Here is a 57,671-nt window from a genome sequence, read left to right on the forward strand (position 1 = left end):
CTCAGGACTGAAGACTCAGAACTCAGGACTAGAAAATCGCTAGATTTTCCTTCCTGTATTAATCACGTTCACGCCGTTGAAGCGGGTGTGGGCCGAGCCGTGCGAAACAGCACTCACTTGGCTGGGCTGGCCTTTGCCGTCAAAGAAGGACCCGAACAGGCGGTAATCGCTTTCGTCACAGACGGCGGCGCAGGAGTTCCAGAATTCCTGGGTGTTGCTCTGGTAGGCCACGTCTTCTAATGGACCCACAATTTTGCCGTCTTTGATCTCGTAGAACAGTTGGCCCCCGAACTGGAAGTTGTAGCGCTGCTGGTCAATGGAGTAAGAGCCGCGTCCCGCGATGTAAATACCGCGTTTCACGTCTTTGATCATCTCATCCACGCTCAGTTTCTGCTTGCCCGGCGCCAGAGACACGTTAGGCATGCGCTGGAACTGCACTGAGCTCCAGTTGTCGGCGTACGAGCAGCCGTGCGATTCTTTTTCCCCAATGATGTGGGCCTGGTCACGGGTGGCCTGGTAGTTCACCAATGTTCCGTCTTTGATGAGGTCCCAGCGCTTGGTTTTCACGCCTTCATCGTCATAACCCACCGCGCCCAGAGACCCGGGTTGGGTTTTGTCGGCGAAGATGGTGACGTGCTTGCTGCCGTACGGGAAATTCTTGGTTTTCCACTTGTCCAGGGTGGCGAAGGAGGTTCCGGCGTAGTTGGCTTCGTAGCCTAGCACGCGGTCCAGCTCCAGCGGGTGACCTACACTTTCGTGGATGGTCAGGCCCAGGTGGTTAGGGTCCAGCACCAGGTCATATTTACCGGCCATTACCGACTTGGCAGTGAGTTTTTCGCGGGCCTGCTTGGCGGCCAGACCGGCATCGGCCACTATATCATAGTATTTGTCATAGCCAATAAGGCCGGTGCCTTCGGGGCCTTTCATGGTGGGCGCTTTCACGGTGAGGTACTCAAAGCCCATGCCCATGGGCGCACTCAGGGCCTCACGGGTTTTGAATTTGCCAGAGGCTTTGTCAACGGCGGTTACCGTGAAGTTAGGCCAGATGCGGTGAATGTCCTGGTCAATGTAAGAACCGTCTGTAGACGCGAAATACTTCTGCTCATTGATCTGGAACAGCGCCGAGTTTACGAAGTTGGCGCCACCGGCCAGCGCAGCCGCGTTGGCCGCTAAAAGCAAATCAGCTTTCTCAGAAACCGGTACCGCGAAGGCGTTTTTCTGGATAGGTGTTTTCCAGCTTACCTCGCCGTAACCTTGTTGCGGGGCCAGTTGCACCGGCTCCTTCTGCAGTTTAGAATTCGCCTTGGCGATGGCCACGGCCTGCTCGGCGGCTTTGGCGATGCCTTTGTCGCTCACGTCTGAAGTGGAGGCAAAGCCCCAGGTGCCGTTGGCAATCACGCGCACGCCTACGCCATAAGACTCGGTGGTACTAATGCCTTGCACCTGCTTCTCGCGGGTGAACATGTTCTGGGCCAGGTACCGGCCAATGCGCACATCGGCGTAAGAGGCACCTTTACTTTTGGCGGTGTTGAGGGCCACATCTGCCAGGCGCTTGTGCAGAGCCACGTTTACGGGCTCCAGGGCGCGGGCCGGATCAATTTCATGACCGAACGTAGGAACACCGGAGAGCATAAGCCCCCCTACGCCCATAGCCGTCAGTCCAATAAAATCACGTCTTTTCAAGGGTTTGTTTGGTTAGTTAAGCGAGAGATTCACAGGGCAGGACAATTGCCCCTTTAAGTTTACCGCATGTTGGGCAGGAATGCAAGCCCCGGCCGCAGGAAATACTGCAATGAAGAGAGAAAAGGACGTTTAGCGGCTCTTTTTCCAAAAACAGGCGCTAAACGCAGGAGCGCCTCAGGGGCTGCCGTTGGCGGATAAGACCGCGCATGAGATTCTGTTTAGGGGCTTCTTTTAGAAAAACGGCCGCTAAACAGAAGGGCTATACATGCAAAACGCCCCGCTGTGAGACGGGGCGTGGCTAAGCGGGAAGCTGCGGCTAGATGGGTTTCACCTTGCCCATGCCGCTTTTATTCACTTTAGGCGAGCCCTTGTACCCTACGTTCACAATGCCGGCGGCATCTACATTGAGTTCCTTGGCGGCGTTTACCTGGGCGGTGCTGGCCCCGGCGGCATCAATGGTCACGTAATCGGCTTTGGGGTTCAGGGCTTTGAGCTTGGTGGCGCCGGCCAGATCAAAACGAACTCTGTCGGCGCGGCCGGTGAGCGTGATGTCTGAGCCTCCGGCAACGTCGGCGTCTAATTCCTTGAACTGGAGGTTCATCTCGGCCTCAATGCCTCCGGCGAAATCCAGTTTAAGCAAAGTGCCGCTGATGGCGTTGGTAGTGTTGAGCCGGATGCCGCCGCTCAGCTCCAGCGATTTCAGGCTGCGCACGGTCACATAGGCCTTAAGGCGCTTGGCGTTCCGGATGCCGGATTTGGTCTTGATCTGGAGTGTCCCGTTCTGGACGGTGGTTTCTATGAGGGGCAGAATATTTTCTTCGGCTTCCAATTTCAGGCTTTCGGAGGCGCCCTGGGTAAGCACCACCTCAAATCCGCCGGTAACACGAAGGCCGGTGAAGGATTCTACTTTGCGGTTCTGGGTTTTAAGAATGCCGTTGCCGTCTACAGACTGAGCCTGTGCGTGTAGGCTGAGGATGGTCAAGAGGAAGAAGTAGGGGAAAAGCTTTTTCATGGGGTAGTGAGGTAAGGCGGTGATGGATCTTTTCTATAACAGATGCAGAAAACCTTAAAAGGTTGCTTGGCCCACTGGCCCTTGTATTATATTTCTTCAAGGGCTTCTCCCAGTCCCGTTGTTCCTCTCTGCCGCAGAACTGGCGTTTAGGGGCTCTTTTTCCAAAAAGAGCCCCTAAACGCTACGCCCGCTCTACGCCATTGGGGCCAAAGCTCAGGGCTTCTTGGGTGCCGGTGTTGCTGAAGAAGCGCCAGAAATAAGCGGTGGTCTCCAGTACGCCCTGGCTGGGCCTGATGTGCAGGACTTGCTGGTTGGCAAACGTGATGATGATGTCGCCGTCTGGCGTGGCCGCTACCTGCTGCACCTGTAAATGCTCCCGCTGGTGCCGCACCAGTTCCTGTAGTTTACGGTCTCTCAGGTTGCTGCCGGGCACCAGCGGGTCAAAGGTAGGGTCGGCGAGGGCTTGGGTGTCACGGGGGATTCCGGCGTCCTCAAACCGGATAGCTACCGTTCCCGCTTCCTCCAGTTGCCAGTGGCAGGCCACCTCCAGGGTCCAGGCGCCCACGTCCAGGATGAGGCCGCTGGCGTTGGTGATGTGCGCTTTCCCGAAGTGGAAGAACTGCACATGCCCCAGGCGGGTGGTTTTGGTGAGGGGCAGGCCCGGCAGGTGCTGCAATTCAGAATATATTTTCTCGCTCATGTTCTCTGGCTCTAAAACTGCCACGAAGGTACGGATTAAGCCGCACAGGCCGCGCGGGCGTTTAGGGGCTATTTTTCAGAAAAGAGCCCCTAAACGCAAAAGAAGGGAAAACCGCCGCTGTGCCCGGCATTCTAGAGGATTGTCAAAGTTTTACTTAACTTGATACGTTCCCAAACTCCTCTCTATGTCAAGGCTTAAGACCTTCGTGTTCCTCTGTTTCCTGCTGTTTACCTGTGGGGCGTTTGCCCAGGAGAAAAGCGGTGGCAGACAGCGGCTGCTCATGGACTTCAACTGGCAGTTTGCCTTCGGGCATCCTTCAGACACCCAGAAAGATTTCAACCACGGCAACAGCTATTTCTCCTATCTGGCCAAGGCCGGCTACGGCGACGGGCCCGCCGATCCTAAATTTGACGACCGCGCCTGGCGCCAGCTCAACCTCCCGCATGACTGGGCCGTGGAGCAGGAGTTCAGTCCGCAGGCCAGCTTTAGCCACGGGTTCAAAGCCATCGGGAGAAACTTCCCAGACAGAAGCGTGGGCTGGTACCGGAAAACTTTTGCCGTGCCGGCCTCAGATCTGGGTCGCCGTATTGCGCTGGAGTTTGACGGCGCCTTCCGGGATTCCAAGGTGTGGGTAAACGGCCATTACGTGGGTACCGAGCCCAGCGGCTACAACAGCTTCCGGATTGATATCTCTGAGTACCTCCACTACGGCAGCGACAACGTGGTGGCCGTGCGGGTAGACGCCACTATGGAAGAAGGCTGGTACTATGAAGGCGCCGGTATTTACCGCCATGTGTGGCTTTCCAAAACCAACCCGCTGCACGTAGCGCCCCACGGCACTTTTGTGACTTCGCAGGTGAACAACACCAACGCGCAGGTAACGGCCCGGGCCAGCATTGTCAATGAAGACAAAACCCTCAGGACTTTTTCTGTGGTGCAGACCATTGTAGACGCTACGGGCAAAACGGTGGCTACCCAGCGGCAGGAAAACCTGACGCTGGCCCCGTTCCAAACGCAGGATGTGCGCATGGTTCTGCCGGTGACCAATGCTACGTTATGGGATCTGGACGCGCCCTACCTCTACCAACTGGTCACCACCGTGCTCGCCCAAAATCAGGAAACCGACCGCTACGTCACCCCCTTCGGGATTAGGACCATCCGGTTCTCTGCCAAAGAAGGCTTTTTCCTGAACGGTAAGCACGTGAAACTCAAAGGCACCAACAACCATCAGGAACACGCCGGTGTGGGCACCGCTTTACCAGATGAACTACAGTACTGGCGCATCAAGACCCTCAAAGCCATGGGCTCCAACGCCTACCGCAGTTCCCACCACCCGCCTACCCCGGAGCTGTTGGAAGCCTGCGACAAATTGGGCATGCTGGTCATCAATGAAAACCGGCTCATGGGTACATCTGAGCAGCGCATGGAAGACCTGAAACGCCTGATCCTGCGCGACCGCAACCACCCCAGCGTGATCAGCTGGTCTATTGGCAATGAGGAGTGGGCCATTGAGAACAGCATCATTGGCGCACGCATGGCCACCACCATGCAGGCCTACGCCCAAAGCCTTGACTCTACCCGGGCCGTATCGGCGGGGATCAGCGGCGGTTTCCGGAGCGGGATTTCTGATGTGCTGGAGGTGATGGGCTACAACTACCTGGGCAACGGCGACATTGAAGCGCACCACAGAGATTTCCCCAACCAACCCAGCATGGGTACTGAGGAAGGCTCCACCTTCGCCACCCGAGGCGTGTACGTCACTGATCTGGAGAAACATTACCAGGCGGCCTATGACCGCAAACCGCGCCCTTCGTTCTACTCCATTGAAGAAGGCTGGACCTTCTATGCCAACCGCCCCTGGCTGGCGGGCATGTTCATCTGGACCGGGTTTGATTACCGCGGCGAGCCCACGCCCCACGTGTGGCCATCGGTGACTTCTTACTTCGGGATGATGGATAACTGCGGTTTCCCGAAGGACAATGTGTATTATCTGCGCTCGTGGTGGTCTGGCCAGCCTACGCTGCACCTGCTGCCCCACTGGAACTGGCCGGGAAAGGAAGGTCAGGAAATTGACGTGCGGGCCTACAGCAACTGCGAGGAAGTAGAGCTGTTCCTGAACAAGAAGAGTCTGGGCAGGCAGACCATGAAACCCAATTCGCATCTGGCCTGGAAGGTGAAATACGCTCCCGGTACGCTGGAAGCCATTGGCTACAAAAACGGGCAGAAAGTACTCACAGACGTAGTGAAAACCACGGGCCCGGCGGCTTCTGTGCAACTAAATCCCTACCAAACCACCCTCAAAGCCAACGGCGAGGATCTGGCCATCATCACGGTTTCTGTCACAGATAAAAACAAGATGGCGGTGCCCATTGCCCATGATGAGATCACGTTTCAACTCAAAGGGCCGGGCAAGATCATAGGCGTAGGCAACGGTGATCCTACTTCCTTGGAGAAAGACAGATTCATAGAAGACATCAAAGCAGTGGGCATCACAGATCTGCAGGAGAAACCGCTGCAAAGTATGCCCAGCGGCCCGGCGGCCTTGCCCGATGCGGAGGGCGGCAACTGGATTCCGGCTTTCCTGAAACGTGATTACAAGAACCTGGCGCCCGCGTATGTGCACCGTGGTACTTTTGAGCTGCCCGCCCACTTGGCCGGTGCAGAGATTACCTTCTACTACAAGAGCATTGGGCGGGAGCAGTCTATTTACATCAACGGGCAAGAGGTTGCCCAAAACTTAAAGGAAGACCCTAAAGGGAATGTGTTCAAGCTCAACCACGCCCTCCTGAAGCCCGGCAAGAACACCCTGGAGATTGTGGCTACCCCAATTCCCAAGAAATACGACTGGGACAACGTGAATACAGACCCCGGCACCCTCCAGATCCTCACCCCCGCCCCGGCCTGGAAACGGAAGCTGTTCAACGGTCTGGCCCAGATCATCATTCAAACCACCAAAGAAGCCGGTGAAATCACCTTAACCGCCACAGGCAAAGGCCTGAAACCGGCCGTATTGAAACTAAAAGCGGCTGCCGCCGAGCAAAGGCCAGCCATGCCCTAAGGGAGTGCCTGCAAAAAAAGATCAGGTACAGAAGAAAAAATCCGCTGCTTTCTGTTTAGGGGCTCTTTTTTGAAAAATGGCCCCTAAACAGAAAGCAGCGGATTCTAGGTGATACAGTGCCGTTACTTGGACTGAACGTTGGACTTGATGTGGAAATTAGAGCCTTTCTTTTCCAGCATCACGTCCATGTCTTCGCCAGAGGCTTTGCCCATCAGCTTTTTGTATTTCTCGAATAGGGCCTCAGACTGTTTGTTGCCGTTCAGGTAGAGGCCGGTTTTATCCAGTTTGAGTTCATAGTTGGCCTCCGCAGACGGAATGAGCTTGTCTTCTACCAAAGCGGTTTTGAGCGCCTCCATCATTTGGTTGTGCTTTTTCATGCGCTCGTTGTGTTCCTGCATGCGCACCTCGTGTTGAGCCATGCGCTTTTCGTGCTCTTTCTGGCGCAATTCATGTTGGGCTATGCGCCGATTGTGCAGCTCCATAAGCCTTTCCTGGTGGGCAGGGTTTTGGGCGGCATAGGCGGCGTAGCGCGCGCTGTATTCCTCCATTTTAGCCTGGTACGCTCGCATGCGGGCTTCGTAGTCTTGCATGGCTTTCCTGTATTTCTTGTTGCTGTCTTCATTGTCTGTGCCGGGTCTCACCGGGGCAACGGGGGCCACAGGCGGTACCGGAATCCGCATTAGGCGTGGGGAGTTTGCTTCTTGGGGCATGGGCGGCATTGGGGCCATAGGAGCTAAAGGCGCAGGAGGTACGGGCGGCGCCGGAACTTCTCCATCTTCCTCAGTCTCTATGCTCTCCAGGGTGGTCTCCACGTGGCTCATGGCGCTGATTATCTCTTCTTCAGTTTTCAGCGTTTTGCCTTTTTTTGCGGCGGCTAACTGTTGCTGAATCCGGTCCTGGTATTTCCCCAGTTCGCTCTTAGGAACCCGCTGTCCGTTCACGTACACCTCTACCACTTTGCCCTTCTTGTTCTGCACAATCACCAGGCCGTCTTCCAATTGCTGTAGCGTGAGGTCCTCTTCCTGTAAGCTTTGGGCCGCTTCTGGGGCGGTGGAGGGAACGGGTGCCTGGGCAAGTTGGGGTTTTTCCTGTGCGGAAGTATCCTGTTCCTGACCTGCCTGCAAGGGGTAATTGGCCCAGGCGCTGGCAGAAAACACTAATACTCCGGCTATTACAGCACAACTAGCTAAAAATCCTTCAGAAAAGGAAGGGCGGGTGGTGGATTTTTGCACCAGGCGCGTAATGCGGCCCAGCAAAGACCGGCGACGGCCCGAGAAGGCCATGGCGAGGCGAGGCGTGGAGGGATTCTTTTTCATCATGAGTTCTTCTAAATTGGTTAAAGCATAAGCATAGGTGAGCGAATCGCCGCAGAGGGCGAGGGCCAGGTCATCGCAGGCGTGTTCCCGCTCAGTGCGGGCGCAGTCAGAGATCCACCACACGGCCGGGTGAAAAAAGAAAAGCGTCTCTACCATGCTTTGCAGCAGGTTCAGGAGGTAGTCGCGGCGGTGTACGTGCGCCAGTTCATGGGCCAGAATGGCTTCCACCTGCTGAACTGACAAACCGGCCAGCGCGCCCAGCGGAAGCAGAATGAGGGGTTTGAAGTGCCCAATCACCATAGGAACCCGCACCAAAGCAGACTCGGCTAATTGCACCGCCTGTGTAATGCCCAAGGCCTGGCACAGGTCCTGCGTTTTCTGCTGCCATGCCTCGGCCACGGCCCGGGTGCGGTAAGACTTCAGCCGTTGCACATACACCCAGCCGCCCAGTACCCGCAGCCCCATAAGCAACATGCCCAAAAGCCAGAGCAATACCACTACGGGCAGATGTTGGCTAAAATAGGCTTGTCCTTTTTCCAGTAGCTGTTGCCAGACGGGAAGCGTCGGGGCGGCGGTGGCCAGTACCGTGCTTGTTGTTGCGGAACCGGCAGATACAATAGGCGTGGCATGACCGGCACCTGGCTCATACAGCTGGCAGAACGTGATAAAAGAGACTGCCAGCAGGACCATGAGCGCTCCCCAGGAAACCCGGTAACGGACAGCCGCCGAGTGCCGGTGCATGAGTCTGAGCAGAACGGCCAGCAGCAGGGCCATAAGCGCGCCTTGCCAGAGGGAGTGCAGGAGGGTCCAGCCCAAGGCGTGAATCACAGCCTCCGGGAGTACGTCATGAAGCAGCGTTTGAGGAGTCATCTTCCAGTTTCTTTAAAAGGTGGCGGATTTGGTCTAATTCATCTGGGGTGGTGCGGTGGTTGCCCAGCGCCTGCATAACCAGTTTCATGGCCGATCCCCGGAAGGTGGTGTCCAGAAAACGGTCCAGGAGGCGTTGCTGGGTTTCTTCTTCGGTGACGGCGGCCTGGTATATATGTGATCTGGCTTCCTCATCGCGGGAGACCAGGTTCTTCTCGTGCATGATCTGCAGCAGCTTGAGGGTGGTGGTGTAGCCGGTTTCTTTGAGCTTGCTCTGCTCCTCGTTCACAAACCGCACGGTGCTGGGGCCGTGCTGCCACAGGATCTGCAGAATCTCCAGCTCGGTGTCTGTAGGCTTAAGGGGGGCGTTGTTCTCCATCTTGCGTCTCTGTTCTTCGTCTTACGATACGTTTCGTAGACAATTGTACGAATGCTTTCGTAAAAAGAAAACATATCCCACGAAATTTTTCGTAGATAATTTCAGAAGCGCTTCGTTTGGGTTAAGTAAGGCCAATTCCATTGTGGCGAAGGTGGAAGTGAAATATTCCTTCTATGAAATCTGAAGAGGTAACACGAAAGAAAACAGAGGCTTTGCGCGTTCCTCCCACAAGGGCGGCTCTTTGATGGGCGGCTGTTTCAACTTCTCTTCCGTACTTTACCACATGAAGAAAATTTTATTGCTGGGGCTGGGCTTAAGCGTACTGAGCTGTTTGCCGGCCATGGCACAACGTTATAAAACTGCCGCGGGTCTCAGGATTGGCAGTGACGAGTTTGGGCTTACCATCCAGCAGAAAGTGCTGGAGAAGACTACGCTGGAGGGCTTGCTCACGGCTAGTCCGCGGGAGATAACCGCCACCGTGCTGGCTGAGCAGCATTTTCCCATGCTGGGCCGGCGGTTCAACTACTATGTGGGCGGCGGGGTGCACGGCGGAAGGCTCAAAGACTACGGTGCCATCTACGGTTTTGACGCCATTGCCGGTATTGAGTACAAAGTGAACGGACTGCCGTTCCTGCTCTCGGCGGACCTGAAACCGGCGTTCCATCTGCGGCACGAGGAGTGGTTCAACATGGGCGGCGCGTTCTCCATCCGGTACGTGCTGGTGCGGGAAAAACCGCCTACGCCCGGGGAAATCATCAAGGGCATCTTTACACCCAAAGGTAAGAAGAAAAAGAAGAAAGACTGATTCCGTGCCTTGGGTTTTGCGTTTAGGGGCTCTTTTTCAGAAAACAGCCTCTAAACGTAAACCGGGTGCAAGGCTTTGATTGTTATCTCTTTCTGAGGAGCGGCGGCCTGGGTGGCGGGTACGTTTCTGCCAGACTGGTTGATGTACAGCATCTGCTGCCTGTAATCAAGGCTTCGCAAGGCATCTTTCAGCGCCAGCCCGGCTCCAAGACAAATAACGAATAGCAGAATAATCACTCTCATGGCGTTCTTTTTCTTTGTTCACCTAATAGACATTTCCTGACGATTGCATGGATAAGCACCAGCTGTTTTTGGCTACCCTACTCCTTTTCAAAGAAAAGGGTTTCTGCTGACCATTTCTGCCGGGCTCTACTCCAATCCTATGCCAAACGCTAAATGATTAATAATAAGTAATTAATCTGGTTTAGATGCTTGGGAGAGTGTCCGGCTACGGACGGCAAGTGTCCATACCTGAACAACGAGCGGTTCTCGGTTTAAAATATAAGCTGGTGAATGAGTTTTTATTGGGGGCAAAAGCGCTAGGTTTGGCGGCGAGAAGAACCCCAACAAGCCGGAAAAAAGAGAAGCTGTCATCTTGGCGCACGTACATCCGTAGTTGTACCTTATGTTACCAGATCTAACCCCAGAACTTACCTTCCAGACCTCGCGGAGCAGCGGCCCGGGCGGACAGAACGTGAACAAAGTAGCCAGCCGGGTAGAGGTGTGGTTCTCCATTGAGAACTCGGCCCTGCTTACCCAGGAGCAGAAAGACCTGCTGCTGGAGAAACTGGCTTCACGCCTGAACAAAGAAGGATACCTGCACCTGGCCAGCCAGGAAGACCGGAGCCAGTTAGCCAACAAGGAGCTGGTGGTGCAGAAACTGTATGAGGTACTGGAGCAGGCCCTGCACCGGCCCAAACCCCGCAAGAAAACCCGCCCTTCCAAAGCCGCCGTGCAGAAACGGTTACAGGCCAAGCAAAAGCAAGGGCAGAAGAAAGCCAACCGGAGAGCCGGCGCCGCCGATGATTAAATGCGTTTAGGGGCTCTTTTTCAGAAAACAGCCCCTAAACGCACGGGTTAGCTATGCTGCTTAATCCATTGGTAAATTTCCTCCACGTCTGGTTTGCGGCAAAGTTCTGAGCCGGGTGTCATGGTGGTGGCCGTGCCGGTGGCCACGCCGTACCGGATCACCTCGGGCCACGACCAGCCTTCGGTGAGTTTGAGAACCATACCGCCTACCATGCTGTCGCCGGCGCCTACGGCACTTTCCTGTTTAACGGTGGGCGGGGTCACGTACTCAAAGCCGTCTTTGGTGGCCAGCATGGCGCCGCGGGGCCCCAGGGAAACCACCAGCACCTGGCTTTTGCCTTCGGCAATGACCCGGCGGGCCAGTTCCTCCTGCTCCTGCGCCGTTATTTTCTCTTTCCCGGCCAGGGCGGCCAGTTCATTCAGGTTGGGTTTGAGCAGGTAAATCCCTTCGCCGGCGGCTTGCATGAGGGCTTCGCCCGAGGTGTCTACCACCAGCTTAAAACCTTTCCTTACCGCAATCTGGGCCATCTGGGCATAGAAATCGTCTGGTATGCCAGGGGCGTTGCTGCCGCTGGCCACCACAAACTCCGGGGTTTCCTCCAGTTCCTCCAGGGCCTGCAGCAACTGTTTCCACTCCGGCTCCTGTATCTGCGGACCGGGCATGCCAAAACGGTATTGTTCGCCGGTAGCGGTTTCAAACACCATCAGGTTCTCGCGGGTCCAGTTTACGCAGTTGAACTCGCGGTAGCGCACGCCTTCGGCCTGTAACAAATCGCCGATGCGCTGGCCCGCCGCGCCGCCAGAAAGGTACCAGGCGCAGGACTCGCCGCCCAGTTTTTTAATGGCTCGGGAGACATTGATGCCGCCGCCGCCCGGCTCATAGGTAGGCTCCTCGCAGCGGAGTTTCTTTTCGGGGGCCAGCCGCTGCACGCGGGTGCTTTTGTCCAGAGCGGGGTTTACGGTGATGGTAATGATTTTCATAGGTATATCAGGTTCAACCAACAGATACGGGAAAAGCTGGTTTAAGGCTTATTTGGAAAAAAGAGCCGCTAAACGGTTTTGCTACCGATGGCAAGGGGCACGGCTGCTCCGTCTATCCATACCTGTTGCAACTGCAAGGCTTGGTCTAATACTACCAGATTGGCCGCCGCACCGGGCACCAGCTGCCCCACCTGGTGCTCCAGCCCCAGCACCTGTGCCGGGTAGAGGGTGGCCATGCGCAGCGCCTCGTCCAGCTCCAACCCTACCAGGTTCACGGTGTTCTGTACCGCCTGGAGCATGGTGAGCGCAGAACCGGCCAACCGACCGTCTTCGGTTTCACAGCGGCCGTTGCGGTAATAGGCCTTGAAGTTCCCGAAATCAGTGAATGCTATGTCTGAGCCCACGCAGGCGGCGCAGTCTGAGACCAGGAGCAACTTCTGGCCCAGCATCTTTTTAGCCAGGCGCACTGCGTAGGGGTGGCAGTGCTCTCCGTCCACGATAATGCCCGTCCAGGCTTGGCCGTAGTCCAGGGCGGCGGCGGCCAGACCGGGCTGTTTGGTGTCTATTCCGCTCATGGCGTTGTAGAGGTGCGTCACAGCCGTGACCCCGTTCCGGAAGAAGTGCAGGGCCTGGTCATAGGTAGCCATGCTGTGCCCGGCAGATAAGACAATGCCACTGTCAACGAGCCGCTGTAGGATGCTTTCCTCGGCGCATTCCGGCGCCAGCGTGAGGTATTTGAGCACGTCTTTCCCGGCCTCTAAGAGCACGTCCAGTTCTTCATGGGTGGCGGTTCTTATGCAGGCAGTGTCATGGGCGCCGGGCTTCTGCGGACTGAAAAACGGTCCCTCCAGGTGCATGCCCAGAAACGTGCTGGGGTGCTGTCCCATGGCTTTCCGCACCGCGGAAAAAGTTTCCAGAATGCGTTCTTGGTAGGCCGAGATAACGGTGGGCAGAAAGCTGGTGGTGCCAAATTGCAGGTGCGCGTCTCTGATGGTGTTCAGGCTGTCCAGTGTGGGGTACTGGGTGAAATACACGCCCCCGCCGCCGTTTACCTGCAAGTCTACAAAACCGGGGCAGATAATCCCGCCCTGCGCATCTATAACAGTGGTGCCTTCCGGAATTTCTGAGTGCTGGACCAGGTCTGTGATTTTATCGTTCTCAAACAAGACTGCGTAGCCTTGGGCGGTGGTGTAGCCTGAGTAAATGGTGCCGTTGGTAAGTGCGAAGCGCATGTGAGATAATTCTGTGATGGCGCCAATTTGCGGAAAAGCGGCCAGAAACGGCAAAGGAATTTTCTGTTTAGAGCCTCTTTTCCTGAAAACAGGCCAAAAGCAGAAACACGACCCAAAGAGCCGTGCGCTGCTCACAAATAAACCAACTTCTTCCGGGCGGCCAAAGGTGCCGTCCCTGTTGTCTGTAAGACCTGTTTTATTGGCCCTGCTTCACGTCATTGTTGTCAATGGATTTCTTTTGGCGCGCGGCTTTTTTGGCATCGGCTTGGCCAAACTTGTAGTCAAACGTGACCCGCGCCGACCTGTTGTAATTGCGGTTCTCCAGGGTTTGGGTGAAGGCGGGAGTTCTGGTCTCATATCCAAACCGCATCGTTTTGGTGAAAATATTGTCGGCGGCCAGGCTTACGCTGCCCTTTTTGTCAAACAGTTCTTTTTTAACGGCCAGGCTGAAGTAGTTCCACCCGTAGCTTTTGCCCTGCAACGTCACGTTGGAAGAACTGGTGCTCCCGAAGAACTGCGCACTGATGCCTTTGCCAAACTCATAGCCCGTGTTGAGGCTGATGAAATACTGCCAGCCGCTGTTCTGGGCAAACGGGCTCTGGAAGCGGCTGTGCTGCACGTGCATGCTGCCGTTAATGCTCCAGGCTGCCACCGGCTTGGTGGAACCGGACAGACTGAGGCCGTAGCCCTGCGCCTTCCCGGCGTTGCCATAGGTGGTGAAAGCAATGTCTTCTTCCAGGCGTATGAGGGGCTGAATGGCGTTATTGGTCTGGTTCAGAAACACCGAGGCATTGACCGAGCTGGTCTTGAAAAAGGTGCTGTAGCCCAGTTCATAGGTATGCGTGAGTTCAGGGCTAAGGGCTGGGTTGCCGTAAGTGACGTTCTTGGGGTCGCGGGTGTCACGGTAAGGGTTCAGGTAGAAAATGTACGGCCGCTGAATGCGCTGCGTGTAACTCACCTTAACCGTATGGTCTTTCTTAAACGTTCTGGACACGTAGAGCGAAGGAACCAGCCGCCCGTACTGGTTTTTCAGGCGGGTGGTGTTGCTGGTGAAATCACCGGAGATGAAGGTGTGCTCATAGCGGGCCCCTGCCCGGTAGGTGTAGTTTTTGAGCAGCGGACCGCCATATGTGACATACCCGGCCATTACGTTCTGGTCATAGTGGAGCAGGTTCTGCCCGGGCGCGGTACGGTTTTCCAGCGGAAAAGTGATGTCATAGAGCGCATTGCTTTCCGCGCGGCGGAGAATGGTTTTCAGGCCCGCCTCCAGGGAAGTTTTGCCGGCGAACGCTTGGGTGTAGTCTAGCTGGAGGGTAATTTCCTGATTGAAGTTGTCATTGGTGTTACGCTGCACATAATACAGCTGCTCCTGCGTGTTCTGGCGGTCCTGGTCAATGCGGTTGTCAATGTCTGACTGGCTCCACTGGGCCAGAAACGTAAGCTCCTGCTGCGGCTTGAAGATGTGCGTGTAGTCAAAATTCAGGTCGGTGCCCAGGGGTCTGAACTGGAAGTGGTTCTGGCTGTAGATGGTTTGGTACAGGCCCGGTGCCGGTGACGTGGTCACCTGGTCCATGCGGCCCTGGTACTTGCCCAGGTTCAGTTTGAAGCCCGCTGAGAACAGGTTAAGCGAGTCCAGTTCATAGTCCAGCCCCAGTTGCGCGTTGGCCCCACCACCGAAGATTTTTCCCCTGGCCGTTTGGTTGGTCAGCGCCTCGCCCTCCTGGCGGCGCATCAGAGACTTCCGCCGCACGTAATATTTGAACCCGTTGAGCCCGGCATTTACGCCCAGTTTCCCTTTTCGCACGTTCAGGTTCCCGAAGCCGTTGCTGCCCACCGTACCCAGAGTAATTCCTACGCTGCCGCTGGTGCCCTGCAAACTGTTCTTTTTGGTGATGATGTTGATGACCCCGCCCGTACCCTCGGCGTCATATTTGGCCGGCGGATTGGTCATGACCTCCACGCTCTTGATGTTGTCTGCCGGAATCTGTTTCAGGGCATCTGCCAGGCTGGAGGCCATGATGTTAGAGGTTTTGCCGTTGATAAGTACCCGTACATTGGCAGAGCCGCGCAACTGCACATTCCCTTCTGGGTCTACTGCCAAGGAGGGCACTTTCTTGAGTACATCTGCCGCGTTGCCGCCCGCATTGGTAATGTCTTGCTCGGCGTTGTACACCAGCCGGTCGCCTTTGTCTTCAATGAGCGGTTTCTGCCCCACCACCGTCACTTCCTGCAATTTGTTTGCCGCGGAGTGAAGCTGTATGGTGCCGGCGTCTGCGTCTGGGGTTTGGGCCGTGATACTAATGTCCTGTACCGTTTTAGCGGCATAGCCAATGAAGCTGAACGTGAGCGTGTACACCCCTGGCCCCACCTTTGAAAAAGAGAATTGCCCTTTGTCATTGGTGAGCGTGCCATCAAGCGCCTGGGAGCTGTTCTTCAGGTGCAACGCCACGGTGGCATAGGCTACCGGTTTTCCTGAAAGCGAGTCTAGCACCAGGCCCGTTATTTTTCCTGCGCCCTGCGCCGAGGCGGAAATTGTCTGCGCCCGCCCGGCAGGAGCCACCGAAAGGAAAAGGCATAGCAGTCCCAGTAAAAAGAGGTATCTTTTTTTCATGAGGGGAAAAGAATATGATTTTTAGACGAAAGGGTGACGGTGACGGATTGCCTTTGGGAGGCGATGGCGTTTAGGGCTTGTTTTTAGAAAAACAGGCGCTAAACAGGGGCTGCTGAGAATCCCCTTCCCAGGGGGAAATTTGGGTAAAGGAAACGTAAGGGGAGCGGCAGGCGGTCTGGGGTAGGTTTCCGTTTAGGGGCTATTTTTGGGAAAAGAGCCCCTAAACGGGCTTACTTTTTCCGGCGGAAGTACACGTCATTGCTGATGGATTCCAGCCTCACCACCGGGCCGCCCTCCTTTAGTTTCCCGTTGAGGTCATAGCCCACTAGGGGAGCCTCGGGGCGCTGCTCGTGGAGGGCAATCTCCAGGTCTGAGTACACTTCGCCGGTGATGGTTTTGAGCTGCACGGCGGCGCCTTGCTGGGTGGGCCAGTCTATGTCTACAAACCCGCTGATAGACTTAGCTTGGATGGGGCCGGTAAGACCGCGGGCCTCTACGTCTCCGGTAATGGTTTCCAGGGTCACGTTGGCGTGGCGGGGCAGGAAAATCTCATAGTCAATCCTGGTACAGGCAAAGCTGGTGGCCCTGCCCGTTTTGGTGTTGTAATTCCCGAAGTTGCTGCGGTAGCCGTCTGGGCAGTTGATGCTGTCACTCTCCACGTCTTTGAACAGTTCCTGCCTCAGGTCTGCCAAGACGTTCAGCTGGTCTTTGGCGTCCTCAAAACGTAAGACAAATGCCTCGTTCAGCTTGCCGCCGTTTATTTCATAGCAGACTTTCACCAAGGCCTCGTTTTTATCCCAGGCGGTGAGTTTGACGTCATTGGCAAACGGGAGGTTCAGGTTCACTTTCTTGGAGGCAGGCAGGGCGAAGGTCTTCTCCACCACTTTTTTTTGGGCATGCGCGGCCAGGGAGCCCCACAGCAGCAGGGCGGCCATCAATAAATTTCTCATAAGAATAGTATTTTTGGGTGATTAGAAGGCGGGGATGGAAGGGTGTTTCCTAGTAGGAACGGAAGGCAAGGGTACGGGCGGTAGAAACGGTTCCCGTAGGCCCTGTTGCCTCCATTCCTGTGGGGATTATCTTGAATTACTTTTTCTTTCGGATGAAGATGTCGCTGGAGATGCTTTGCACGCTCATTTCTACGCCGCCGCCGTTGGTTTTGCCGTCAATGTTGCCGCCGCCGCCAATCAGGTTCATGTTGTTCTCCTTGCCTTCTTGCTTTAAGTCCATGTTAAAATCTGTATAGACTTCGCCCTGCAGGGATTTGAGCTTGAAGTTGGCTTTGGTGTTGGCGGGCAAGGTGATGTCTATCTCACCCGCCACCGATGAAAGCGCACTGGGCTTGCTCTGGGCCAGCGAAGAGAAAACCACTTTGAGCATACCGGCCGTGGTATTGGCCACCACCGGGCCAGAGACGTTGGTGAAGGTGGCCTCAGCGTTGTTCAGCCGGGCTTCAATCTCCCCGTCCAGGTCAGAAATGCGCAGGTCGCCGCCCGTCCAGTTGGTTTCTTTGTACAGAATAGAGGCGTTTCTGGGTACCCTGATGGTGTACTTGGCATCACTCCTGGAGGCTTTGGCAATGGTCAGGATATCGCCTTTTTTCTCAACGGAGAGTCCCAGGCTGGTATTGTCTTCCATTTGGTTGTAGAGGGGCTTGAGGCCTTCGGCGCGTTGGGGCGGGGCGTTGTACTCCCGGGTTTCAATAATGACCTCGTCACTATTGTGGCCAATTATTTCCACATCGCTGTTGAACATGGAGAGCTGCACCTGTTTCTCTTTGCCGTTGCCCAGCTTGATTTTATAGTTCCTGACGTTGTTTGCGGCGGTGGTGGATGCTTTCTGTTGGCCGCCCCCGTGGGAAGTTTGTGCAAAGGAAGTCCCGGTTAGCAGGAGGCAAGCCCATGCCAGTGTAATTGCTTTTTTCATGGTGTGAGAAGATATGAGGTTGAGGCAGGTTTAAATAAGGGTGCCCAGTCCCTCTTGTGCTTTCAGTTTTATGATAGGTAATAAATTGTCACGGGTAGATAAGTCCTGCAGGTGCGGCACGGCGTTTTTCTCTTTCAGGCTAATCACAATCTCAATGAGCGTGAGCTGCATCATAGGATCTGTCTGGGTGCCCAGCGCCTGAATGAAGGCCTTGCGCACCTCTGGCCGGTCTTTGAACCGGTAAAGCGCCTCACACGCGGCCAGCCGCACGTTCACGTTGTTGTCCTGGTTCATGGTTTTCACCAGCTGCCTAATCACTTTTTTGCTTTCCTGGGGCGTGAGGCCCTCTGTCTCCAGTTCCTGACGTACCATTTGCAGCCGGTCGCTGGCAGAGGCGTGGGCCACAGTGGCGCTCGCCAGCACCGTGATGGTTTTCCGCCGTGGCGAAGAGGAAATCTCTTTCTCTGACTCCGGTGCTGCTGTCTGAGCGGGCAGTGGGTCTGTTTCCGTTGCGGCCAGGGCCGAAGTTTCTGGGGCCGGAGTGATTTCCGTTACCAATGGTGCTGCCTGGGTTTGGGGTTGCTCCTGTACCGCCGCCACTTTATTGGGGGCAGAATCTTGCCTGAAGTAATTGCCCGCCCAGAACGCCACCAATAGCAAACTGATGCTGGCCGCCATCTGCCAGGCGTACTGCTGGAAGAAAGTCTTCTCCTTCGGCGCAGCCGGTGAGGCGGTCATCTGCGGCTGCCCAATCTTCTCAAACAGCCAGTCATCTGCCAAAAATTTGTCCAGCTCTACTTCCTGCTCCTGCGCATAGTATTCAAACTGAATAGCATGGGCTTTGAGATGGTCTGGCAACAGTTTGGTCTGCTGGAAGAAGTCTTTAAGCTGGTTTTCCTCCTCTAAAGAAGTCTCGCCGTTGTAGTATTTCTCCAGAAGAGTTTCTATCTGTTTAAAGGGCATAGTTTTCCATCTTTAAAAGTCCGTCTCGCACGCTTTTCCTGGCTCTGGACAGGGTTACCCGTATGGCGTTCACGTTCATGCCGGTAACCTGTTCCACCTCTTCATAAGAATAGCCTTCCACATCACGCAGGTGCAGGATTAACTGCTGCTGCTCCGGTAGTTCCTTTACCAGTTCCTGCACTTTGTGCACCTGGTCTGCGAGTTCATAGCGCTGGTAGGGCGTCTGCTCGCCGGAATTCAGTTCCATGTCAGTCACGTCTACCATCTGCTTGTTCTTCTTGGCCTTCAGTTTGTCCAGGCACAGGTTCTTGGTGATGCTCATGGCAAACGCCTCAATGCTGGCGTAAGCGTGGAGCTTGTGCTTGTTGGTCCAGAGTTTCAGGAACACGTCCTGCAAAATATCCTCAGCCTCCTCCTTGTTCTGGAGCATGAACAGCGCCAGCCGGTAAAGCTTCTGCTTGCTGGGGAGTACCTTGGTTTTAAACTCTTGTAAGTCCATTCATTTACAGAGACGACCGTACCCGGAAGTCATTACAGCATTTCTCAGATTTTTTTGCAGATACTTTGAGAATGCCCGCTAAAGAGGCAGGAACAACGTTTTTTTGAGTCAAAGAATAATAAAGAGGACAAGTAAGGAGACTTTTTTCGGGGGCCCGCCCGCCCACCGAAGGGAAGATTGGCAGATGCGTTTAGGGGCTGTTTTCCCAAAAACAGCTCCTAAACGGAACGGGGGTTTGCAGTTACGCAACGCACCCAATGGCACAGACGCCCGCTAATTTCGCAGCGGCAAAGAAGTTTTTAACTAAGCATTTAGGGGCTCTTTTTCCAGAAACAGCCCCTAAACGCTACCGCAGCGCTTTCCGGAAGAAGAACCCAGACAGGGCGCTTATCCCGCCCACGGTGCCGCCAATCAGGACGGTGGCGGCCATGAGGAGCCAGGGAGAATGAATGGTGAGCAGCGCCGCCACGCGGGAACTTAGGAGTCCGTCGGTGACCAGGTGCCAGAACAATGCGGCGCCCAGCCAGCTCAACGCAATAGCCCCGAACCCAGCCAGAAAGGCCTGACCGCCCCGGTGCGCGCGCAGGAACGCCACTCCAAAACATACCACGGCAATGCTCCACCACGGCAGAAAAAACTGGGCTAAAAGGCTGAGAAGGAGAATGAGGAGGAAGAGCATGGCTAGTCTTTGGTTAAGGTCCAGTGAACGGAAGTGGCGGCAGGCTGGTCCTGCACCGATTTCAGAAACAACATGCGGTGCAGTTTCCCGGCCTGCCAGTCATGCAACAAGTTGTCATAGAACTTGCTGCCGGGGTTGCCGCTCTGTCCGCCGGGGTACACTCCCCAGGCCTGCACCTGCGGCCCCATCTGCACCACCATGCGCCACGAGGGGCCATGGCTGCCGCTGAGGGCATTGATGGAATTGGCACTGCCCCCGGCAAACAGTTTCTGCCCGAAGCCCGGCAACTGCGCCATGTGGTTGATACTGGAATTCTTGGCGTGGCCCCACTGCCATTGTTCGGGCTGGCCGGTGCTCAGGCTGTCGGCTACCTGCCGGAAGGTAGTGTTCGCCAGCAGGGCCAGCGTCTCTTTCTGCGGAGTGGTCATGTCATCATACCAGCGGGCATTGGGTTCCTGCAAGATCATCTGCACCAGGCGGTCGCGGGCAGGGGCTTTGAGCGTAGCCGGCGGGAAATCATCGGCCCAGATGGCGCGGGCCAGTTGTTGCCACCATTCTTCAAAGACCGAGGGCGCTACACTTTGGGCGTTAAACTGGTAGTTCCACGTGGACAGGAGTTGGTAAGCCTTCTTCTGGTTTGTTGAAAGCGTGTTCTGGTCAATGAGCCGCAGCAGCGTGGGCAGCACGTTTTTGGGTACATAGCTGTAGTTGTCTGTCTGCAACACCCTGAAACTGTCTGGCGTGGCCTGGGTCATAGCAGATAGCCGCTCATTGATGCGGGCACTGCGCTCATAGCCGGCAAAGCTGGAGCCCAAGTAATACGGGTAATCTTGAGGGCTCACCGGAGTCTGGTTCGCGGAGCTCACGAAGCCCCGGGCAGGGTTGAATACCTGGGGCACCTGGTCCATGGGTACCCAGCCGTGCCAGTCATGGGCGGGGTTGGTGCCGTCCAGCAGGAACTTGCCCTGGCCCGGCCATTTGAGCGGGTAAAGCCCGTTAGACACAATGCTAATATTCCGAGCATCGGCGTAGACGAAATTGAAGGCTGGCGCGGCCCAGGTGGTCAAGGCTTGCCTGAACTGCTGGTAGTTGGAGGCCCGGTTCACCAGGTACAGGGCTTTGAGTTCGTTCTGGTTGTCATGGGCGGTCCAGCGGAGGGCGTGGCCGGTGGGGGTGCTGGTCTTTTTGAACGCTTTTTCATGCGGCAGGTAGGCCACCGGGCCGTGATGCGTGTACAGCACCGTGTCCAGCACGGTTTTTCCGCCTTTCACCTTGATTGCCTCCACCTCGCGGCGCACGGGTTTCCACTGGTTGTGGTGCCAGTACTCCTGCCGCTTCTGGTCTCTGAATCTGATTTCGTACCAGTCCAGCACATCGGCGCCTACGTTGGTCATGCCCCAGGCAATCTGCTCGTTGAAGCCAATGCCCACGCCCGGCGCGCCCGGAATGATTACTCCGTAGGCATTGATGCCCGGAGCGTGCAGCTGTACCACGTGCCAGATAGACGGTAAACTGAGCCCCAGGTGCGGATCTGAAGCCAGCAGCGGGTACCCGTTGGCCGTGCGGGAACCCGAGACTGCCCAGTTATTGCTGCCCAGGTTCTCGGGCTTCTGCCGCTCCAGGGTATGGAAAGCCAGCCCGGCTACGAACTCCTGGGGAGTGGGAGGCACCGGCAACGGCGTAAAATCAAGGGGCGTGCCCACCGGAACAATAGGTTCCTCTCTGAACGGGTAATCGGGGAAAAGATCATTGACTACTTGGGCGCCGTATTTGCGCAGGTTGTTGGTCATGCGCAGGTCATCTGAGCTCCCGGTCATGTCATAGGCCAGCATCTTGAGCAGCAGCGCTATCTTAAGTGGAGTCCAGGGTTCAGGGGCGTAGTGCAGCAGTTTGTACTCAAACGGATACTCCCCCGCTGGAAGCTGCCGGATGTACGCATTCACGCCTGCGGTATAGGCTTCCAGCACGGCCTGGCTCTCCGGATCGGCCATCATTTTAGCCAGAGACTTCCGCGCCGAGGTCATCATGCCCATGCGGCGTTGGTAGCGGTCCATTTCCAGGGCACGGTCGCCAATAATCTCAGACAGCCTTCCGGCGGCGGCGTGCGTCATGAACTCCATTTGCCAGAGACGGTCTTTGGCCGTGAGGTACCCTTGGGCGAAATACAGGTCATGGTTGTTCTGCGCGAAGACGTGGGGCACCCGCAGAGAATCAAACCTCACCTGAACCGGAGCCCGCAATCCTGCCAGCGAAAGCTCCTGCGAACTGAAATCATCGTCTGACCCGCTCCGCCAGAACCCTTCATAAGGGCTTAGGAAAGGTCCCAGGGCCGGAACAATGCCGTAGGTGCGGTTAAGGGCGTAGACCAGTAGAACAGTGAGCAGCGTGGCAAGCAGGGCTTTTACCCATTTCATGGCGGCGGGGTCAGGAGGGTGGAAACTGCTTGAAAGATAGTTGGTTCTCTATGGAAAGGCAAGTGGCGCAAATTTGCGTTTAGGGGCTCTTTTTCTAAAAACGGCCCCTAAACGCAAGGTTCCGGGGCCGGCATAAAAAAAGCCGAGGCATTTGCCTCGGCTTCCATGGTATTAAAAGCTAGTTTACTGGTTGTTCTGGCTGTTGGGGCGGCGGGGAGCTCCCATTCTCTGTCCGCGGCCTTGGCCTTGCCCCTGTCCTCTCTCCAATTGCTGTGCTATGATGGCGGCAAATTTCTCCTGTTGGGCCGGGGTTAACAGCGCGTTGATCTCCATGGCACGTTTCTGAGCTTCGGCTTGCATGGCGGCACGGTCTACGCGGCCGTTCTGGGTGCGCATTTTCTCCATGTCCTGGGCCGAGGCCAACACAATGGCTTTCACTTTGGTGGCCTGGTCTGGCGTGAGGTCCAGCTGTTTCTGGTACCGCTCCAGCTGCGCCAGCGCGCGTTCTTCTGGGGTGAGCCTGGCGCGGCTCTGCGGCGTTTGGGTCTGCTGCGCGAAGGCCGAAGAACCGGCCAATAAGGCTACAAACAGGAAGGCGAGCGACGCTAATTTTTGAAAGGTTCTCATACTACGGGCTTCTTTTAGTGGTTTTATGAATTAGAGGTGGTTTTACGGAGAAGGTTTAAACTGATCCAAAAAAAGCTTAACAGACTGAAAGTCTAGCGGCAATGGAACAGTTTTAGGAAAAATAGACTTAAATTTAAGGACGTTTTCCGGCCACAGGGCTAAAAACGTGCCATACTAACCAAACGACCCTTTTTATTTTTTAACGCTTTTTGAATGAAACGAAAATTGTTGAGTACCCTGTTGCTGGGTGCCAGCCTCACCGCTGCCGCGCAAAGCAACAAGATTGAGTTCACGGAGTACGACCTGCCCAATGGTCTGCACGTGATTCTGCACCAAGACAAGACTACCCCCACCGTGGCCGTTACCATGATGTACCATGTGGGTTCCAAGAACGAGAACGCAGACCGCACCGGCTTCGCGCATTTTTTTGAGCATTTAATGTTTGAAGGCTCAGAAAACGTGGAGCGCGGCAAGTACATCAACATGATTCAGAGCGCGGGCGGGGCCGTAAACGCCAATACTTCCTTTGACCGCACCTATTATTACCAGATTCTGCCGTCTAACCAACTGGCCTTGGGCCTCTGGATGGAAGCCGACCGTATGCGGGCGGCCAAGATTGACCAGCAGGGCGTAGAAACCCAGCGCCAGGTAGTGAAGGAAGAGAAAAAGCAGCGCATAGACAACCAGCCGTACGGCTCGCTGCTGGAAAATACCTTCGCCACGGCCTTCTCTGTACACCCGTACCGTTGGGTGCCCATTGGTTCTGCGCAGTATATAGACCGGGCGTCTTTGCCAGAGTTCATGCAGTTCTACAAAACGTTCTACGTGCCCAACAACGCCACCCTCACCATTGCCGGAGACCTGGACATCAACCAAACCAAGGCGTGGGTAGATCAGTATTTCAGCCGTATTCCTAAAGGAACCGGTACCATTCCGCGTCCGTCTGTAGAGGAACCGGCGCAGATAGAGGAAGGCCGTAAAGTAGTATTTGACAACATTCAGCTGCCCGCGGTGGTGCAGGCGTTCCATACGCCGGCACAGGGGACAGATGATTCCTATGCCATTAACATGCTGACCACCCTCTTGGCCGGCGGACAAAGCTCCCGCCTGAACAAGGCCCTGGTAGACAAACAGCAGAAAGCCGTAACGGTAGCTTCTATCCCTATGGCCATGGAAGACCCGGGGTTGTTCATCAATCTGGCGGTAGCCAACATGGGCGTAGATGTGCATGACCTGGAGCGGGCCATGGATGCCGAGATTGAGCGCGTGAAGAATGAGCCTATCTCAGACCAGGAGTTCCAGAAACTGCGCAACCAACTGGAGACCGAGTACATCAACGGTATCTCCACGCTGGAAGGACGCACGGAGAAACTGGCTTCCTACCATGCCCTATACGGCAACACCAACCTCATCAATACCGAGCTGGACAAAATCCTGGCCGTGACCAAAGAGGACCTGATGCGGGTAGCCAAAAAGTATTTAACCAAAGAGAACCGCGCGGTGCTGCACTACCTACCCAAGGTAGCCCAGAACAGATAAGCATTGGTTTTTTTCTTATTCACAGCATTCCATGAAAAAATATATTTCCATTTTCTTTCTGGCGCTGACGGCCTCCTTGGGCAGTATGGCGCAAACCAAACAGACGCCGCCGCCTGCGGGCCCGGCTCCGGTCATTGAACTGGGCAAGTATGAGTTCTTCACGCTCTCCAACGGGCTAAAGGTGTACGTGGTGGAAAACCACAACCTGCCAAAGGTGTCCATGAGTTTGGTGCTGGATAGAGCGCCTGTATTAGAGGGCGAGAAAGCCGGTTTAACCGGGGCTGCCGGCTACCTCATGCGTACCGGTACCGCCACGCGTACCAAAGACCAGCTAGACGAGCAGATTGACTTTATTGGCGCTTCCCTGAGCACAACTGCCACTGGTTTTTCGGCCTCAGGCTTAAAGAAACATTTCCCTAAGCTGCTGGAACTGGCCTCTGATGTGGTACTGCGTCCGCAGTTTAAGCAGGAGGAACTAGACAAGTTCAAAAAGCAGATGGTGTCTAACCTGGCTTCGGGCAAAGATGACCCGGCTACCATGGAAGGAAACCTGCAACAGACGCTCCTGTACGGCAAAAGCCACCCGTACGGCGAGGTAATCACGGAGAAGACCATTGAAAACATTGCCCTGGCAGATGTGCAGCAGTATTACGGCACCTATTTCAGACCGAACATTGGCTATCTGGCAATTGTAGGCGATATCACGGCCAAAGACGCCAAGAAACTGGTGAAACAGTACTTCGGGAACTGGAAAAAAGCCGATGTGAAGCAGGCCACCTATGCGGCTCCGGCTTCATTAAGCGGTAATCAAGTAGCCATTGTAGACCGGCCCAACTCAGTGCAGTCTAACATCTCTGTCACGTACACCGTGGACCTGAAACCAGGTAGCCCAGACGCCATTGCCGCCAGCTTGATGAACAACATCCTGGGTGGTTCCTTTGCCCGCCTGGATGCCAATCTACGCGAAAAGCACGCCTATACCTATGGTTCTAATTCCTCTTTGGTGTCAGACAAGCTGTCGGGACGTGTCAGTGCGTTTGCCAGCGTAAGAAATACCGTGACAGACAGCGCCTTCACGCAGATTATGTATGAGATGGACCGCCTGCGCAAAGAGCCGGTGACCGCTGAGGAACTGAAGAAAGTGCAGAGCATGATGACTGGTTCTTTCGCCCGTTCGCTGGAAAACCCGCTTACGGTGGCCATGTTCGCCATCAACACTGCCCGGTACAACCTGCCGCAGGACTATTATGCCAACTACCTGAAAAACGTGGCCGCGGTAACGCCGGCAGACATCCAACGGGTGGCCCAGAAGTACCTGCAGCCGGAGAAAGCCTATTTAACGGCCATCGGGAACGCCCGCGAGATCGCTGATAAACTGAAGCGTTTCAACAGCAACCAGCCTATTGCCTATTTCAATGCCTTCGGGGAGAAAGCAGAGGCTCCGCTCATGGCCCTGCCGAGCGGGGTGAACGTGCAGACGGTGTTAGCCGCTTATATGAATGCCTTGGGAGGCAAAGCCAATCTGGAGAAAGTAAAAGACCTTACCATTAAGCGTACCATGAATGTGCCCGGTGCCCAACTGGCGGTGGTGCAGCAGCAGAAAGGCGTGGAGAAGTCTTTGACTACCATCAGCTTTGGGGCGAATGAGGTGAACCGCATTACCATTAACGGCACCAAAGGGAACATCAACAGCCAGGGGCAGGTGAAAGAACTGGCCGGACCAGAACTGCAGGACCAGAAACTGGAGAACTGGATGTTCAGCTTCCTGAACTATGACCAACTGGGCGTAAAACTGGCCCTGAACCAGATAGAGAAAGTAGAAGGCCGTGAAGCCTACAAACTGGAACTGACCCTGCCTAGCGGTAAAAAGTCTTACCACTACTTTGACAAGGAAACCGGTCTGAAAGTACGCGAGGTGGCCACTGAGCAAACCGCCGTAGGTACTGCCAACCAAACCACAGACATCAAAGACTACCGCGAGGTGAACGGCATCAAGTTTCCGCACCAGATAGACCTGCACATTGGCAGCCAGATCATTTCTTCTACCGTGAACAGCGTGGAAATCAACAAGAACTTGAAAGACGACGTGTTCAAGTTGAAATAAGCACGGTTAAACGGTTAAGTGACCGGCTGCGTTTAGGGGCTGTTTTTCCAAAAACAGCCTCTAAACGCAACCGGTTTTTTTATGTCCATCCTATATTCAATCAATACGTTTTACAGCCTTTTTGGGAAAAACAGCCCCTAAACGTACTTACCTCAAAAGCGAAATTAATTCTTCTCTAAACCTGCCCATAACCGGAATAGCTGTCCAGAACCGGACACTTTTGAAGAAGGGGTTTTAGTGTAAGTTGTATATAACCAGATGGTTATGTATTGGCACGCCGCTTGGATACCAGATGGTGTCAAAACAGTGTCAACCATGGATAGAGAAATACCCCAAGCACAAGTACAAAAAGCCAAACGCAGGAGGTGGTGGCAGATAGGCGCCGTGGTCGTGGTGGTGCTGATCGGAGTGCTGGCGTTCCGGTCGGTGCTGCAGACGCGGGTAGCCAGATCAGAGCTCCGCTTCGCCACCGTGGAAGTGGGTGCCGTAGAGGCTTCGCTCACTGCCTCCGGGGTGGTGGTGCCCGAGAACGAGGAAGTCATCGCCAGTCCCATTCAGGCTAAGATTGAGCGCGTGCTGCATACCCCCGGTGATCACGTGGCGGCCGGCGAGCCGCTCCTGCTCCTGGACAAACAATCGTCCCAGACGGCCTTTGACAAGCTCCGCGATGAGCAGCAACTGAAGCAGAACAAAACCGCCGAACTCCAGAACGACCTCCAGAAAAACGTCAACCAGCTCCGCTCCCGCTATGCTGTGCAGGAAGTGCGGGTGAAAAGCCTGCAAGCTGCCCTTAATGATGAACAATACCTGCTCTCCATTGGCGGCGGCACTCAGGAAAACGTGAAGAAAGCCGAGCTGGACCTGAAAGTAGCCTCGCTGGAACTAACCCAGCTCCAACGCCAAATTCAGGACGAACAGGCCGCCGCCCGCATAGGCATGAAAGGCGTGGGCTATGAACTGGAAATGCAGCGCCGCGACATAGGCCAACTGCAACGCCAACTGGAGCAAGCCGATGTGAAAGCCGTGCGCAAAGGCGTGGTAACGTGGGTGAACGAGGAAGTAGGCGGCACCGTGAACGCCGGCGACCCGCTGGCCCGCATAGCCGATCTGAGCAGCTTCAAGATCAAAGCCACCATTGCAGATACGTACGCCGAGCAGTTGAAAGTAGGCGGCCCCGTGACCGTGCGGGTGAACAACACAGATCTGCGCGGCGAGATTGCCAGCGTGCAGCCCAAAGTGGAGAACGGCATTATCACGTTCTACGTGCGGCTGCAGGAGAAAAACCACCAAGCCCTGCGCTCCAACCTGCGGGTGGAAGTCTTCGTCCTCACCGATTTCCGGCCCAACGTGCTGCGCGTGAAAAACGGGCCTTTCTTCACCGGCTCCCCGGAACAGGCGGTGTTTGTGGTCCAGGGCGACAAAGCCGTGCGCCGCACCCTGAAAACCGGTGCCAGCAACCTGGACTACGTGGAACTGCAAGGCGACATCGCCAAGGGCGAGCAGATCATCCTCTCCAACACCAAGGAGTACGTGCACCTGAAAGAACTGCAACTCTCAGCCGATTAAGTCCCCTGCATCATGAAAAATACTCTATTATATATAGTGTTGTTCTATCTTCTGAAATTGCCGGTGACGCAGGCCCAGCCAAACGCCCAAAACGGGGGAGTGGCGCGCCGCTTCACCTTGCCCGAAACCATTGAGCTGGCGCTTTCCGCCTCCACGGCCGCCAAGCAAGCCGCCACCAACAAAACCGGCAGTTATTGGCAGTACCGCACGTTCAAGGCAGATTATCGGCCGCACCTGACCTTGTCTGGTACGCTGCCAGATTTCTCAAGAAGCATTATTCCGGTCATTCAGCCAGACGGTACCACTGACTTCAGGGCGGTTTCCATCAGCAACTCAGATTTGTCTTTGTCTTTGAGTCAGGCGGTGGGGCTTACGGGCGGACAGTTCTTCGTGTCTTCGCAGAGCCAACGCTTCGATGATTTCAACCAAGGGGTACGGCGCTACAATTCCTTCCCGGCCATCATCGGGTTCCGGCAGCCTATTTTTGGGTACAACAGCCTGGGCTGGGCGAAGAAAGTGGAGCCGCTGCGCTTCCGGGAATCAGAGCGGCAGTTCATAGAAGACCGCGAGAATATTGCTACCACCGCCACCCAGCGCTTCTTTGAGGTCTTGCTCCAGCAGGTTAACTATGAGATTGCGAGTAAAAACGTGGAAAACAACCAGGCGCTGTTCAGGGTGGCCGAGGAAAAACATCGGCTAGGCCGATTGTCCCGGAACGAACTGCTGCAACTGAAACTGAGCCTCATGAACGCGCAGATGGCCCAGGCCCAGGCTTCCACTGAGCTCAAAACCGTAGCCATGCAGTTCTCGGCGTACGTGGGCCTGATGCGGGGCGAGCAAGTGGCGGTACAGGCACCCGAAGCGGTTCCGGCTCTGCAGGTGGAAGAGCAACTCGCCCTGGAGCAGGCCCGGCTCAACCGGAAAGAGCGGTTTCAGTTTGAGCGGCGGGTGCTGCAGGCCCAGCAGCAGGTGGCCCAGGCCCGCGGCAAAGGCGGCTTCAACGCCGATCTGTACGCCACCTTCGGGCTGACCAAGAGCGCCAACAACTTCTCTGAGAGCTATGCCCAACCGGAGAACCAGCAGCAGGTAACGCTGGGGTTCAGCGTGCCCATCGTGGATTGGGGGCGGCAGAAAGCGAGCGTGAAAACAGCCGAGGCCAACCTCCAACTCACCCAATACACCGTGGAGCAGGAACAGACGGCCTTTGAGCAGAATGTTTATACCCAAGTGAATCAGATAGAGCTGCTGAAGGAGCGCCTCCGCATCACCGCCTCGGCAGATTCCATTGCCCAGGAACGCTATGACATCACCAAAGCCACGTTTCTGGTGGGCCGAATCAGCATCACCGACCTGAACATCGCCTTACAGGAAAAAGACCAGGCCCGGCGGGCGTATATTACGGCCCTTCAGGATTTCTGGGTAGCTTATTACAAACTCAGAGCGCTTACCTTATATGACTTTGAACGCGGCGTGCCACTGCTGGCGGAAGAATGAGCAATGCGTTTAGCGGCTCTTTTTCTGAAAACAGGGCTAAAACGACAAGCACGCATTTCGTCCCCCTTTGAAAGGGGAAGGGGGATGACAAAGGCGGCTGGAGAACTGAAAAGCTTCTACTACAGAGCCAGGGCAACCACAAGGGATTGCCCCTACAAGAACCTCAGGATGATTGATCAGCATGCGAAATCATCCCCCTACCCCCTTCAAAGGGGGACGAAGAAGTACCCAGCTAAAACTTGTTTTAAGCTTTTTTTGGAAAAAACAGGCGCTAAACGGAAAGAATAAATCAGCACATTCACACATCAGCATATTAACTATGATACAGTTACAAGACATTGAAAAAGTCTACCGCACCAAGACCATTGAAACGGTAGCCCTCAACCGCGTGAATTTACACGTGGAACGCGGGGAGTTTGTGTCCATCATGGGTCCCTCGGGCTGCGGGAAATCTACGCTGCTTAACATCATGGGCTTGCTGGATGATCCTTCTAGTGGCCAGGTGATCATTGACGGGCAGCCGGTGAAAACGCACTCAGACAAGCAGCTGGCCAGGCTACGCAATGAAAAGATCGGGTTTGTGTTCCAGAGCTATCATCTCATCCATGACCTGAGCGTGGTGGATAATGTAGAACTGCCGCTGCTGTACCGGAACGTGAGCGCGATTGAGCGGCGCAAACGGGCGCTGGCGGCCCTGGAGAAAGTAGGCCTGAGTGCCCGCACCAAGCACTTCCCCAGCCAGCTCAGCGGGGGGCAGCGGCAGCGGGTGGCCATTGCCCGGGCCTTGGCCGGTCAGCCGGAAATTATCCTGGCCGATGAGCCTACCGGAAACCTGGACAGTGTGATGGGCGATGAGATCATGGACATTCTGCTGCGCCTGAACCAGGAAGAAGGCACCACCATTGTGATGGTAACGCATGACGAGAACATGGCGCTCAAGACCAACCGCCTGGTCCGTTTCTTTGACGGGCAGCAGGTAGCCGATTCCAGACTAGTAGAAGCGCAGATCTAACGCCACGGCCATGTTAAAGAATTACCTGAAAATTGCTTGGGCGGTCCTGCTGCGCCGGAAATTCTTCACCTTCATCAGCCTCTTCGGGATCAGTTTCACTTTGATGGTCTTGATGGTGGTGACTTCGCTCTTTGACCACGTATTCGGGCCGCAGATGCCGGAGCGGGAGACAGACCGGTTGCTGTTTGTGAACAATCTGCGCGAAGAACAGGGGGAAGGATACAGCAGCAGCGGCCCGCCCAGCTATTACTTCCTGGACCGGTATGTGCGGCGCATGCAAACGCCTGAGAAAGTCTCCGTCCACTCGGTATTCAATCCGGTGAACAGCTACATCCATAACAAGAAGCTGGCGCTGGACATCAAGCACACCGACCAGCAGTTCTGGGAGATCTTGGACTTCCACTTTCTGGAAGGAAATCCCTTTGGGGCGCAGGAAGTGAAGAACGCCAGCCGGGTGGCCGTGATCAACCAGACGACGCGCAAGAACTATTTCGGGACGGGGCCGGCCCTGGGGCAGACCATTGAGGTGGATCAGGTGAAATACCGGGTCATAGGCGTGGTGGAAGACGTGCCGGTGCTGAGAATACAATCTTACGCTGATGTCTGGGTGCCCATCACCCTCAAAAGCCAAGAATTTAAAGACACCGGCCTGCGGGGCAGTTTTTTTGCCACCATCAAAGCTCGGCAAGCGGCAGACATTCCTAAGATAAAGGAAGAATACGCCCGCATCATCCAGGACGTGACCCGTCTGAACCCCAAAGAAAAGAAGCAGGTGCACTCCTACCCAGATACCATTCTGGAAAGTTTCGCCCGTAACTTCTTAGGCAGCGGCAAAGAAGACAAAGTGGGTTTCCTGTACACTATGTTAGCGTTGGCGGCCTTTCTGTTCATGCTTTTGCCCACCATCAACCTGGTGAACATCAACATTAGCCGCATCATGGAACGGTCTTCTGAGATTGGCGTGCGAAAGGCGTTTGGGGCTTCGTCCAATACCATCATTGGGCAATTTGTGGTGGAGAACGTTTTCCTGACGCTGCTAGGGGGCTTGTTGGGCTTTCTCCTCTCGGCGGGGGTGCTGGCGCTGATTAATGACAGCGGCATTATCATCTACGCGCAACTGGGGTTGAATCTGCGGGTGTTCGCCTGGGGACTGCTCCTGTGCCTGGTGTTCGGGTTGATTTCCGGGGTGTACCCCGCTTTTAAAATGTCACGTTTACACGCCGTTGAGGCACTGAGAGGAGGCTCCAAATGATACGCCATTTATTCAAACTGATCTGGAATCGGAAGAAAAGCAACTTCCTGCTCATCACTGAAATGTTCTTCTCATTCATGGTGCTGTTCGCGGTCATCAGCTTTGTGCTCTACAACTACCATAACTATAAGAAACCGCTGGGCATTAACTACCAGAACGTGTGGCAGCTCTCCTTTAGGTCCAACGCAGACTCCATGGGGCAGTCCAAAGCCATACAGGAGCAGATGATGCAGCGCCTCAAATCTTTCCCTGAGGTGGAGGCCGCCTCGCTGGCCCACAACAACGTGCCCTTTTCGTTCAGCAGCTGGAGCATGGGGGTTTCCTACGGAAACAAAGAATCGGTGCAAACCAATAATTACGAGGTGCAGGATGCCTACAAAGACGTCTTCCAGTTATCGGTGGATCAGGGCCGGTGGTTCGGGCCGCAGGATGCCGCTGCGCTCCATGCCTCCGTGGTCATCAACCAGGTGTTGAAAGACCGGCTGTTTGGCGAGGAAGAAGCGCTGGGCAAACAAATCAAGGTGGATGACTCTACCAGTTATACCGTGGTGGGCGTGATGCCCCATTACCGCGCCGACAGCGAGTTTGCCGAAGAGGAACCCGCGCTTTTCCGGCGCATCAACCTGGAGAAGGCCAAACCCGATCAGCTGTATGCGAGCCTGCTCATCAAGGTAAAACCAGGCACCGGTGTAGTTTTTGAGGAGAAAATGGTGAAAGACCTGTCGCGTATTGCCAAAGACTGGACCATAGAAGTAACCACGCTGGAGAAAATGCGCCAAAGCAAATCAAAATTGACCTGGGTGCCCATGGTGGCCATGGGCGTGGTCTGCGGCTTCCTGATTTTCAACGTGGCGCTGGGCTTATTTGGCGTACTGTGGTACAACATCAACCGCCGCTACTCAGAGATTGGCCTGCGCCGGGCGCTGGGTGCTACTACCAGACAAATCCGGAACCAGTTTGTGGGCGAAGTGCTGGTGATGGCCACTTTCGGGCTGCTGCTAGGCCTGTTGCTGGCGGCGCAGTTCCCGCTGCTGCACGTGTTCCAGCTTTCCGCCGAGATTTACTGGCAAGGCATAGGCGCCGCCGCGCTGCTCATCTTTCTGCTGGCCATTGTCTGTGCCGTGTACCCCAGCTGGCAAGCCGCGAAAATCCATCCGGCCGTGGCGTTGCATGAAGAGTAAGCTGGCTTCTGCGTTTAGGGGCTGTTTTCAGAAAAACAGCCCCTAAACGCAAAACTTATGAGGTTTAAATAAAACCCAGGCGCGAGTCTCTGGACTCGTGCCGACGGATGATGCGAGTCTCCAGACTCGCCGGGAGCCGAGAGCTGGTGCTACATGCAGTTTCTCTATTGGATTTATCTCTGGGCAACAGAGGGAAAGTAGCTCAGCAATGCGCCCGGTCGCTGCGGGGCAGCGAGGGTAGTCAGAGACTACCCGTTATCCCAAGGCACGAGTCTGGAGACTCGCGCCAGCTTTTTCTATTATCAAACTCAGAACTATTGACTCTGAACTCCCTTTGACCTCGTAGTGTGCGCAGCTCCTACGAGTGTCTGAACCCATGCCGTTTAGCGGCTCTTTTTCTTAAAACGGCTTAAAAACGTTACCTTCACCTATCTGCTTTTCACGCCCATGATTCTCATTATTGACGATGACGTAGCCGTGCGGGCTTCCCTGAGTTTGTTGCTCAAACAAGCCGGCTATGCCACGGCCCAGGCCGAAGGGCCCGAGGAAGCCTTGCAACTGGCTGCCCGGCAGACGCCTCAGCTGGTGCTGCTGGACATGAACTTCTCCATAGAAACCACCGGCGAAGACGGGCTGAACCTGCTGGTGCAACTGAAGCAACGCTATCCATCAGTGCCGGTGATTCTGATTACCGGCTGGGGTTCCATTAACCTGGCCGTGGAGGGCCTTAAAGGCGGCGCCGCCGATTTCATTACCAAGCCCTGGAACAACGAGCACCTGCTGCAAAGCGTGAAAACTGCGCTAAAGCTGGCCCAGCCCCTCGCCGAAATCCCTGCCGGGAAACTCAGCCGCAAGCCGCTGGACGAGCAGTACGATTTCTCCATGATTGTGGGCGAAGACCCCGGGCTGTTGCAGGTGCTGCGCAGCATCGGGCAAATCAGTGCCACAGATGCCTCGGTGCTCATTGAGGGCGACAGCGGCACGGGTAAGGAACTCATCGCCGAGGCGCTCCACAAGAACAGCCATCGGCGGAAGGCTCCGTTTGTGAAGGTGAACCTGGGCGGCATCTCAGCGAGCTTGTTTGAGAGCGAGATGTTCGGGCACCGCCGCGGCGCGTTCACCGATGCCAAGACAGACCGCGTGGGCCGGTTTGAGATGGCGAACAAAGGCACCATCTTCCTGGACGAGATTGGCGAACTGGACCTCAACAGCCAGGTGAAACTGCTGCGCGTGCTGCAAGATCGCACCTATGAGGTCCTCGGCGACAGCCGTTCCAAAAACCTGGACATACGGGTAGTTTGCGCCACCAATAGAAACCTGCAAGAGATGGTTTCTGAAGGGAAGTTTCGGGAGGACCTGTACTACCGCATCAACCTGATTACGGTGAAGCTGCCGGCGCTGCGGGAGCGGAATCAGGACATTCCGTTGCTGGTGCAGCATTTTGTGAACAACCTCAAGAAAACGTACCATAAACAGGAGTTGCAGGTAAGCCAAAAAGCCCTGAAATGGCTGCGCGAGCTGCCCTTGCCGGGCAACATACGGGAGCTGAAGAACCTGGTGGAGCGCACGGTGCTGGTGAGCGGCAAGAGCCTGCTGGACGTGGAGGATTTCCAGAGCCAACTGCAGGGTGGTTCCCGGAAACTGGATGAGAAACTGCTGCCATCCGTAGGAGCCATGACCCTGGACGAACTGGAAGCCAGCATGATAAAAAAATCGATGGCTTATTACCACAACAACGTGAGCAAAGTGGCCAAGGCGCTGGGCGTGAGCCGGGGTTCGCTGTACCGAAGGCTTGAGAAGTTCAACATTCCGTATGACGCTCAAGAATAGGTTTATCTTCACCGCGGCGCTGCTGTACGCGGCCATGGGCGTGCTGGCCTGGCAACTGCTCACCTACAACAAGTGGATGTTTGTGGCCGCCGAGGCGCTGATTCTGGTGAGTCTGGTACTCACGGTTCGGCTGTATACGGCGTTTGTACGTCCCTTGAACCTGATTGCTGCCGGCGTGGAGTCTATCAAAGACCGCGATTTTTCCATCAAGTTCCTGAAAACTGGCCAGAAAGAGGTGGACCAGCTCATAAGCGTGTACAACCAGATGATGGACGAGCTGCGGCAGGAACGGGTGGTGCAAACCGAAAAACATTTCCTGCTGGAGCGGCTCATTGAAGCCTCGCCCTCGGGCATTATCCTGCTGGATACGCATGACCGCGTGGCGGGCCTGAACCCGGCGGCGGCGGGGCTGCTGCAGACCTCGGGGAAAGACGTAATTGGCAAGCCGATGACCGAACTGCCGCAGCACTGGGGCGACTCCCTGAGCAAACTGCCCAAAGACGAGCAGCGCGTGATACGGCCGAACGGTATTCAGACGTACCGCTGCCGCAAAATCAGGTTTCTGGACCGAGGCTACCATCGTTACTTCATTCTGGTGGAGGAACTCACGCAGGAGCTGCTGGAGAAAGAGCGCAACGCCTACGAGAAACTGATTAGGATGATGTCGCATGAAATCAACAACTCCATTGGTGCGGTCAACTCCATCCTCCACTCCTTCTCCTACTTCTCGCCGCAGCTGAACGAAGATACCCGCCCAGACTTTGACGAGGCGCTGCAAGTCTGCATTACGCGCAACCAGAACCTGGCTGGTTTCATGGCCAATTTTGCCAATGTGGTCCGAATCCCGCCGCCCGTGAAACACGCCACTGACCTGCACCAGTTGCTGCACAGTATCCACCGACTCATGTTACCTTCCTTTGAGCGGAAGCAAGTGACTTGGGAATGGGAATTGGCCGAGCAGATTGAGTCCGTGGGGCTGGATGTGCAGCAGATGGAACAAGTGCTCATCAATGTGGTGAAAAATGCGCTGGAAGCGACGGAGGCAGGCGGCTGGGTGAACGTGAAAACAGTGGCTAATCCGCCGCAATTATTGATTCAGGACAACGGCAAGCCCATTTCCCCCGAGGTGCAGGAAAAGCTGTTTTCCCCATTCTTCAGTACCAAGGCCAACGGACAGGGCATCGGGCTCACCATGGTGCGCGAGATTCTGCTGCACCACGGGTTCCCTTTCTCCCTGCAAACGCATGCTGATGGCATCACTACGTTTGCAATTGAGTTTCAGTCTTAGCTGCATGTATTTTGCGTTTAGGGGCCGTTTTTCAGAAATCAGCCTTAAAACGCCTGTTCAAATGATCTCATTGCGAGAGTCTGTTCAACAAACTATTGTAAGTAGAAGTCCTCACCTACAGCAAGCCCTCACAGGTTTTCAAAACCTGTGAGGGCTAAGGGATGGTTTCTGTTTTGAGCCCGATTTAAGAAAAATAGGCTTTAAACAGAGCCTTTGAACTTGTATTGGCAGCAGGCTATATTTTCGTGAACTTATCGGCGTAGCCGCTCTGCTCGAAGAAGGCGCAGGCGTCTTTCATTTCCAGGATGTCTTTCACGGCCTGTTTCTTGTTGGCGGCTTTTTGGTAGTAAGCCTCGCAGATTTTGTAGCCCATGTAGTAGCCCAGGTCGGCGGGATGGTCGGGGCGCTCCTGATTGCTGTTGGCAATCCAGTTGTAGGCGCGGTTGAGGTACATCTCTTTCTGAAACGCTTCCCATACCTGTTTCTCACGTGGGTTGGCAAAGTCATGGAGGCGTTTGTTCGTGTTTACGCCGGAGATGAGTTCGCCAATGAAATCGGCCATGCCTTCGGCCAAGGCGTTGGAGAGCAGCGTGGTGTCATTCCGGTTGGTCTGGATGAAGTGGATTAACTCATGGGCAATGAGCGGCGGCACATCTTTCACATAGCCGTAGTTGTTGCGCTCCCAGAGGTTGAGTTCCTGCAGGGGCACTTCTGGGGAGCGCGAGTACTGGTCAATGCCAATTAACAGGCCGTTGTCTGAGGCAGTGCCCGCCGAGCTGTAGCGCCCCACCACGAAGTACACGTTGGGGAAAGTAGCGGCCGGGTACAAGTCTTTCATCTTCTGAAAGCTTTTATAGATATCGGCTTTCATGTTGTCTATTTGCAGCGTGTTCTGGCGAATAGCGGGGAAAAATGCCGTCTTGTTGTTCAGGTTGTTGAGAAACAGTTCTGTGGAGACAATCTTGCTGGCGAAGTAATCCTGCAAGCCCACCGACGCTTTGTTGAAGTACTCCTTCTCAAAAATCTCCTGCTGGCGCGCCGGGTTTTTGGCGGCCAGGTCATAGGCTTTCCAGAAACGATGGACATCGGTGGTGACCAGTTGGGCCTTGAGAGGGTCGCCCAATTGGGCGTTTTGTTTTTCCAGCCGGTTCACCAACTGCAAATACGTTTTCTCCTGCCGAAGCGGGTCCAGGTCGGTGTCTTTCTTCAGGTGCGCCACGTTCTTGTACCCGGCGTCTACGGCTTGCTCTAAGGCTTTGAGGGCGGGCATTTTCTGGCCCATCAATGCATAGCAGCAGGCTATGTTATAGTACGTGGAACGCACATGCGGGCCCTTGGGCGTGGCCACGATGGCTTTCTGGTATAGGGAAATGGCCTCTTGGTAGTTTTTCTGCGCGTAGGCGGCGCTGCCTTGTTTGTTCAGTTCTTCATGGGCTGGTGGCGTGAAGTAAGAGAATACCAATTGCGCGGTGTCTTTGCCGTTGGTGAGCATGAATCTCTCCCGGGGGTTGTTCCGGTACTGCACTGCCAGGCTGTCTCTGCCCGTTAGCACCCACATCTTGTTTGCCCTTGACTTGGGGTTGATGCGCAACAGCTTTTCTTTGCCCGCCTCGCTCACATTGAAGGTGTATTTGTAACTGGCCTCTTTCATGACCAGCGTCACACTGTCATGCGGGGCATACAGAAAGGGTACATTGCTTTGAGCAAACAGGAAGTATGGCGAAAGGAGAGCTGCCGCCAGACAGCTTTTCTGGAGAAGGGTTTTGAGGAGCATCTTACAGTTGAGCAGAGGTATAAAAGGTTAGGTATGTCTATAGATGCAAGTTACCGGTGAGTGGTTGCATGCCAAACCTCGGGTAGAATAGAATTTCAGAACATAAAGGTCTGCCTGACTCAGAAAAGCTGGCCCTGCACGTACTGCTGTACTTTCTGAGGTCTTTGCAGCGATAGGCCAGTCCGTTTTTCCAGTTGCTCCATCAGGTACACCAGCGCAGGTGGCGCGTGCATAATATCTTTCTGGTGCATGAAGAAGTAAACCGTTTGTAGCCCCTGCTCCAGCCACTGGTGCAGCCGGTCGGCCCAGGCTTCCAGGCGGGTGTAATCTGACGGCACCAGGCCATGGCCGTTGAACCGAATCATGGCGGTAGCAGAAGTGAGGCGCATGTGCAACACATCTCGGCGGCCAGCCACATCGGTGATGATGGTGGTGATTTGCCGCTCCTCCAGTGTCTCAAAGGCCTTCTGCGCTACTTTGGAGTCCTTGAACCAGTTTTCGTGCCGGAACTCCACCGCCAGCGGCACTTCTTCGGGGAAGTGTTTCAGGAACTGCTCCAGCACCGGCCAATCGTCGGGCCCGAAGAACGGCGGCAGCTGCAGGAAAGCCATCCCCAGGCTGTCGCCTAAACCCAGGATTGCGTCACAGAACAGCTTGGTAGGTTCGCCCACGTTCTGCAACAGTTGGTCATGGCTGATGATCTGGGGAAGTTTAGGGCAGAAGACAAACCCCGGCGGAACGGCTTGCCGCCACCGGCTGATAGCCGTGGCGTCTGGGATGCGGTAATGGGTGGTATTCATCTCCAGGGTGTTGAATTGCCTTGCGTACCAATACAGCAACTGCGCGTCCTGCGCCCCGGCCGGGTAATAGGTGCCTATCCAGGGTTTGTTCGTCCAGGTGGGGCAACCCAGGTAAAGGTTAGGGCGGGTAGGCCGCTGTGCACGGGCCAGAACCTGGTGCGTAATACTATGGTCTGGCGGTAGCGTGAAGTCTACTTGGCGAATGTCTGGCAAGCGTCCGAAGTCCATTGTTCTTGAACATTAAGTTTTGGCTATATACGTGCTAAACTGATACGCAATCGCCTAAAAATTTAAGGGTTCAACTAATTTTTTTCAGAAAAAGTCGTTTTTATTTTCGGCTTTTTACTTTTCCTAGGTCTTGTCTCTACTCTAAATAAGTAATTTTAATCCAATTCCTCCAATAAATTCCAGCTATAGCGTGTTTAAACGCAGAAAAAATAGATTGCAAAAACGCATAAACTGGTATACCAAGGTTTATGAAATTAATTATATACACGTTTTGATAAATATAACTTTTTCATATTATTATTTAATTATTGTAAGTGAATAAGGTCTGGAAAGAAGCTTCAGAAAGGTCTATGTCTTGGAGGGCGGAAAAAAACTCCTAATTTTGCCAGCTCTAAATTTATGTTCCACCAACAAAACCTAAAATGGGGATACAGAAAATTTGCTATGCGCTTACCGTTCTTATCATTTCTTTCTTCAGCTTCGCGCCAATTGCCACAGGGCAAGATGTAGGCGACAAGCAAAGCGGTTTAGCCTCTTGGTATGGCGTTAAATACCATGGTCGCCCTACTAGCAGCGGCGAAATTTACAATCGTCATAAATTAACAGCTGCCCATAATCAACTTCCCTTAGGCAGTAAAGTAAGAGTAACCAACGTTGCTACCGGCCAGAGCGTGGTAGTGAGAATCAATGACCGCGGTCCTTTCAGAGGTGCGCGTATCATTGACCTGTCAGAAGCTGCGGCCCGTAAGATCAAGTACCGCAGAAACGGCCTTGCCGAAGTAGTGGTAGAAGTGATTGAGTTGCCAGAAGCCTTCCTGGCCAGCAGAGCCAAAGCGGAGAAAGCCGCCGCCGAGGAGGAAAAAGAAGCCTTGGCCCTGGCCAATGAACAGGCAACTGGCACTCCCGTAGAAACTCCGCTAGTGAAGCCAGTGGTGACCGAGAATGCCGCCGTGGTGGCTCCTGCCCCGGCCGTACCCGCGGCCCTGCAGCAAAAAGCATTTGTGGTACAGGCGGGTTCCTTCGGGAGCCTAAGCAATGCGGAGGCACAGGTAGAGAAACTGCGGAGCATGTATGAGAAAATGCCTATTGCCCTGGTGGAGGAAACCATTAACGGGCGTAGGGTGCACCGCATTTTGGCCGGCCGCTTTGTGTCTAAGGCCACCGCTGAGCAAGCCCGGCAGGATTTAGCCAAAAGAGGCATCACCGGTTTGGTGCGCGAAATGGCAGAACCTGCGGCCTTGGCTAGCTCCGGCACCCATTAAGAGTCCATTTTTATTTAGGTTTATTGCCGCCAGGCCTGTTTGCACGGGCTTGGCTTTTGCTGTTTTGCGCGCTTTTTCAGAAAATTAGGCGCTAAACAGGAAGAACTGAATTTTATTTGCCGTGATTTGTTCTTAGCATGCAGCAACATGGGGCACGGTTACTTCCGTAGTGGGGCTGTACAAGGAATCTAAAGCCAGCGGCGTTATAAACAAAATTCAGAATGAAGTCTGCTATGGGTAATATGAGAATGTGGACGAAAGTAATGATGTTCAGTTTGGTTTGCCTCTGTTGGGTGACTGGCCCCCAGGCGCAGGCCCAAATCATAGGGAAAGAGAAGAAAAAGCTGTTCTTCTGGCAGAAATCCAAGACCTCCTTGGTGGTAAACCCTATAGACACCGCCATCTTGAATGACTCTCTGGCTAAGCCGTCTCTGGCAAATGCTAACCCAGACAGCGTGCTGGAAGACAAGAAAGGGAAGAAAAAGGAGCCGAAAAAGAAAAAGACCTACTTCGGGTATAGAGTGAAGAAAGGGTTCACGCGCCAAGGAAGGGGCGACAACGAGATTGTGGAGACCTTCTATTACCTGCGCGAGTACAAGGAGCCTAACCCTTACGTGCGGGATAAGCATTTCTTTGACGTGAAGAAACGCAAAATCTTCCGGTCGGCTACGTTAGACCCTTCCAAAACCCAAATGCTTATTCTGCACGGGCCGTACACCAAAAAACGTGGCGATGTCATTATTGAGCAGGGCTTCTTCTACGTAGGGGCCAAGCATCTGCGTTGGGAAACCTTCAGGCCAGACAGTACCCTCACCCAAAAAGTGCACTATGAGAAAGGCTTCCTGCGCGATGCCGTAATCACGTACTATGATGCCGCCAAGACCAAGATCAAAGAAGTGATACCCTATCAATACGGGCAGGTGCAGGGCGACTATTACAAATTTTATGAGAATGGGCAGCTAGAGTGGCAAGGCTCCTATGACAAAGGCCACAAAGTAGGCACCTGGATCAATTTCTTTGACTTCAGGGGCCGCCGGCAGTTTGAGTTCAAATACGCTGAATCGGCGTTTGACAAACCCATAGAGCCTGTGCTCGTGAAACAGTATGACCGGCACGGGGCACTGGTATTCGAAAAGAAGGACAACTGATTCTTTGCGTTAAAGGACGTTCCCGGCTTGAGGGAACGCCGAAGCCGTTTAGGGGCCGTTTTTCCAAAAACAGCCCCTAAACGGCTTCGGCGTTAAAAAAGGATAGGTCTCAGTTTTGGCCTTTTTTTGAATTTTAAGCCGCTAAACGCAAACCTTCCATGAGTAGAAAGTTGCGGATTAATGAAAAGCGTCCTCAATGTGCAGGATCTCGGGTTGACCATGGCGCCAGAGGATAGAGATCACGTCAAACCTTACGTCGTGTTGCCACTGGTGCAGCTCTATATAATAATCGGCGGCCAGCCGAAGCAAATTCTCCTTTCTTTCTGAGACCGCCTCCTCTGGGTAACCGTATTGGTGGCTGCTTCGGGTTTTTACCTCCACCAGCACCAGAAGCTTCTCTTTGGCGGCAATCAAGTCTACCTCTGCCCGTTTGTACCGGAAGTTTTTCTCCAGCACCAGATACCCCTGCGCCTGTAAATAAGCCTCGGCGGCGTGCTCGCCCATTTGCCCCAGATGAGTATTGTGCGCCATTTTTGGTAGGTGCTGGTTTAATGAGTAATTTGCATAAATTTCCTGTGGTAAGACCATTTTGGTACAACAGGTGCCTTTCTGTACGGAACTGCTAAGATGCTTGGTTTCTGCACAGGAGGAGTATTATTGATAGACAGTGCAGGCTGCAAGACCATGAAGCAAAATAAGGAAGTTGTGTATGAGAGGATGGGGCTGGTGGATTATCAGCAGGCATGGGATTACCAGGAGCAGCTCCTGAAGCAGATTGTAGGAGTAAAAACGCAGAACCGTTCCTTGGAAGAAGCGGAGCATCTGCAAACTCCTAATTACTTGCTTCTCTGCCAGCATCCGCACGTGTATACCTTGGGAAAAAGCGGGCATGAGGAGCATCTGTTGTTGAATGAGCAGCAATTGGAAGAAAGACATGCTTCCTTTTACAAGATAAACCGAGGCGGGGATATTACGTATCACGGTCCCGGGCAACTGGTGGCGTACCCAATCCTGGATCTGGAGAATTTCTTCACAGACATACACCTGTACCTGCGTCTTCTGGAAGAGGCAGTCATTCAGACCTTATCTGAATACGGACTTCAGGCTGGCAGAATAGCCGGACTGACTGGGGTCTGGCTTGATTTTGAGGAGCAGCGTAACCCCAGGAAGATCTGCGCCATGGGTGTGAAATGCAGCCGTTGGGTGACCATGCACGGTTTGGCGCTTAACGTGAATACAGACCTGAGCTACTTTGGGAACATTGTGCCCTGCGGTATCTCAGACAAAGCCGTGACTTCTCTGGAGAAGGAACTTGGGCATGCCGTTCCCATAGAGGAAGTGGAAGAGAAGCTTCTCCGGCATTTTGAAAAATTATTTGAGGCAAAGCTGTTGCTGCAACAATATGAAGAAAGACATTGATTTCCATACCGTGGCGGGGGTGTCCGTTGCTATTGCGCGTGAATTGAACACCTTGGGGCAAGAAGAATGGAATGTGTATTTTATCAATAACAATGACTTCTATTTAGACAATGTCCTGATTGCCTCCAAAGGGTACGGAGAGCAGCAGGGGCAGGAGGTGAAGACATCGGTGCTCCGGCACATGTTTGACCAGGTGGCTCCTAAGAGCGCGTTGCAGGTAGAGCCCATTGATCCGGCTTTGTTCCAGATCACAAATGAGTTTTGGGTGAGCTACTACATTGGCAAGACTATCTATGACAAACGCTTTTTGTTTGTGCCCGGGAGTATTGTGGAGGAAAACATAATTCATATTTCCATTCTGGAAAAAGAAGGGGTGCTGCATTCATAGAATATTTTGCTGCCCTCAATTAAACTACGTCAAACCCAAGATATGGCATGAAATTTTTTACATACCTACTCTCCTTTAGTTGGTCTTTCTTCATTGCGCTGTTTGCCATCCCTTCTATTGTGTATGTGGCACACCTGAAGAACATTCTGGACCAGCCCAATAAACGGACGGTGCACGTCTCGCTTACCCCAAGATTAGGCGGGTTAGGGGTATTTGCCGGTTTCATGTCTGCCTTGACCATTTTTGGGGATCTTTCTAACGGAGTGCAACAGGTGCTGGCGGGCTGTATTATCCTATTCTTTGGCGGCCTTAAGGATGATTTAGTCTCTATTTCGGCGTTCAAGAAGTTTTTCATGCAGGTCTTGGCCACGGGCGTGGTCATGTTCATTGCCGATATCAGAATCACCAGTTTCCAGGGGATTTTCAATATCCATGAGCTGCCAGATGGGTTGAGTTATGGCTTTACTTTCTTTACTATTGTGGGAATCACCAACGCCATCAACCTGATTGACGGATTAGACGGTTTGGCCGGAACTATTGTGACCATAGTGGTAGCTACTTTTGGCTTCTTCTTCTGGTACGCCCATATAGATGCTTATTCCAATTATGCGGGGGTGGCGGTTTGCCTTATTGGGGGATTATTGGGCTTCTTGCGGTATAACTTCTATAAGGCTAGGATCTTTATGGGCGATACGGGGTCTTTGCTCTGTGGCTTTGTGGTTTCCATCATGGCTATCCAGTTCATAGAGATGCGCTACGTTCCTTCTTCTCCGGCCGTGGCCTTAGGGGTGCTGTTTGTGCCTTTGTTTGACACCATCAGGGTTTCTCTGATCAGAGTCCTGAAAGGGGTGTCTCCATTCTCCCCAGATAAGAACCACATCCACCACCGCATCCTAGCCATGGGTTTCAGCCAGGTGGCTACGGTGCTCATTCTGGCATTATTGAACGTGCTGGTGATTGTATTTGTGTTCAACTTTTCACATTGGGGTAATTTAAACCTGTTGCTGTGTCTTCTGGGCTTTTCCGTAGTATTAAGTGCGGTGCTGGGGCAGTATTCCTCTAAGTCCACTACCAGTGGTTAATGCATGCGTTTTTGGGTTACTGTAATTGCTTTCTGGTTATGGAGCGGAATTGCTTTTGGGCAGTCTGAGTTCCTGAAACCCTTGCTGTCTTCAGACTGGATGATCTTCAGGGCTCAGCAGAATAAGCTGGTGCCGTATCTGGCAGATTTTCATGATGAGCGGCAGGCTCTTTACCAATGGGTGAGTCTTGATCAGTACACCAATCCTAAGATTGAATTTGCCGCCCGTAAAGAGCTGTGCATCTTCCTGGATAACCGACTGGTCTTCACAGCCGATTCCACAGCTAGGTATACCTTGGATCTTTCTTCTTATTTAAAGCCTGGGAAGAAATATCTATTATCTGTCTGGCACCCAGACCAGCAGCCAGACTATGCCTCTTTTAGGGTTCCTCAGGAGCCTTTGGCAACGTTGAACATCAAGTCAGACACTGCCTATAAGCCACTGGTGAGACAGCCAAGTATGCACCGCAGCGCCTTGATCTTCTTTATGGTGGTAGTAGGGCTGATCTATGGTGCCCTCAGGATTACGTTCTACACAGACTTTGTCAGTATCTTCAGATGGAGCAGCTTTATCAAGTTGTCTACGCTTGAGGAAGGGCTTCTGTCTAAGCCCATAGGTAACTGGTCCAGTATCCTGTTTGTGCTGGCATTCTCCTTGTCTTTTTCGCTGCTGATTGTGGCAATCCACACCAACTTAGAGGATTTGGCGTTACTGAACCAGCTGTTTACCGCTACCCAGGCAGACCTGATCTCTAAAATACTACTGTACTCATTGATTATTTTTCTCTTTGTGCTGTTGAAGTACCTCTTTCTGCGGCTGCTGGGATTTATCTTTGGGGTTGGGGAAATGGTCTTGTCACAGTATCGGGAGTTTTTGCGCACTTTGCTGGGGATGGGGATCTTTTTGCCGTTTGTTCTGCTCCTTTACCTGGGTTGGTGGGCAAGTACCCCTCAGTTTGTGTACTGGATTGCTAATGTGAGTATTACGGCCCTTCTGGTATTCACCATGATAAGGACTTTTCACACAGTTAGTAAAAAATATTCCCTTAAAAATCTACATTTATTTTCGTACCTTTGCGCCACAGAAGTGATTCCGCTGATGATTTTACTCAAGCTTATTGTTTTTGTATAGTCCTCTGCAAAACAGGAATATTTACGGTTCTTAGACTACAAGTTGTTAAACTACCTTCTAAACATGGCTGACGGTAAAGAAGAGTTGGGTGCGGATAGACATTCAAAAAAGATTTCCAGTATACTAGTCACGCAGCCAAAGCCGGCAAATGATAATTCACCATATCTGAGCATTGCTGAGAAATATGGTATTAAGGTTGATTTCAGAGCATTTATTGAAATTGAGCCTGTTCCATACAAAGAGTTCAGAAAAGACAAAGTTTCTATTCTGGATCATACTGCGGTGATCTTTACCAGTAGAAACGCGGTAGACCATTTCTTCAGGATTTGTTCAGAGGGAAAAATTGAGGTTCCTGCTGAGATGAAATATTTTTGTATTTCTGATCAGACAGCGTACTATCTACAGAAGTACATCGTTTTAAGGAAGCGTAAATTGTTCATTGGCGGTAAAACAGCTTCTGATCTTTTTGATGTATTGAAAAAGCATAAGAGCGAGAAATTCCTCTATCCGTGCTCAAACATTAGAAAAGAAGACATCCCTGAATTTATGCGGGCTAACGGCTTCAACTTTACTGAAGCCACCATGTACAGAACCGTTGCCTCAGATTTGTCAGATTTGGCAGAGGTAAAATATGACTGTATTGCTTTCTTTAGCCCGTCTGGGGTAAATTCTCTGTTTGTTAATTTCCCTGATTTCAAACAGAACAACACCCGCATTGCTGCCTTTGGACCAACTACTGCCCAAGCTGTGCGTGATGCAGGTTTAGAACTGGATATTGAGGCCCCAATGCCCAATGCTCCTTCCATGACAGGGGCAATTGAGGTTTATATCCAACAACATTCCAGGAAAAAGTAAATTAATCAATACTTTTCCTGTATTTGTGCGTAGCATGGCTAAGGATTTATCAAGGAGAATAGCCTTTGGTGGTTAGCAGATAAATCGCTAGTTTAAGCCACATGGCTCTTGGTGCTTGCAAGAGAACTTAACGCTGTTAATGATGCACAAATCTGGTTACCTGGTACTTCTGTTAGGGCTTCTTCTACCCTTTTGTTTGCAGGCACAACAACTGCCGCAGTTTAGTCATTATAGTTTTAACGGCCAGTTCATAAGCCCCGGTTACGCCGGGGTGAAAGGACAAACAGAATTAAATGTGCTCTACAGGTACCAATGGTTAGGGTATGATGGAGCATTTGATGCCGGAGGGTCGCCTAGGGCAGCCCTATTCTCTGTTTCTGCCCCTGTGTCTGCCCTTAAAGGAGGAGTGGGCTTGGTGGTGATGAAAGATGAGATAGGAGCGGTAGACGTTTTCTACACACAACTCGCTTATTCTCATCATGTGTCTATTGCTGAGGGGGTCTTGGGGATAGGAATCCAGGGCGGACTCACAAATATGAGTAAAGGGGGATACCGTGCCAATGATCTTGGTGATAACCGTGTTCCTTTCAATAGCTCAGATAGAAAATTTGATATGGGTGCCGGTTTGTGGTACCAGCACAGCCGTTGGTACGTTGGAGCGGGTATAACGAATTTACTGGGCAGTAGTTACGAATTCGAAAATACAGATAAGAACAATGAGGTGGGAACTGTTTCAGGTGAAAAACACCTTATGCTTACCGGAGGGTATGAAATAGAACTTTCGCGGGCTGTAGACGTAACACCAACGGTAATGTTCAAGCAAGATATCAATGCCGGAGTTAATTCATTGGAGGTGGGAGGAAGAGCTACTTTCAATGACAAGTTCTGGGGAGGTGCTGGCTATAGGTTTGGAGAGGCTGTGACAGGGATGTTAGGCGTGTATCTTTTGAAGGATAATGCTTTGAGCTTTGGATATGCTTTTGATTATACCACCGTAGGCACAAACGCAAAAAGCGCTACTTCACATGAAGTGATGCTTGGTTATAGGCTACCTAAGCCTAGGAATAATACAAGGCCGCCGGTTAGAACCCCTCGTTACTTTTTTTGAATACCTAATTTTAAGTAATGTCCATGCTGTTAAAACTGAGGGATTTACTGATGAAACAAAATATTATTTTCTTTGTATCGTTAGAATATTGATCTTCAAGAAAAAACACTAATTTTGTTTTTCAAAGCAGCGACTTATATTTGTCATCTTCATAAAATTAATGCTAAGCGAAAACGCTACTTTTTACAAGTCCAAGAATATGATTAAGTTTTTACAGTTTTCTGCCATTGCTTTGAGCGTAGTTCTAATGGCAGGTTGTGGCATGGGGAGAGATTCTCAGGGGGACGTGATTGGGGCAGAGGACCGTCCTGAATTTAATCCACAGGAAATCCCGTATGGAATGGTTGCCTGCCCAGGCGGTACTTTTCACATGGGACAGACAGACCAGGATATTGCCGCTAGCATGTCTAACATGAATAAGCAGGTAACAATTGGTGGTTTTTACATGGATGAGACTGAAATCACAAACAACGAGTATCGTCAGTTTGTGGATGCTATTCGTCAGGATTCATTGGATATTCTGGGGGAAGAGTTTGTAATGACTCAGCTTTATCCTGATACCACTGTTTGGGTGAAAGACTTTACCTACCATATGGGTGACCCTCTTATGGAGTATTACTATTCCCACCCAGCATTTGATGATTATCCGGTAGTGGGAGTGGATTGGTTTGCCGCAAAATATTTCAACAGCTGGAGAACCAAACACAAGAACAACTATAACGTGGAAAGCGGAATGGCGCCAATGCCAAGCTTCCGTCTTCCTTCTGAAGCGGAGTGGGAATATGCCGCCCGTGGTGGTAGAGATTTAGCTACCTATCCGTGGGGAGGTCCTTACCTGCGTAACGCGAAAGGTTGTATGTTGGCTAACTTTAAACCAGGGCGTGGTGACTATTACAGTGACGGTTTTACCTATACCGCTCCAGTAGGTCAGTACTACCCTAACGACTTTGGTTTGTATGACATGTCTGGTAACGTGGCAGAGTGGTGTGAAGATGCTTACTCAGAAGCTACTGTTCCATTGGTATGGGACCTGAACCCTACCTATTATAATGACAATGAGCCTCGTAAGATTGTGCGTGGTGGTTCTTGGAAAGATATCGCACATTTCTTAGAGACTGGTGTTCGTAATTTTGAATACCAAGATTCTGCTCGCTCTTATATTGGATTCCGCAGTGCAATGATCTACATTGGTCGTTCTTCTGACCTTGATTATGCTCAATAAAAATTATCCATTTTTTTGAACTATTAGCTTAGCTAAGAACCTAAACAATTATAATCTAAATCAGTCTAAAATGAGCAAAGCGAGAGGCAACTTCTTCTTCGACAAGGTGATGCCAAAAATTTACGGAATTGGTGCCGCAGTAGTAATTGTTGGGGCCTTATTCAAAATTCTTCACTTACCGGGTGCCAACGAAATGCTGATCGTTGGTTTGGGTACGGAAGCGGTAATTTTCTTCTTAAGTGCATTTCAGCCAAACCCACCACATGAGCCAGAGTGGGAGCGTGTATATCCGCAACTGCGCGATGATTATGATGGTCCACTTCCAACGGTAGCTGCTGCTACTCCTGCTGGTCCGTCTTTAACCGGTGACTTAGATAAAATGCTGCGCGATGCCAATGTAACGCCAGCTACTATCAGCTCATTAGGCCAAGGTTTGAACCGTTTGAGCGAAACAGCTACTAAAATGTCTGATCTAACAGATGCGACCGTGGCTACAAAAGAGTATGCTACACGTGTAAGAACAGCCACTAGCTCACTTGATAAAATCAACGAAGCATACGGTGCTACCCTGCAAGCGGTAACTCAAATGGCCAATGCCACGGCAGATACGCAAGCTTACAACGCGCAAGTGCAGCAAGTGACTAAAAACTTAGGCGCCTTGAACGCGGTGTATGAAATGGAACTGCAGGATGCCAACAACCACCTGAAGTCTATTAACAAGTTCTACGGTAGCATTACCAGCGCCATGGAGAATTTGACAGAGGCTAGCCGTGAGACGGAGCAATTCAAAGATGAGGTAACTAACCTAACTAAAAACCTGCATTCTTTGAATAATGTGTATGGCAACATGTTAAATGCCATGAGAGGGTAATCTCTGCCAATCCTCTATTAATAATAAATCTAACAAAGAAGGTAATCACTAAAGGATACTATGGCTGGAGGAAAAGAGACGCCACGGCAAAAGATGATCGGGATGATGTATCTCGTACTCACTGCGCTGCTGGCCTTGAACGTAAGCTCTGCAATACTATTAAAATTCCAATTCATTGATGAGAGCCTGATGGAAGTTAACCGTAACACGGTTAGCGATAACAACGGTACAGTGAAAGGGATTGCAGCTGCTGTGGCTGAAAGCGGAAATAGAGCGCAAGATGCCAGAGTGGTAGAATCTGCAAACCAAGTAAGAACCCGTACCGCCCAGATGGTAGACTATCTTCGCGGACTTCGGGATGAACTTGAGAAAAGAACCGGAGGCAAAGATGAATCAGGAAACTATAAAAATCCTGAAGCCAACGAGATTGTAAATGAATTGATGCTGGGTGGCGCTAAAAATGGCAAAGGCTATGAACTGGAAGCAAAGCTAAATGAATATGCGGCTTTCTTGCGCCAATATAACCCAGGGGTGCCCACAAAAATAGCCATGAGCGGAACAGAAGATCCGCGGGTAGCTAAGAATAAGGATCAGCGCAAGAAGAACTTTGCGCAATTGAACTTTGAGGAAACTCCAATGGTGGCTGCTTTGGCTACTTTAGCTCAAAAAGAATCTGAAGTGTTGAAGTATGAGGCAGAAACATTGTCTCAGTTAGCCCAAAAAGTAGGCGCTGACATCATTAAGTTTGAGAACATTTTCGCTATGGCCAGCGCCGAGTCAAAGACCGTTGCCGCTGGTACTAAATATAAAGCAGAAATGTTCTTAGCTGCTTCTTCAGACGCGGTTACGCCTACTATGTCTGTTGACGGTAGACCAATTTCAGTGAAAGGCGGAAGAGGACAGATCGAATTCACCGCTACAGCCGGCAACTATGATGCTGAAGGTAACGCTAAGAAACAGTGGAAAGGTCAGGTACGTTTCCGTCAGGCAAGCGGACGTGATACAACATTCACTGTAACTCAGGATTACGTAGTAGCGAAGCCCGTAATGCAAATTCAATCCGCTTCTATTAACTCCCTGTACTTTAACTGCGGTAACGAACTTAACATCCAGGTTCCTGCTTTAGGTGCCATGTATGATCCATCCTTCTCTGCAAGCGGAGCAACAGTGGTAAAAGGTGCCAAAAAAGGATTCGTAACCCTTATCCCTACCTCAAGACAAGTGAAACTGAACGTGAGCAGCGGCGGCAACGCAATTGGTTCACAAGATTTCACCGTGAAGCTAGTGCCAAGACCACGCGTGGTTGCTTTGGCCAATGGCCGTCCGGTAGATGTAGTGAAAGGAATGCCAGCTCCAGGCCCGCGTTCATTGACCATACAGGCCATTCCGGATGAAAGCTTTAAAAATCAGCTTCCAAAGGATGCCCGTTACAGAGTTACCCAGTACACGGTATATCTAGTACGCGGTGCTCGTCCGGTAGGGCAGGTTCAAGGTTCAGGACCAACGGTTAGCTTAGGCAATTTGGCTGCCCAAGCTCGCCCTGGCGATAGAATTGCGGTTGACGTAAGAGAAGTACGTCGGATGAACTATCGTGATCAGCAGGAAGTTGTTCCTTCTGATGGCTCAAGTCTCACGTTTCAGCTTAATTAGTAAGTTATTTACAGTATCATGAAGAAGTTAATTGTGTTGGGTTTAGCAGGTTTGCTTAGCATTCCGGTGGTTAGTACGGCACAAAAGCGTACTACAAAGAAGACAACTACTTCTGCGCAGAGAGCACAGCAAAATGCCGCCGCCCAGGCTGCGGCTGAGAAAGCTCGTCAGGAAGAGTTGGCTCGCCAGCAGGAAATGCAGAGACAAGCTGAAGTGGCGCAGGCCAGAATGGATAGCTCTTTGGCGGCTCCTGCTTCTGCCAGACCAATTCCTGCATCAGATGTGATGTTCAAGAAAACAGTTTGGAGAGCGGTTGATTTACGCGAGAAGCAGAACCGTCCTATGTTTTCTACCGGTAAACAAATTACCAAGCTCATCACAGAAGCTGTAAAACGTGGTGAACTTCAGGCATACAGATCAGATACCTTAAATACGCCTATCTCAGCCCAAGAATTCTTCACTAACCTTAGCCCAACCAGCACTGGAGGCGGCGGCTTAACTGAAGCAGAAAAAGCAGCTGGTTTTGATCAGCCTGCAGCTGCAGATGATGGCTGGGGTAACGACGATGGCTGGGGAACACCTGCTCCTAAGAAGAAAGCAGCTACTAAGTCTACGGCAAAGGCTACTCCTGCTCCCGCAGCAGCTGTGACAACAGGGAATGAGCTTCTTCCTAATGAACTTTATAAGTTAGAGATCAAAGAAGATGTAGTGTTTGACAAGAAGCGTTCAAGATTATATCATGACATTCAAGCCATCACGCTGATCATGCCTGCCAAATACAACAGCTTGGGTTTTGAGAAACCGATTGCTTCTTTCAAGTACAGTGATTTGGCAAGAGTGTTCAGAGCACACCCAGATGAAGCGCTTTGGTTTAACCAACAAAATGATGCACAGCATAAAAATTTGGCAGATGCATTTGACCTGTGGTTATTCAGCTCTTACATCACCAAAGTTTCTAACGTGAACGATGCTCGTCTGGAAGAGGTGTACGGAACCGGTAAGAAAGGCTTATTAGCTGCGCAACAGGCTATGGAAGAACTTATTGAGTTTGAATACAGCTTGTGGAGCTACTAGTAGTTTTAACTTAAAATAGAAAAAGGGGGCTCTAAACAGCCTCCTTTTTTATTGGCCTTATATTTATTCCTTCTGCTTAACCGCTTTATCAGGAACTCATATTAGGGAGACTGGAAAGAAGCTCATTTTGTGGACCTCTTTAATTTGGATGAAGCCTTCTTCCGTAGAAGCTTGGATTTGATGAGTGTTTGCGTTTAGGGGCTCTTTTTTGAAAAAGAGCCCCTAAACGCAAACATCTATTTGGATGCTTGAGAAAAGTAATCCCTTAATAGTTTCGCCTTACTCTTCCCTATCTCGGTTTCCAGTTCTTGCTGAGAGAGTTCCGCAATCTTTTTCACAGATTTAAACTTACTTAAAAGTTTTTCGGCAGTGGCGGGGCCAAGGCCTTTCACCTTGGTAAGCTCAGTCTGTAAAGTGCCCGCATCGCGGAGGGAGCGGTGAAAAGTAATCCCGAAGCGGTGTGCTTCGTTTCTAAGGCGCTGGATGAGCTTGAGCGTCTCTGATTTTTTGTCAATGTAAAGAGGGAGTGTATCTCCCGGGTAAAAGATCTCTTCCAATCGCTTGGCTATACTGACAATGGCGACCTGCCCGTAAATACCTAAATCTTTCAGGGCTTTCACCGCCATTCCTAACTGGCCTTTGCCACCGTCTATGATGATCAACTGAGGCAGGGAAGTTCCTTCGTCAATTAACCTTCTATAGCGGCGGGTAACTACTTCATACATAGAAGCGAAATCGTCTGGGCCAACCACCGTTTTAATATGGAAGTGCCGGTAATCTTTTTTAGAAGGCTTAGCGTTCCGGAAGCAGACCATAGAGGCTACCGGATTGTCTCCCTGAAAGTTTGAGTTATCAAAGCACTCTATATGTTTAGGGAGCTCTGTAAGCCTTAGGTCACGCTTCATGGTTTCCATAATGCGCACTTCATTGCTGTCTTTGGACTTGTCCTGCATGCTCTCTTTCTCTTTGCGCAGATACAGCGCATTTTTCATGGAAAGATTGAGGAGCTTGCGCTTATCTCCAATCTGCGGTACGGTAACCGTAATGCCTTCCAAAGGTAGGACGAGGTTGTCAATGTTAACCAGAATCTCCTTGGAAGTGCTTTCAAAGTCCTGCCTAAGCTGCATGATCATGGAGGCCAGAATGTCCTGATCCGTCTCCTCCAGTTTCTTTTGCAGCTCAAGAGATTGGGTGCCAATGATTGAGCCGTTCATTACTTTCAAGTAGTTAATGAAGGCGCATTTCTCATTGGAGGTGATGGTGAGGACATCAATATTGGTGAGCGTATGGCTTACCACAGTGGATTTAGCCTGGAAATCATCCAGCAGGTCAAGCTTCTGTTTGTACTGGTGAGCTACTTCATACTGAAACTCCGCCGCAGCGGCAGACATAGCCTCTTTGAAGTAGTTTTTGGCCACGGTTAGGTTGCCGGAGAGGATATTCCTGATCTGCTGAATGTGCTGGTTGTATTCTGCCTCATCGTATAGACCTTCACAAGGACCTTTGCAGTTGCCTATGTGATATTCCAGACACACCTTAAATTTACCCGCTTCAATATTAACTGGGCTCAGGTTATAGCTACAGGTGCGCAAAGGATACAGGGTCCTGATGAGTTCCAGTACCACATACATGCTTGTGACACTGGGGTACGGCCCAAAATAGCGGGAGCCGTCATTCAGCTTGTTTCTGGTGCTGAGTACCCTAGGGAACCGCTCGTTGGTAATGCAGAGGTACGGATAAGACTTCCCGTCTTTGAGAAGAATGTTGTATTTAGGCTGATGCTGTTTGATGAGATTGTTCTCCAGCAAAAAAGCATCAGCCTCACTGTCTACAATGGTAAATTCTATGCGCTTGATCTGGGAGATCAGCTTCAGAGTTTTCTTGTTGTGCTGCGTGGAACGGTTAAAGTAAGAACTCACCCGTTTGCGGATATCAATGGCCTTGCCTACGTAGATAATGCCCTTGTCATCATAGAATTTATAGATGCCCGGGCGGTGGGGCAAATGCTTGAGTTGTTCCCTAGGTGATTCTTCTACAGCCATACAATGTTACTCCTTAAAACCTTTCTTCCTCTACGTTTTCAGGCAAGGTGAGTGTTTGATCCTGTTTTACGGAATCAGCGACTGTAGGGACATTATTATAGCTTCCGCAGTTGATCTGGACCTGCAAAGGCTGCGATGGTTTAGGGAACGGAGCTTTTGAGACATTCAAAGACTTATCAGCGTATACCTTTTTCATGAACAGGGCATAAATAGGCATGGCAAGTTTATTTCCTTGGCCGTAAGCAGCGCTTCTAAAGTGAATGCTGCGGTCTTCTCCGCCTACCCAAACGCCAGCCGCCAAATCTGGGGTAATTCCCATGAACCAGGCATCTGAATAATTAGAGGTGGTTCCGGTTTTGGCGCCAATCTCATTTTTTAAGCCATAGCGGTGGCGCAGGCCGTAATAGGCAGTACCCCCTCTAATGTCTGCGGAGCCTTGGAGCATGTGCACCATGAGGTAAGCAGTTTCCTCACTGATGGCATCCACGGTTTTAGGCACAAACTCATGAAGAAGGTTACCATTCTTATCCTCAATCCGGAGCAGGTACTGCGGTTGGGTCCAGACACCTTTGTTTACGAACGTTCCGTAAGCGCCCACCATGTCATAAAGCGTGACATCATCTGAACCCAAGGCCAAAGAAGCGTATGGGTTCAGCTTGGTAGTAATGCCTAAACGTTTGGCTGTGGCTACTACGGCTTCTGGCCCAAGCTTCTTCATTAAGAAGGTAGTAATGGTGTTGACAGAAAAAGCGAGAGCTTCGCGAAGTGTGTGTCTGCGTCCGGTATACTTGCCATCACTGTTCTTGGGAGTCCAAGGCACCCCATCTTGGTTGATGATGGTAACCGGAGCATCTACTACTTCATAGCAAGGAGAGTAACCAGCTTCTATGGCTGCGGTGTATACAAACGGTTTAAAGGTAGAGCCCGGCTGGCGAGCGCCTTGTTTCACGTGGTCGTACTTGAAGTATTTGTAATTGGTGCCACCCACCCAGGCTTTTACTTTACCAGTAAGCGGATCCATGGCCATGAAACCGGCTTGCAGGTAATGCTTGTAATACCGCAGAGAGTCCATTGGGCTCATAAGGGTATCTCTTTCCCCTTTCCAGGAGAAGATACGCATAGGTACTTTTTGGTTTAGGTGGTAATTGATAGAATCTTGGTTGTCGCCGTACTGTTCTACCAGGCTCTTATACCGGGCCGTCCGTTTCATTTGGGTAGCCAGAAAATTCTTGATTTCTTTCCCGTTTTCATCTATCCAGGGATTCCGGCCTTTCCACTGCTGGAAGAACTCCTTCTGCATTACCTTCATGTGCTGCTCCAGGGCTGCTTCTGCGTGCTGCTGCATACGGGAGTCAATGGTAGTGTAGATTTTGAGTCCGTCTGAATACAGGTCATACCCGTTCTCACGGCACCATTGCGCTAAAGACTTGCCAATTTCCGTGCGGAAATAAGGAGCCAATCCCTTGTTTTGGTTCTCAACATTGAAGTCCAGCTTGATAGGTTTGGCGCTGGCCGTTTTAAAAGCAGATTCATCAATATAGTTGTACTTGAGCATCTGATCCAGAACCGTGTTACGGCGGTTCTGGGAGCGTTCTGGTCTTGTCACGGGACTGTAGTAAGAAGGGCCTTTCAGGACACCTACCAACGTAGCTCCCTCTTCCAGCGTAAGTTGCTCAGGATTTTTATTGAAGAAGGTTTTAGCGGCTACTTTGATCCCGTAGGCATTGCTGCCAAAGTCCACGGTGTTGAGGTACATGAGCAGGATCTCTTTCTTAGTGTAAGAGCGCTCCAGCTTTACAGACATGATCCACTCTTTGGTCTTGATGATGAGCATTCGCAGGCCCGGCACATCGCTGAGCAAGCCATTGTTTAAGTCATCACGGGTCCGGAAGAGGTTGCGGGCCAATTGTTGGGTAAGGGTACTGGAACCACGGTCCTGTTTGCCGGTCAATTTATAATAGGGAACAGCCAGCGTGCCTTTGAAGTCAATACCGGAATGTTCTTCAAACCGAATGTCTTCTGTGGCAATGAGCGCGTCTACCAAGGTCTTGGGCAATTGTTCATAGGTAACCGGACTCCGGTTCTCCCGGAAATATTTGCCCAGGAGTTGTCCGTCTTCTGAGTATACTTCAGAGGCCAGCTCGCTCTTAGGGTTCTCCAGCGTTTTAAGGTCTGGTAGGTCCCCGAAGAGGTTTAAGAAGTTAATGCTGACGGCAAAAACATATAGGAGGAAGAATACAAATCCTCCGGCAAAAAGCAGCCAAAGCGCCGAAATAATCTTCCGGTACTTCTTATCAGGCGTAGACGACATGCTATTGGTAATTTTTTTCAAAGAAAGCTACATACTCCGCGATATCTCCTAACTTTTGCAGCAAGGCAAGATTCGCTTCAGTGATTACAAAGGTAGCAAATTTCGGGCCTTTTACGGCGGCTAAAGGTGAACTCCGGGCCGTTTGCAGGCGGGCATACTGGGTGGCGGTTTTATAGTCTTGTAAAGCCCGTATTACTAGCAGCGTAGTGTCCTTTTGGAAGGCCACAGGCTCTACTTTAAGTTGCTTTTTAGGGTGGAACCGGTTATTGTAAGGGACATACGCTGCAGCTAGCTGACGCAGGGACGCGCTGTCTCCGGTATGTACAATCACAAACAGGTGCGGTGCGCTGATCTCAACTTTATAAGTAGGCACTTCCTCTTTAGGTGCAACAGGAGCGCTAACCTCTGGTGCTTTGGCTAGCTCGCCCGTTTCATACCGGTTGTACAGTTTCATGAACTCCTGTGCTTTGGGCAGCAACGGGCTTTCAGGGAACTGGATCATGAAACGGTCTACGGCTGCATTAAAAGCCGCGGCCGGCTGAGTTCTCCCTACTATCAAAGCCCGCAGAAAAGCTACCTGATCCGGTATGTCGTTTTGAGGGTATTTTTGGGAAATCTGGTCTAAAACAGCATTCGTCTCTGGATATTTTTCTTCTTGGTAAAGTGCGTAGGCGGAGTCATAAAGCGCATGTGCGGCCAAGTTCTCAGCGGAATAGGTTCTCAAATAATCTGGCTGATCAATGAGTTTGCTGTACTTAGAGGTAGGAAACCTCTCTTTTAAGGCACGGGCATAACTTGCCGCTTGTTCTGTCTGCTGTTGGCTTTGCGCAATCACGTACAGACTGTAATACGCCTCAGAGGCATGCACCGAGTTAGGGAAACGCTCCAAAAGTTTCTGATAGGTTTGGGCCGCCCGCTCAGGTTCCCGCAGACGTTGTTGGTAGATATTGCCCAGTGTGAACAATGCTTCCTCTACGCGTTTGTCTGAAGCTTGCCGTTGTTCTGGTGTTACCGGAATGGCCGCCAAATACTCCTGCTGCTTTTGGACGTTGGCCGCCGCCAAAGCACTGCTGTCTACGCGGGTGCTGGTAACAGGCCCGGCAGTTAAGCCTCTTTCCCCTGAAATAGCCGTGATACGCCGCCAATTGTCCTGTAAGGGACGGTCGCCCCAGGTACGGAGGAAGTCGTTCCTGGCACTGGCAAGCGCAACTGGGTTATCAAAGTACCAGGTACTTCCCGCATTTCCCGCGCCGCTAACGG

General features: G+C 52.4%; 46 protein-coding genes (1 of these 46 cut by a window edge). 24 read left to right on the top strand and 22 right to left on the bottom strand.

The features are described from left to right. Window positions 1–39 precede the first annotated feature (39 nt). The 3 genes from EFA69_RS03940 to EFA69_RS03950 form a co-directional block, all read right to left on the bottom strand. Window positions 40–1,683: a TldD/PmbA family protein gene (locus EFA69_RS03940; RefSeq protein WP_123131784.1), complete on the bottom strand. Its 1,644-nt coding sequence runs from the start codon at window positions 1,681–1,683 to the stop codon at window positions 40–42. Between the two features lie 316 nt (window positions 1,684–1,999). Then, a complete protein-coding gene (locus tag EFA69_RS03945; protein WP_123131785.1) occupies window positions 2,000–2,695 on the bottom strand; it encodes a head GIN domain-containing protein in 696 nt (231 codons plus the stop codon). Between the two features lie 181 nt (window positions 2,696–2,876). Beyond that, entirely contained in the window at window positions 2,877–3,395 is a 519-nt protein-coding gene (locus EFA69_RS03950) for a hypothetical protein (RefSeq protein WP_123131786.1), read from the bottom strand. A gap of 184 nt (window positions 3,396–3,579) precedes the next feature. Between EFA69_RS03950 and galA the strand changes: the two genes are divergently transcribed. Next, complete coding sequence (gene galA / locus EFA69_RS03955; RefSeq protein WP_123131787.1) at window positions 3,580–6,453, top strand: beta-galactosidase GalA; 2,874 nt, start codon at window positions 3,580–3,582, stop codon at window positions 6,451–6,453. A gap of 122 nt (window positions 6,454–6,575) precedes the next feature. Here the strand turns inward: galA and EFA69_RS03960 are convergent, their stop codons facing one another. Continuing rightward, on the bottom strand, window positions 6,576–8,639 hold the full coding sequence (locus tag EFA69_RS03960) for a M56 family metallopeptidase (protein WP_123131788.1): 2,064 nt from the start codon (window positions 8,637–8,639) through the stop codon (window positions 6,576–6,578). Further along, the gene (locus EFA69_RS03965; protein WP_123131789.1) at window positions 8,614–9,015 is read right to left on the bottom strand and encodes a BlaI/MecI/CopY family transcriptional regulator; all 402 of its coding nucleotides are present in this window, start codon (window positions 9,013–9,015) and stop codon (window positions 8,614–8,616) included. The genes EFA69_RS03960 and EFA69_RS03965 overlap by 26 nt, the downstream gene beginning before the upstream one ends. Window positions 9,016–9,298: 283 nt before the next feature. On the opposite strand from EFA69_RS03965, the gene EFA69_RS03970 reads away from it, so the two are divergent. After that, on the top strand, window positions 9,299–9,820 hold the full coding sequence (locus tag EFA69_RS03970; protein ID WP_148041253.1) for a hypothetical protein: 522 nt from the start codon (window positions 9,299–9,301) through the stop codon (window positions 9,818–9,820). Window positions 9,821–9,870: 50 nt separating this feature from the next. On the opposite strand, the gene EFA69_RS03975 is transcribed toward EFA69_RS03970, so the two are convergent. After that, window positions 9,871–10,062: a hypothetical protein gene (locus EFA69_RS03975; protein WP_123131791.1), complete on the bottom strand. Its 192-nt coding sequence runs from the start codon at window positions 10,060–10,062 to the stop codon at window positions 9,871–9,873. A 382-nt stretch (window positions 10,063–10,444) separates the two neighbouring features. Between EFA69_RS03975 and arfB the strand changes: the two genes are divergently transcribed. Beyond that, window positions 10,445–10,849, top strand: a complete 405-nt coding sequence (gene arfB, locus EFA69_RS03980) for an alternative ribosome rescue aminoacyl-tRNA hydrolase ArfB (RefSeq protein WP_123131982.1) — start codon at window positions 10,445–10,447, stop codon at window positions 10,847–10,849. Between the two features lie 47 nt (window positions 10,850–10,896). On the opposite strand, the gene EFA69_RS03985 is transcribed toward arfB, so the two are convergent. From EFA69_RS03985 to EFA69_RS04030, 10 genes are all read right to left on the bottom strand, one after another. Next, window positions 10,897–11,829 carry a 1-phosphofructokinase family hexose kinase gene (locus EFA69_RS03985; RefSeq protein ID WP_183906688.1) on the bottom strand — a complete coding sequence of 311 codons (933 nt, stop codon included), beginning with the start codon at window positions 11,827–11,829 and terminating at the stop codon, window positions 10,897–10,899. Window positions 11,830–11,897: 68 nt separating this feature from the next. Then, complete coding sequence (gene nagA / locus EFA69_RS03990; protein WP_148041254.1) at window positions 11,898–13,061, bottom strand: N-acetylglucosamine-6-phosphate deacetylase; 1,164 nt, start codon at window positions 13,059–13,061, stop codon at window positions 11,898–11,900. A 196-nt stretch (window positions 13,062–13,257) separates the two neighbouring features. After that, window positions 13,258–15,672, bottom strand: a complete 2,415-nt coding sequence (locus EFA69_RS03995) for a TonB-dependent receptor domain-containing protein (RefSeq protein ID WP_123131793.1) — start codon at window positions 15,670–15,672, stop codon at window positions 13,258–13,260. Between the two features lie 230 nt (window positions 15,673–15,902). Next, the gene (locus EFA69_RS04000; protein WP_123131794.1) at window positions 15,903–16,622 is read right to left on the bottom strand and encodes a DUF4097 family beta strand repeat-containing protein; all 720 of its coding nucleotides are present in this window, start codon (window positions 16,620–16,622) and stop codon (window positions 15,903–15,905) included. Window positions 16,623–16,758: 136 nt separating this feature from the next. Beyond that, the gene (locus EFA69_RS04005; protein ID WP_245964487.1) at window positions 16,759–17,598 is read right to left on the bottom strand and encodes a DUF4097 family beta strand repeat-containing protein; all 840 of its coding nucleotides are present in this window, start codon (window positions 17,596–17,598) and stop codon (window positions 16,759–16,761) included. Between the two features lie 30 nt (window positions 17,599–17,628). Beyond that, window positions 17,629–18,561 (bottom strand): HEAT repeat domain-containing protein, encoded by a 933-nt coding sequence (locus EFA69_RS04010; RefSeq protein ID WP_123131795.1) that lies wholly within the window; start codon window positions 18,559–18,561, stop codon window positions 17,629–17,631. Continuing rightward, complete coding sequence (locus tag EFA69_RS04015) at window positions 18,551–19,060, bottom strand: RNA polymerase sigma factor (protein ID WP_123131796.1); 510 nt, start codon at window positions 19,058–19,060, stop codon at window positions 18,551–18,553. The genes EFA69_RS04010 and EFA69_RS04015 overlap by 11 nt, the downstream gene beginning before the upstream one ends. Window positions 19,061–19,406: 346 nt before the next feature. Continuing rightward, entirely contained in the window at window positions 19,407–19,739 is a 333-nt protein-coding gene (locus EFA69_RS04020) for a hypothetical protein (RefSeq protein WP_123131797.1), read from the bottom strand. 2 nt (window positions 19,740–19,741) lie between these two features. Next, the gene (locus EFA69_RS04025; protein WP_123131798.1) at window positions 19,742–22,153 is read right to left on the bottom strand and encodes a penicillin acylase family protein; all 2,412 of its coding nucleotides are present in this window, start codon (window positions 22,151–22,153) and stop codon (window positions 19,742–19,744) included. Between the two features lie 183 nt (window positions 22,154–22,336). Continuing rightward, window positions 22,337–22,780: a hypothetical protein gene (locus EFA69_RS04030; RefSeq protein ID WP_123131799.1), complete on the bottom strand. Its 444-nt coding sequence runs from the start codon at window positions 22,778–22,780 to the stop codon at window positions 22,337–22,339. Between the two features lie 213 nt (window positions 22,781–22,993). Here EFA69_RS04030 and EFA69_RS04035 point away from each other — a divergent pair, with 213 nt between their 5' ends. From EFA69_RS04035 to EFA69_RS04080, 9 genes are all read left to right on the top strand, one after another. Beyond that, entirely contained in the window at window positions 22,994–24,319 is a 1,326-nt protein-coding gene (locus EFA69_RS04035; RefSeq protein ID WP_123131800.1) for a M16 family metallopeptidase, read from the top strand. Window positions 24,320–24,350: 31 nt separating this feature from the next. Next, window positions 24,351–26,423, top strand: a complete 2,073-nt coding sequence (locus EFA69_RS04040; protein WP_123131801.1) for an insulinase family protein — start codon at window positions 24,351–24,353, stop codon at window positions 26,421–26,423. A gap of 315 nt (window positions 26,424–26,738) precedes the next feature. Further along, window positions 26,739–27,989, top strand: coding sequence for an efflux RND transporter periplasmic adaptor subunit (locus EFA69_RS04045; protein WP_123131802.1), 1,251 nt, complete (start codon window positions 26,739–26,741; stop codon window positions 27,987–27,989). Between the two features lie 12 nt (window positions 27,990–28,001). Then, window positions 28,002–29,483: a TolC family protein gene (locus EFA69_RS04050; protein WP_123131803.1), complete on the top strand. Its 1,482-nt coding sequence runs from the start codon at window positions 28,002–28,004 to the stop codon at window positions 29,481–29,483. Window positions 29,484–29,802: 319 nt separating this feature from the next. After that, entirely contained in the window at window positions 29,803–30,495 is a 693-nt protein-coding gene (locus EFA69_RS04060) for an ABC transporter ATP-binding protein (protein WP_123131805.1), read from the top strand. 10 nt (window positions 30,496–30,505) lie between these two features. After that, the gene (locus EFA69_RS04065; RefSeq protein WP_123131806.1) at window positions 30,506–31,747 is read left to right on the top strand and encodes an ABC transporter permease; all 1,242 of its coding nucleotides are present in this window, start codon (window positions 30,506–30,508) and stop codon (window positions 31,745–31,747) included. Continuing rightward, entirely contained in the window at window positions 31,744–32,928 is a 1,185-nt protein-coding gene (locus tag EFA69_RS04070) for an ABC transporter permease (RefSeq protein WP_123131807.1), read from the top strand. Before EFA69_RS04065 ends, EFA69_RS04070 begins: the two co-directional genes overlap by 4 nt. Window positions 32,929–33,375: 447 nt before the next feature. Next, on the top strand, window positions 33,376–34,758 hold the full coding sequence (locus EFA69_RS04075) for a sigma-54-dependent transcriptional regulator (RefSeq protein WP_123131808.1): 1,383 nt from the start codon (window positions 33,376–33,378) through the stop codon (window positions 34,756–34,758). Further along, complete coding sequence (locus EFA69_RS04080) at window positions 34,742–36,046, top strand: sensor histidine kinase (protein ID WP_123131809.1); 1,305 nt, start codon at window positions 34,742–34,744, stop codon at window positions 36,044–36,046. Before EFA69_RS04075 ends, EFA69_RS04080 begins: the two co-directional genes overlap by 17 nt. A gap of 235 nt (window positions 36,047–36,281) precedes the next feature. Here the strand turns inward: EFA69_RS04080 and EFA69_RS04085 are convergent, their stop codons facing one another. After that, entirely contained in the window at window positions 36,282–37,820 is a 1,539-nt protein-coding gene (locus EFA69_RS04085; protein WP_123131810.1) for a gliding motility protein GldB-related protein, read from the bottom strand. A gap of 119 nt (window positions 37,821–37,939) precedes the next feature. Then, window positions 37,940–38,848, bottom strand: a complete 909-nt coding sequence (locus tag EFA69_RS04090) for a DUF72 domain-containing protein (RefSeq protein WP_123131811.1) — start codon at window positions 38,846–38,848, stop codon at window positions 37,940–37,942. A 422-nt stretch (window positions 38,849–39,270) separates the two neighbouring features. On the opposite strand from EFA69_RS04090, the gene EFA69_RS04095 reads away from it, so the two are divergent. Both EFA69_RS04095 and EFA69_RS04100 read left to right on the top strand, forming a co-directional pair. Next, window positions 39,271–40,110, top strand: a complete 840-nt coding sequence (locus EFA69_RS04095) for a septal ring lytic transglycosylase RlpA family protein (RefSeq protein ID WP_123131812.1) — start codon at window positions 39,271–39,273, stop codon at window positions 40,108–40,110. A 248-nt stretch (window positions 40,111–40,358) separates the two neighbouring features. Then, window positions 40,359–41,258, top strand: a complete 900-nt coding sequence (locus tag EFA69_RS04100; protein ID WP_148041255.1) for a toxin-antitoxin system YwqK family antitoxin — start codon at window positions 40,359–40,361, stop codon at window positions 41,256–41,258. Window positions 41,259–41,435: 177 nt separating this feature from the next. Here EFA69_RS04100 and EFA69_RS04105 read toward each other — a convergent pair whose 3' ends face one another. Further along, a complete protein-coding gene (locus EFA69_RS04105) occupies window positions 41,436–41,789 on the bottom strand; it encodes a YraN family protein (protein ID WP_123131814.1) in 354 nt (117 codons plus the stop codon). A 153-nt stretch (window positions 41,790–41,942) separates the two neighbouring features. On the opposite strand from EFA69_RS04105, the gene lipB reads away from it, so the two are divergent. The 10 genes from lipB to porN all read left to right on the top strand — a co-directional run bounded on the left by lipB (window position 41,943) and on the right by porN (window position 52,058). Then, the gene (gene lipB, locus EFA69_RS04110; RefSeq protein WP_123131815.1) at window positions 41,943–42,677 is read left to right on the top strand and encodes a lipoyl(octanoyl) transferase LipB; all 735 of its coding nucleotides are present in this window, start codon (window positions 41,943–41,945) and stop codon (window positions 42,675–42,677) included. Continuing rightward, on the top strand, window positions 42,661–43,065 hold the full coding sequence (locus EFA69_RS04115; protein ID WP_123131816.1) for a hypothetical protein: 405 nt from the start codon (window positions 42,661–42,663) through the stop codon (window positions 43,063–43,065). The genes lipB and EFA69_RS04115 overlap by 17 nt, the downstream gene beginning before the upstream one ends. A 47-nt stretch (window positions 43,066–43,112) precedes the next feature. Then, window positions 43,113–44,147: an MraY family glycosyltransferase gene (locus tag EFA69_RS04120; RefSeq protein ID WP_245964488.1), complete on the top strand. Its 1,035-nt coding sequence runs from the start codon at window positions 43,113–43,115 to the stop codon at window positions 44,145–44,147. A 3-nt stretch (window positions 44,148–44,150) separates the two neighbouring features. Next, window positions 44,151–45,278 (top strand): DUF4271 domain-containing protein, encoded by a 1,128-nt coding sequence (locus tag EFA69_RS04125; protein WP_123131817.1) that lies wholly within the window; start codon window positions 44,151–44,153, stop codon window positions 45,276–45,278. A 63-nt stretch (window positions 45,279–45,341) separates the two neighbouring features. Then, window positions 45,342–46,133, top strand: a complete 792-nt coding sequence (locus EFA69_RS04130) for a uroporphyrinogen-III synthase (RefSeq protein WP_123131986.1) — start codon at window positions 45,342–45,344, stop codon at window positions 46,131–46,133. A gap of 142 nt (window positions 46,134–46,275) precedes the next feature. Beyond that, window positions 46,276–47,241 carry a PorP/SprF family type IX secretion system membrane protein gene (locus tag EFA69_RS04135; RefSeq protein ID WP_123131987.1) on the top strand — a complete coding sequence of 322 codons (966 nt, stop codon included), beginning with the start codon at window positions 46,276–46,278 and terminating at the stop codon, window positions 47,239–47,241. Between the two features lie 199 nt (window positions 47,242–47,440). After that, a complete protein-coding gene (gene porK, locus EFA69_RS04140; protein WP_123131988.1) occupies window positions 47,441–48,463 on the top strand; it encodes a T9SS ring complex lipoprotein PorK/GldK in 1,023 nt (340 codons plus the stop codon). 70 nt (window positions 48,464–48,533) lie between these two features. Beyond that, entirely contained in the window at window positions 48,534–49,334 is an 801-nt protein-coding gene (porL, locus tag EFA69_RS04145) for a type IX secretion system motor protein PorL/GldL (RefSeq protein WP_123131818.1), read from the top strand. Between the two features lie 60 nt (window positions 49,335–49,394). After that, entirely contained in the window at window positions 49,395–50,984 is a 1,590-nt protein-coding gene (gene porM / locus EFA69_RS04150) for a type IX secretion system motor protein PorM/GldM (RefSeq protein ID WP_123131819.1), read from the top strand. 18 nt (window positions 50,985–51,002) lie between these two features. After that, on the top strand, window positions 51,003–52,058 hold the full coding sequence (gene porN, locus EFA69_RS04155) for a type IX secretion system ring subunit PorN/GldN (protein WP_245964490.1): 1,056 nt from the start codon (window positions 51,003–51,005) through the stop codon (window positions 52,056–52,058). 236 nt (window positions 52,059–52,294) lie between these two features. Here porN and uvrC read toward each other — a convergent pair whose 3' ends face one another. The 3 genes in view from uvrC to porW are tightly spaced (at most 13 nt apart) and all read right to left on the bottom strand, a layout consistent with a single transcriptional unit that may run on beyond the window. After that, window positions 52,295–54,100 (bottom strand): excinuclease ABC subunit UvrC, encoded by a 1,806-nt coding sequence (uvrC, locus tag EFA69_RS04160; protein ID WP_123131820.1) that lies wholly within the window; start codon window positions 54,098–54,100, stop codon window positions 52,295–52,297. 13 nt (window positions 54,101–54,113) lie between these two features. Continuing rightward, window positions 54,114–56,411: a penicillin-binding protein 1A gene (locus EFA69_RS04165; RefSeq protein ID WP_123131821.1), complete on the bottom strand. Its 2,298-nt coding sequence runs from the start codon at window positions 56,409–56,411 to the stop codon at window positions 54,114–54,116. Between the two features lies 1 nt (window position 56,412). Then, window positions 56,413–57,671: the final stretch of a type IX secretion system periplasmic lipoprotein PorW/SprE gene (porW, locus tag EFA69_RS04170; protein ID WP_123131822.1), read on the bottom strand. The gene runs 1,300 nt beyond the window's last position; the window shows 1,259 of its 2,559 coding nt (coding positions 1,301–2,559); its start codon lies beyond the right edge, outside the window; its stop codon occupies window positions 56,413–56,415.

It is taken from the genome of Rufibacter immobilis, from assembly GCF_003721565.1.
Taxonomy (GTDB): Bacteria; Bacteroidota; Bacteroidia; order Cytophagales; family Hymenobacteraceae; genus Nibribacter; species Nibribacter immobilis.

Excerpts from the sequence above, each read along its gene's own strand:
- EFA69_RS03945 (WP_123131785.1), bottom strand. The coding sequence starts at position 2,695 with ATGAAAAAGCTTTTCCCCTACTTCTTCCTCTTGACCATCCTCAGCCTA.
- EFA69_RS03950 (WP_123131786.1), bottom strand. The coding sequence starts at position 3,395 with ATGAGCGAGAAAATATATTCTGAATTGCAGCACCTGCCGGGCCTGCCC.
- galA (WP_123131787.1), top strand. The coding sequence starts at position 3,580 with ATGTCAAGGCTTAAGACCTTCGTGTTCCTCTGTTTCCTGCTGTTTACC.
- EFA69_RS03960 (WP_123131788.1), bottom strand. The coding sequence starts at position 8,639 with ATGACTCCTCAAACGCTGCTTCATGACGTACTCCCGGAGGCTGTGATT.
- EFA69_RS03965 (WP_123131789.1), bottom strand. The coding sequence starts at position 9,015 with ATGGAGAACAACGCCCCCCTTAAGCCTACAGACACCGAGCTGGAGATT.
- EFA69_RS03970 (WP_148041253.1), top strand. The coding sequence starts at position 9,299 with ATGAAGAAAATTTTATTGCTGGGGCTGGGCTTAAGCGTACTGAGCTGT.
- EFA69_RS03975 (WP_123131791.1), bottom strand. The coding sequence starts at position 10,062 with ATGAGAGTGATTATTCTGCTATTCGTTATTTGTCTTGGAGCCGGGCTG.
- arfB (WP_123131982.1), top strand. The coding sequence starts at position 10,445 with ATGTTACCAGATCTAACCCCAGAACTTACCTTCCAGACCTCGCGGAGC.
- EFA69_RS03985 (WP_183906688.1), bottom strand. The coding sequence starts at position 11,829 with ATGAAAATCATTACCATCACCGTAAACCCCGCTCTGGACAAAAGCACC.
- nagA (WP_148041254.1), bottom strand. The coding sequence starts at position 13,061 with ATGCGCTTCGCACTTACCAACGGCACCATTTACTCAGGCTACACCACC.
- EFA69_RS03995 (WP_123131793.1), bottom strand. The coding sequence starts at position 15,672 with ATGAAAAAAAGATACCTCTTTTTACTGGGACTGCTATGCCTTTTCCTT.
- EFA69_RS04000 (WP_123131794.1), bottom strand. The coding sequence starts at position 16,622 with ATGAGAAATTTATTGATGGCCGCCCTGCTGCTGTGGGGCTCCCTGGCC.
- EFA69_RS04005 (WP_245964487.1), bottom strand. The coding sequence starts at position 17,598 with ATGAAAAAAGCAATTACACTGGCATGGGCTTGCCTCCTGCTAACCGGG.
- EFA69_RS04010 (WP_123131795.1), bottom strand. The coding sequence starts at position 18,561 with ATGCCCTTTAAACAGATAGAAACTCTTCTGGAGAAATACTACAACGGC.
- EFA69_RS04015 (WP_123131796.1), bottom strand. The coding sequence starts at position 19,060 with ATGGACTTACAAGAGTTTAAAACCAAGGTACTCCCCAGCAAGCAGAAG.
- EFA69_RS04020 (WP_123131797.1), bottom strand. The coding sequence starts at position 19,739 with ATGCTCTTCCTCCTCATTCTCCTTCTCAGCCTTTTAGCCCAGTTTTTT.
- EFA69_RS04025 (WP_123131798.1), bottom strand. The coding sequence starts at position 22,153 with ATGAAATGGGTAAAAGCCCTGCTTGCCACGCTGCTCACTGTTCTACTG.
- EFA69_RS04030 (WP_123131799.1), bottom strand. The coding sequence starts at position 22,780 with ATGAGAACCTTTCAAAAATTAGCGTCGCTCGCCTTCCTGTTTGTAGCC.
- EFA69_RS04035 (WP_123131800.1), top strand. The coding sequence starts at position 22,994 with ATGAAACGAAAATTGTTGAGTACCCTGTTGCTGGGTGCCAGCCTCACC.
- EFA69_RS04040 (WP_123131801.1), top strand. The coding sequence starts at position 24,351 with ATGAAAAAATATATTTCCATTTTCTTTCTGGCGCTGACGGCCTCCTTG.
- EFA69_RS04045 (WP_123131802.1), top strand. The coding sequence starts at position 26,739 with ATGGATAGAGAAATACCCCAAGCACAAGTACAAAAAGCCAAACGCAGG.
- EFA69_RS04050 (WP_123131803.1), top strand. The coding sequence starts at position 28,002 with ATGAAAAATACTCTATTATATATAGTGTTGTTCTATCTTCTGAAATTG.
- EFA69_RS04060 (WP_123131805.1), top strand. The coding sequence starts at position 29,803 with ATGATACAGTTACAAGACATTGAAAAAGTCTACCGCACCAAGACCATT.
- EFA69_RS04065 (WP_123131806.1), top strand. The coding sequence starts at position 30,506 with ATGTTAAAGAATTACCTGAAAATTGCTTGGGCGGTCCTGCTGCGCCGG.
- EFA69_RS04070 (WP_123131807.1), top strand. The coding sequence starts at position 31,744 with ATGATACGCCATTTATTCAAACTGATCTGGAATCGGAAGAAAAGCAAC.
- EFA69_RS04075 (WP_123131808.1), top strand. The coding sequence starts at position 33,376 with ATGATTCTCATTATTGACGATGACGTAGCCGTGCGGGCTTCCCTGAGT.
- EFA69_RS04080 (WP_123131809.1), top strand. The coding sequence starts at position 34,742 with ATGACGCTCAAGAATAGGTTTATCTTCACCGCGGCGCTGCTGTACGCG.
- EFA69_RS04085 (WP_123131810.1), bottom strand. The coding sequence starts at position 37,820 with ATGCTCCTCAAAACCCTTCTCCAGAAAAGCTGTCTGGCGGCAGCTCTC.
- EFA69_RS04090 (WP_123131811.1), bottom strand. The coding sequence starts at position 38,848 with ATGGACTTCGGACGCTTGCCAGACATTCGCCAAGTAGACTTCACGCTA.
- EFA69_RS04095 (WP_123131812.1), top strand. The coding sequence starts at position 39,271 with ATGGGGATACAGAAAATTTGCTATGCGCTTACCGTTCTTATCATTTCT.
- EFA69_RS04100 (WP_148041255.1), top strand. The coding sequence starts at position 40,359 with ATGTGGACGAAAGTAATGATGTTCAGTTTGGTTTGCCTCTGTTGGGTG.
- EFA69_RS04105 (WP_123131814.1), bottom strand. The coding sequence starts at position 41,789 with ATGGCGCACAATACTCATCTGGGGCAAATGGGCGAGCACGCCGCCGAG.
- lipB (WP_123131815.1), top strand. The coding sequence starts at position 41,943 with ATGAAGCAAAATAAGGAAGTTGTGTATGAGAGGATGGGGCTGGTGGAT.
- EFA69_RS04115 (WP_123131816.1), top strand. The coding sequence starts at position 42,661 with ATGAAGAAAGACATTGATTTCCATACCGTGGCGGGGGTGTCCGTTGCT.
- EFA69_RS04120 (WP_245964488.1), top strand. The coding sequence starts at position 43,113 with ATGAAATTTTTTACATACCTACTCTCCTTTAGTTGGTCTTTCTTCATT.
- EFA69_RS04125 (WP_123131817.1), top strand. The coding sequence starts at position 44,151 with ATGCGTTTTTGGGTTACTGTAATTGCTTTCTGGTTATGGAGCGGAATT.
- EFA69_RS04130 (WP_123131986.1), top strand. The coding sequence starts at position 45,342 with ATGGCTGACGGTAAAGAAGAGTTGGGTGCGGATAGACATTCAAAAAAG.
- EFA69_RS04135 (WP_123131987.1), top strand. The coding sequence starts at position 46,276 with ATGCACAAATCTGGTTACCTGGTACTTCTGTTAGGGCTTCTTCTACCC.
- porK (WP_123131988.1), top strand. The coding sequence starts at position 47,441 with ATGATTAAGTTTTTACAGTTTTCTGCCATTGCTTTGAGCGTAGTTCTA.
- porL (WP_123131818.1), top strand. The coding sequence starts at position 48,534 with ATGAGCAAAGCGAGAGGCAACTTCTTCTTCGACAAGGTGATGCCAAAA.
- porM (WP_123131819.1), top strand. The coding sequence starts at position 49,395 with ATGGCTGGAGGAAAAGAGACGCCACGGCAAAAGATGATCGGGATGATG.
- porN (WP_245964490.1), top strand. The coding sequence starts at position 51,003 with ATGAAGAAGTTAATTGTGTTGGGTTTAGCAGGTTTGCTTAGCATTCCG.
- uvrC (WP_123131820.1), bottom strand. The coding sequence starts at position 54,100 with ATGGCTGTAGAAGAATCACCTAGGGAACAACTCAAGCATTTGCCCCAC.
- EFA69_RS04165 (WP_123131821.1), bottom strand. The coding sequence starts at position 56,411 with ATGTCGTCTACGCCTGATAAGAAGTACCGGAAGATTATTTCGGCGCTT.